Here is a 55047-nt window from a genome sequence, read left to right as displayed (position 1 = left end):
CCGCCACCTCCTCGGCGAATCCCACATAGCCGAGTCCGCCATACTTGTGCACCGAGGCCCCGGCCGGAATCGGATAGGGCTTGCCGCCCGCATCCTTCACCGACTGGATGGCGTCTTCCCAGCTCTTGCGGATGCCGATGTCGAATCCTGCGTCGACCAGCCGGCTGTCGGCCCCCATCAGACGGGTCAACAGGATGTTGCCGACACGGTCGTAGACCGCGTCGTAGTGCGGCACCCACTTCTCCTGGATCACGACGCACTTCATCCCGATCTTGGCAGCCGTCGCCGCGACCATGCGGGTGTGGTTGGATTGCACGCCGCCGATCGAGACGAGCGTATCGGCTCCCGAAGCGATCGCGTCGGGGACGATGTATTCGAGCTTGCGCAGCTTGTTGCCACCCATGGCCAGACCCGAATTGCAGTCGTCACGCTTGGCGTAGATCTCCACGCCGCCGCCGATCGCCGCGCTGAGCCGCGGCAGATGCTCGATCGGGGTCGGACCGAAGGTCAGGGGATAGCGCTCGAACTTGGCCAGAAGCGACATGGGCGGGCTCCGTGGTGGGTTGCGGCCGCAGATTAGGCAAGATTGCGCGAGAGGTGCTTCCGAAGTTGACAGCCGAAGCGAGCTCAGACGTCAATATCCGGTTCTGAAAGCCAGCTTTCTTTCATCAGGGGTCATCCAGATGGCAGATCCTTCCAAGCATGCGCTGGACCGGACCGATCTGCGCATCCTCAGGGCGCTTCAGGCCGAAGGCCGCCTCTCCAATGCCGAACTGGCGCTTCGGGTCAATGTCAGTCCGGCGACCTGCCACCGGCGCACCCAGCGCCTGTTCGAGGAGGGCTACATCACCGGCGTCAGGGCCGAGATCGCGCCGACGGCGGTCGGTCTCGGCACCCTGGTGATGGTCGGTGTCGTGCTCGACCGCTCCACGCCGGAGAGTTTCGCGGCATTCGAGGGCGCCGTGCTCGAGCTTAAGGAGGTGCTCGACTGCAACCTGGTGGCGGGCGATTTCGACTATCTGCTGAAGATCCGTGTCCGAGACATGGCCGATTTCAACAAGCTGCACGGCCAGAAGCTGATCGCGCTACCCGGCGTGCGGCAGACCCGCACGTTCTTCGTCATGAAGGAAGTCAAGGAGAACGCCCGCCTGCCGTTCTGACCTGCCCGCGGCCGCAGGCTGCCAAACCGACCGCGGTCCGTCGGCGGGGCAGACGATTCACATGGCATGGGCGAGACTGCCTCCTGCTCCGATTCCCCCGAACGGCGCGCACGCACCGACGCATCCACCGGATCCGATCATCGAGGCATCTACCGGGATCGACGCCGACTGGTCGCCGTCGCCACGGCACGGTTCAGAACGGCGTGCGCGAGCGGATGGCGGCGGCGAGCGTGCCGTCGTCCAGATAGTCGAGTTCGCCGCCGACGGGAACGCCATGCGCCAGACGGGTGACGCGTACGTCGGTGCCGTGCAGCAGGTCGGTGACGTAATGTGCGGTGGTCTGGCCTTCGACGGTCGCGTTCACCGCCAGGATAACCTCCCTGACCTCCGGGTTCTGCGCCCGGGCGACAAGCGCCGCGATGCTGAGATCATCCGGGCCGATGCCGTCGAGCGGCGACAGGGTACCGCCAAGGACATGGTACCGGCCACGTGTCGCCTGTGCCCGCTCGAGCGCCCAGAGATCGCCGACCGTCTCGACCACGCAGAGAATCGCCGGGTCGCGCCTGGGATCGGTGCAGATCGCACAGGGATCGCGCGTGTCGACATTGCCGCAGATCGAGCACAGCGTAATCCGCTCGGCTGCAATCTGAAGGGCCTCGGCCAGTGGCAGCAGCAGCTGCTCGCGCTTGCGGATGAGATGCAGAACGGCGCGGCGCGCCGAACGCGGCCCGAGGCCGGGCAATCGTGCCAGCAACTGGATGAGCCGGTCGAGTTCCGGCCCGGTTGCGGACTGGCTCATGGGGCTCCCCGCGACCGCCCTCACATGCCGGGCAGCGACAGGCCGGGCGGCAAGCCCAGTCCGCCTGTCAGTTGCTTCATCTTCTCCGCCACGGCGGCCTCCGCCTTGCGACGGGCATCGGCATGCGCGGCGACGATCAGGTCCTCAAGGATCTCCACCTCCTCGGGTCTCACCAGGCTCGAGTCGATGCGCAGGGCCCGCATGTCGCCCTTCGCCGACAGCGTCACCGTCACCAGGCCGCCGCCGGATGCTCCGGAAACCTCGGTGCGGTCGAGTTCGGCCTGCAGCTCGGCCATGCGGGCCTGCAGCTGCTGGGCCTGCTTCATCATTCCCAGGAAATCCTTCATTGACTCTCGTCCTCCTCGTCAGTGGGGGCATCGGTCGGTACGGCAACATCCGTCACGGCCGGATCCGCCTCCACGCGCACATCGACGATCTCGGCGCCCGGGAACGTCTCGAGGATCGCGCTGACGGCAGGATGGCGCCGCATGTCGTCGATCAGTGCCGAACGCCGGGCGGCCGCCTGCTCGCGCAGGGTCGGCTCGCCGACCGCGCGCGACACGGCCACGACCCAGCGCCGGCCGGTCCATTCGGACAGCTTCTGCGACAGGTCGTGAACGAGGTCGGACGCCGCACCGTCAGCCAGCGACAGCTCGATGCGGCCCGGTTCAAACCGAACGATCCGCACGAAGCGTTCGAGCGCAGTCTGCAGCTTGATGTCGCGCTTCGCTGCAGCGAGCGCGACGACGTCGCTCAGACTGGCAGGCTGCGGCAAGTCGGCAACAGGGTCCTGTGCGACGGTTTCCCGGCGCGGCTGACCGGAGGCGACCCCGGCCGCGGCCAGCCGAACCGGCCCCGTGCCCGGCGCGATGGCGCTGCGCGCACCAAGGCCGGAGCCCGAACCCGAACCCGAACCCGTGCCGACAGGCGCGATCGGACCGCTCGCAGCGGCGATCGGCTCTGCGTCCTCGAGCCTGCGGATGATGTCCTCGGGACTTGGCAGGCTCGCGGCATAGGCGAGACGGACGAGCACCATTTCGGCAGCGGCGAGCGGCTTCGGCGATCCCTCGACCTCCGCGATGCCCTTCAGCAGGATCTGCCAGGCACGGCTCAGTTCGGAGATCGCCACCTTGGCGGCAAACTCGGCGCCGCGCACTCGCTCCACCTCGGACAGCGAGACGTCCTGCGCCGTCTCCGGCACCAGACGCAGGCGTGTCACCAGGTGGACGAAGCCGGCAAGGTCGGTCAGCACCATCTCCGGCGCCGCCCCCTCGGCATACTGGTCGTCGAGTTCGCCGATCGCTGCGGCGACATCGCCGGCCATGACCTTCTCGAACAGGTCGACGACCCGGGCTCGATCGGCCACGCCGAGCATGGCCCGCACCTCACCCGCCCGCACCGCGCCGCCGCCATGGGCGATCGCCTGGTCGAGCAGCGACAGCGCATCGCGCACCGAGCCCTCGCTCGCCCGGGCGATCATCCTGAGGGCCTCCTCCTCGGCGGCGATCGATTCGGCCGCCGCGATCCCGGCGAGGTGGCGGACCAGCACATCGGCGTCGATCCGGCGCAGGTCGAAGCGCTGGCACCGGGACAGGACGGTGATCGGCACCTTGCGGATCTCGGTGGTGGCAAAGATGAACTTCACATGCTCGGGCGGCTCCTCGAGCGTCTTGAGAAGGCCGTTGAAGGCGGCCTTCGAGAGCATGTGCACCTCGTCGATGATGTAGATCTTGTAGCGTGCCTCGGCCGGCCGGTAGCGCACCGCCTCGATGATCTCCCGGATGTCGTCGATACCGGTGTGCGAGGCGGCATCCATCTCGATGACGTCGACATGGCGCGATTCGAGGATCGCCCGGCAATGGCGGCCCTCCGCCGACAGATCGAGCGTCGGACCCGACGCAGCCCCCTCACCGGCCTCGAGCGGCTCGTAGTTGAGCGCGCGGGCGATGATGCGCGCCGTCGTCGTCTTGCCGACCCCGCGCACCCCGGTCAGCATGTAGGCCTGCGCGATCCGGCCGGACGCGAAGGCGTTGCGCAGGGTGCGCACCATCGGCTCCTGACCGATCAGATCGGCGAAGCTGGTGGGGCGGTACTTGCGCGCCAGCACGCGATATCCGACCGTCGTTCGGCCGGAAACGTCGGAAGGGCCGTGATCCATGTCGCCGGGTACGATGCTCGGTATCCGGAAGTCGTGCGTCGCGTCCGACCCTACACCCTTCGCCTGTCCCGGCAAGGGGCGCTGATCGATCCGCTCGCCATCGTCGCCACACATTGCGCAGGACATGCACGCAGAGCGAGAGTCTCTTGCCGATATTCTACTCATACGAGATATTTCCTTGCGTCATAATCGGAGGTTTGCATCATGTCGAAATTCACGTCCCGCCTGCGCCAAGCGTGCCTTGACGAGCTGACCCGATTTGCCAACGGAAAGGAGTACAATGATCCCTTCGCGGCCTATGTCGGGGAGTATTGGAAAGCCATCGGGATCAATCACCTGGACGGGAAGACGACGGTCGGGGGCATTCGCCCGGCCTGGTCGGCGGCCTTCGTGTCGTTCTGCGTCAAGACGGCGGGGGCCGGAGACCGGTTCATGTACACCCAAGCGCATTGTCATTACGTCGCAAGGGCAATGGATGCGGCGGAGAAGGCCTCGTCCAGCTTCGGATATGTCGCGCGACGGCCCGAGTCCTACACACCCAGGGTGGGTGACATTGTTTGCGCCGGCCGGCTCTATGCCAAGCAATACACGTATGACATGGCCCGCATGCAGTATGTCGCCGACAGCTTCTACCCGTCACATGGCGACATCATTGTCGATATAAGCGATGGTCATGCTGCGGCAGTCGGCGGCAACTTGTCGGACTCGGTGCAACGGAAGCGCCTGGCGTTGACACCGGAAGGGTACCTCGAGCCGCTGACGGCCGGCGGCAAGACCTATCCCTGGATCGCCGTCCTCGAGTGCCGCATGTGACGGCCGGGCCCGTTGCGACAGGCCTGATCCAGCCGGCGGCGGCGGGCCCGGTGGCAATCGGATCGCGGAAGTGGGAGGCTGGTCGACAACCCGAACCAGGACTCGTTGGGGCTGCTTCCTTCCGGACCTGACCCGGTTGGCGAGCGGCTCGTCCGCCGCCAGCCTCCCGGAGCGATTATATCGGACGTTGATGGCGTGCACGCAACCCCGCATGCGCGGCTTCTGCTATTGTCCGGCGCAGCACGGTCCTGGGAGCGCGCGCCGATGAGCAGACAGTTTCGCCTCGATCCCCGTCTCGAAGCCGACAGCGTGTTCGTCGCAGCGCTCGACCTGTGCGATGTGCGGCTGATGAACGACGCGGCCTATCCGTGGCTGATCCTGGTGCCGCGGCTCGCCGACGTCATCGAGATCTTCGACCTCGACAACGCGACCCGCCACAGGCTGATCGACGAGATCGCCCGTGCCGGCGAGGCCCTGCGCGCAACGGTCGGCGCCGAAAAGCTCAATATCGCGGCGCTGGGCAACCAGGTACCGCAGCTGCACGTCCACGTCATTGCCCGGTTCCGCACCGATCCGGCCTGGCCGGGACCGGTCTGGGGCGCGGCGCCGCGGCGGGCCTATGGGGCGGACGAACGTGGCGAGCTGATCGAGCGGCTGGCCGATCGCCTGACCTGAGCCTCCCTGCCCCGCGATCGCCGCCTTGCCGCCCCTGCGTGGCCATGCGACCGTCGCGCGCCAACGGCAGGAGGGAATCACGGCCAATGCACGAACGAAGCCGTCGCACCGGGTACAGTGAGAGCTTGCTCGACCGGGCCGCCCACAGGCGGTCCGACACCGCCTGGGTGGCCGCTGCCCAGGCAAGCGGCCGCTACATCCTGTTCGACGGGGACCGGCCGCTGTTCAGCGTGGCGAACGGCAACGCGCCCGACCCGATCTTCGATGCGGGGGCAGCGGAGGCGCTGCGGGCGGACCGCTCGCGGGCGATCTTTCTCGGGCTCGATGGCGATGTCGCGGTGTTCGCTGCGCCCGTGACCGCCCTCTCCGCCGAGGAGCAGGCGGGCGAAGCAAGCTTCGGCAGCAACGAGCTCAGGGCGATCGACGTGCGCTCGATCGCGGTGCAGGGGGTTGTGCCGCCGCGCATGCTCGGCCCCATCGCCCAGGCCAAGAGCCTGCTCGACTGGCACGCCCGGCATCGCTACTGCGCAAAATGCGGGGCAGCGACGACTGCCTCGGAAGCCGGCTACCGCCGCGACTGCCCGGCCTGCGGAGCCCAGCACTTTCCCCGCACCGACCCCGTCGTGATCATGCTGGTCGTCGATGGGGAGGATTGTATCCTCGCCCGCAGCCCCCGTTTCCTGCCCGGCATGTTCTCCGCGCTGGCCGGGTTCATCGAACCGGGTGAGACGATCGAGGAGGCGGTTCGCCGCGAGGTGCGCGAGGAGGTGGGCATCCCGGTCGGCCGGGTCGGGTATCATTCCAGCCAGCCCTGGCCGTTTCCCTCCTCGCTGATGATCGGCTGCTGGGCCGAGGCACTCGGTCGCGAGATCGTGCTCGACACCTCTGAGCTCGAAGCCGGGCGCTGGTTCAGCCGAGAGGAGGTCGTCGCGATACTGGCCGGAACCCATCCGGACGGGGTCGGGGCGCCACCGCGGATGGCGATCGCCCACCAGCTGCTGAAGAGCTTCGTCGAGGGCGAACAGGTATTGTGACGCCCCAGGATACGGGGTGCGTGCGCCGATCCGACCGACGGAACGATCGCCGCCATCCCGGACGGACTGCGGGCCGATTCGGGATCGGGAGGGCATGGCGACGCCTGCAAAGCGTCCCGATCCCGGCTCTTCGGCCGCCCCACCGGTCGGGATGACATGACCGATGGAGCATGTCCGGGAGGACACTCGTCGACGGGCCGCGAGCCTATTTGCCCACCACCCTCGGTTCCTTGATGTTTTCGCGGAACGGGCTCGCCCGGTAGACCCCGAGGATGCGGAACTCGCGGGTAAAGAACTCGAGTTCCTCGAATGCGTTGCGCAGCGCCGGATCGTCGGGATGCCCCTCGACATCGGCAAAGAACTGGGTGGCGAAGAACTCGCCCTCGAGCTGGTAGGATTCCAGCTTGGTCATGTTGATGCCATTGGTGGCGAAGCCGCCGAGCGCCTTGTAGAGCGCGGCAGGGACATTGCGCACCCGGAAGATGAAGCTGGTGATGATCGGCCCGATGCCGCGGGCCGCCCACGCCTTCTCCTTCGACAGGACGACGAAGCGGGTGGTGTTGTGGTCCTCGTCCTCGATTTCCGAGGCCAGCACCTCCAACCCGTAGATCTCGGCCGCCAGCCGCGACGAGATCGCCGCGCGGGTCGGATCGCCTGCCTCGGCGACCATTCGCGCCGCCCCGGCGGTATCGGCGTGGATTTCCGCCTTCAGCCCGAGACGCCGGATCGTCTTGCGGCACTGGCCGAGCGCCATGATGTGGCTGTGAACGGTCTTGATCGTGTCGAGGCTCGCCCCGACCGGCGCCACCAGATAGTGGTGCAGCGGCAGGAAATACTCGCCGATGATATGCAGCTGCGACGTCGGCATCAGGTGATGGATGTCGGCCACCCGTCCGGCGATCGAGTTCTCGATCGGGATCATGCCCAGCGCCGCGGTCCCGTCCGCAACAGCCTGGAAAGCGTCCTCGAAGGTCGCACACGGGACCGCCTCGTGATCGGGATACACGTCGCGGCACGCCATGTGCGAATTGGCGCCGGGCTCGCCCTGGAACACGATCCGCCGGGGTCGGCTCGTCATCTCACAACATCCTGCAAAGTATGGGAAATCAGCGCCCTGCCGAGAGCAGCGCACGCGCCCGCTCAAGATCGGCCGGAGTATCGACACCGAGCGGAACGGTGTCAACGCGGGCCGCATCGATTCGCATTCCGGCCTCCAGCGCCCTCAGCTGCTCGAGCTTCTCGCGGGTCTCCAGCGGCGAGGGCGGCAGCCCCACGAAGCGCGACAGAGCGTCGCGCCGCCACGCATAGAGTCCGATGTGATGGTAGAGCGGTCCCGGCCCCCACGGCGCCGTGGCGCGGGTGAAGTAGAGGGCGCGCATCCGGCCGGGCTCCACCTCGGTGCCGATCAGCTTGACCACGTTCGGATTGTCGCGCTCCTCCTCACGCACGATCTCGGTACACAGCGTGCCGAGGTCCACTGCCGGGTCGGACATCAGCGCGTAAGCGGCCCGGATGATCGCCGGATCGACCGTCGGCAGGTCACCCTGGACATTGACCACGACATCGACGTTTCCCGCGGCGTCGAGGCGGCCGAGCGCCTCGTCGATGCGGTCGGAACCCGAGGGATGGTCGGGCCGGGTCAGTACGGCGGACCCGCCGGCCGCGGTCACCGCGGCGGCGATCTCGGCACTGTCGGTGGCGACATGCACCGGACCGATCGCCGCTGCCGCCGCCCGTTCCATGACGTGCACGATCATCGGCTTGCCGCAGATGTCCGCAAGCGGCTTGCCCGGCAGCCGCTGCGAGGCCATGCGGGCGGGAATGAGGACGAGAGCCGGCATGCGAACCTTCCGTCGAGGCGGCGGAATAGCCGCGCCGGCTCCTTTATAGATGTTGCGTTTTTCCGGCAATTGCGAGTATCAGTTGCCCAGCTTTCCATACCCTCGCGCCCCCTCGAGGGGGCGCTCCCCGAGATGCAGAAGAGCCTGGAGCGGCCGGCGAATGGACAGTTTCGAATTCAACAAGTTCGCAGGGGCCATCCTGCTCACCCTGCTCGTGACCCTCGGGGTCAGCATCCTGGCCGAAGAGCTCTACACGGCGCACACCCCCGAGAAGCCCGGCTATGAGGTTGCCGTTGCAGAGGAAGAGGCCGGCGAGGCCGAAGCCGAGGCCGAGGAGGTCGTTCCGCTCGGCGTGCTGCTCGCCTCAGCCGACGTCCAGCGCGGCGAGGCTCAGGCCCGCAAGTGCGTCGCCTGCCACACCTTCGACGAGGGCGGTGCCAACAAGGTCGGCCCGAACCTGTGGGAGATTGTCGGCCGAACCATCGCATCGCATGAAGGCTTTTCCTATTCCGCCGCGATGCGGGAGCACGTGAACGCCGAAGGCAACACCTGGACCTACGAGAACCTGGACCACTTCCTCGCCAATCCGCGCGAGTTCATGCCGGGAACCGCGATGGCCTTCGCGGGGCTGCGCCGCGCCGACGAGCGGGCCGATCTGCTCGCCTACCTCCAGACGCTGTCCTCCAACCCGGTTCCGTTCCCCGCGGCCGACGACGCGGCAGGTTCGGGCGGGGCGCCGGCGGCAGCCGAGACCGCCGCGCCGCCCACGACCCAGTAGCCGGCGACCGCCCAAGGGACGGATCGACCGTGGCGAAGGTGCGCCCGCCCGACGACGTCGCGGCGGGCGCTGTCGTTCCGGCGCCGGCTTCATCGGATTAAATTTCGGTCACTTGCGTGCTTCCCTTCGGAAAGTCGCTAGATTAAGGGCGAACTTCCAGACACGAGGGGCACGAGCAAGATGCCGACCATCATCCGCCGCGTGACCGCCGCACTGGCGATCGGACTGCTGACAGCGACCGCTGCGGTCGCGCAGGACGACGGCTGGAAGCACGGGCTGTCGCTGTTCGGCGAGGTGAAGTATCCGCCCGACTTCACCCATTTCGACTACGTCAATCCGGACGCGCCGAAGGGCGGCGTGTTCCGGCAGGCGACGGTCGGCACCTTCGACACGCTCAACCCGTTCAACCTGAAGGGCACTCCCGCGGCCGGCACCGGCCTTCTCTACGACACGCTGCTGTCGAACGCGCTGGACGAGCCGAGTTCCGAGTACGGGCTGATCGCCGAGGCGGTGAAGTACCCTGACGACTACTCGTCGGTCACCTACCGGCTCAACCCCAAGGCACGCTGGCACGACGGCCAGCCGATCACCGTCGATGACGTGATCTGGAGTCTCGACACCCTGAAGAGATCACATCCGTTCTTCAATGCCTACTACCGCAATATCGTTTCCGCCGAGGCGACGGGCGAACGGGAGGTGACATTCCGATTCGACCAGACCGGAAACCGCGAACTGCCGCAGATCACCGGCCAGCTCTACATCCTGCCGAAACACTACTGGGAAGGCACCGACGCCCAGGGTCGTCAGCGCGATTTCACCGCCTCGACACTGGAGCCGCCACTGGGGTCCGGCCCCTACCGGATCAAGGAGGTCCAGCCCGGACGCACCATCACCTACGAGCGCGTGCCCGACTACTGGGCGGCCGATCTGCCCGTCAATGCCGGCCAGCATAATTTCGACGAGATGCGGTTCGAGTACTTCCGCGACACGACGGTGGCGCTGGAGGCTTTCAAGGCCGACCAGTTCGATTTCCGTGTCGAGAACAGCGCCCGGCGCTGGGCGACGGGCTACGATTTCCCGGCGGCGCGGCGCGGCGACGTCATCCTGCAGACCTTCCGTACCGCCAACGCCGAGCCGATGCAGGCCTTCGCCTTCAACCTGCGGCGCCCGAAATTCCAGGATCCGCGGGTCCGCCAGGCCTTCAACTACGCCTTCGATTTCGAATGGCTCAACGCCAACATCTTCTACGGCCAGTACGAGCGCACCAACAGCTTCTTCGAGAACTCCGAGCTTGCCGCAACCGGGCTGCCGGAAGGACGTGAACTGGCTCTGCTCGAGGAGATCCGCGACATGGTGCCGCCGGAGGTGTTCACCACGGAATTCCGGAATCCGGTCGGCGGCGATCAGCGCAAGGTGCGCGAGAACCTGCGCATTGCGACGCAGCTCCTGCGCGAGGCAGGCTGGGAGATCCGTGACGGCCGGCTGGTCAACACCCAGACCGGAGAGCCGTTCGAGGTGGAGTTCCTGAATGACCAGCCCGATTCGGAGCGCATTCTTGCGCCCTACGTCCAGCAGCTCGCCCGACTCGGCATCCGCGCCACGATCCGCACGGTCGATACGTCGCAGTATCGCAACCGCGTCGACAATTTTGACTTCGACATCATCACCGCGGTGTTTCCCCAGTCCCTGTCGCCGGGCAACGAGCAGCGCGACTTCTGGGGTTCGGATGCCGCCGACGCGGTTGGGAGCCGCAACGTTATCGGCATCAAGAATCCGGCGGTGGATTTCCTGATCGACAAGATCGTCTTCGCCGAGGACCGCGAAAGCCTCGTCGCCGCGAGCCGCGCGCTCGACCGGGTGCTGCTGTGGAACCACTATGTGGTGCCACAATTCTACAGCCCCGACATCCGCACCGCCCGGTGGAACCGCTTCGGCCTGCCCGAGATCTCGCCGGACTACGGCTTCACCACCTCGACCTGGTGGTGGGATGCAGAGAAAGCCGCCAGCATCCGCCGGGGGTCCTGACTTGACGGGGACGCATCCGATGCTGTCCCGTCGTGACGTGCTGACGGCGGGTGCCGCCGTGTGCCTGTCGCCGCTGCTGCCGTGCCGGTCGACAGCCGCCACCGGACGGCGGCACGGCATGTCGGTGTTCGGAGACCTGAAGTACCCGGAGGGATTCACCGCCTTCGATTATGTCAATCCAGATGCGCCAAAGGGCGGTGTGCTGTCGCTGGTACCGTCGAGTTGGGCCTTCAATCAGAACCCGCAGACCTTCAACTCGCTCAATACGCTGATCCTGCGCGGCGATGCTCCGGTCGGCCTCGACATGATCTTCGACAGCCTGATGGTGCGTGCGCTCGACGAGCCGGACGCGATGTACGGTCTCGTGGCGGAAAGCGTCGAGATATCGGCGGACGGGAACACCTATCGCTTCCATCTGCGCCCCGAAGCGCGCTGGCACGACGGGACGGCGCTGACGGCAGAGGATGTCGCCTTCTCCCTGACGACACTTAAGGCACAGGGCCATCCGATCATCAGCCAGACCATCCGCGAGATGGAGGCGGCCGAGGCGATCGGGGCCTCGGAGGTGGAGGTCCGCTTCTCAGGCCGGCAATCGCGCGATCTCGCCTTCACCGTGGCCGGCCTGCCGATCATCTCCAAGGCATACTACCAGAGCCGCCCGTTCGACGCGACGACCATGGAGCCGCCGATGGCCTCGGGCCCCTACAAGGTCGGTCGCTTCGGCGCCGGACGATTCATCGAGTACGAGCGGGTCGAGGACTACTGGGCGGCAGATCTCCCGGTCGTGCGCGGCCAGCACAATTTCCGCATCATCCGCTTCGAGTTCTACCGCGACCGTGACGTCGCCTTCGAAGCGTTCAAGGCCGGCCAGTACCTGTTCCGGGAGGAGTTCACCGCGCGAACCTGGTCGACGGGATATGATTTCCCGGCGGTCGCCGACGGACGGGTGGTGCGGATCACGCTGCCCGACGACACCCCTTCGGGGGCCCAGGGGTGGTTCATCAATACCCGCCGGGCAAAGTTCGCCGATCCGCGGGTTCGCGAGGCGCTGATCTGCGCCTTCGATTTCGAGTGGACCAACCGCACGCTGTTCTTCGGCCTCTACAAGCGCACCCACAGCTTCTTCCAGAAATCGGACATGATGGCCGAGGGGCTTCCGGACGCAGCGGAGCTCGCCCTGCTGGAGCCGTGGCGCGGCGAAGTTCCCGACGAGGTGTTCGGCGAGCCGTATTCGCCGCCCGTCTCGGACGGATCGGGTCAGGACCGACGGCTGCTGCGCCAGGCGGCCTGGCTGCTGCGCGAGGCCGGATGGACCGTCGAGCAGGGCGTTCTGAGAAACGCCGACGGCGAGGTGATGCGCATCGAGTTCCTCGACCGGGATCCCTCGTTCGAGCGAATCGTCCAGCCCTATATACGCAATCTGCGCCTGCTCGGCATCGACGCCATTTCGCGCACCGTCGACCCGGCACAGTTCCAGAGCCGCATGAATTCCTTCGATTTCGATATCGTGCCGCAGCGCTATTCCCTGTCGCCGACGCCGGGCGAAGCCATCAAGCAGTTCTGGGCGAGCTCGATGGCCGAGGTCGAGGGCTCACGCAACCTGTCCGGCATCCGCAGCCCGGCCATAGACGCGCTGACCGATGCGGTCATCAATGCGGGAACGCGCGCGGAAATGGTGACGGCCGCCCGCGCGCTGGACCGGGTCCTGAGGGCCGGTCGCTACTGGATCCCGCACTGGTACAAGGCCGAACACAATATCGCCTGCTGGAACATCTATGAACGGCCGGAGCAGAAGCCGACCTATGGGCTCGGCGTACTGCAGACCTGGTGGGTTGATGCCGAGCGCGCCCGGGCCCTGGGACTGGGAGACTGACGGATGGGCGCATACATCCTGCGACGCCTGTTGCTGATGATCCCGACGGTGTTCGGGATCATGCTGGTTTCCTTCGTCATCGTGCAGTTCGCGCCCGGCGGCCCGATCGAGCGCGTGATCGCCCAGCTGCAGGGCACGGATGTCGCGGCGACCGCCCGCATCGGCGGTGGCGCCGGCGGCGACATCGGCGGACCGGGCGCCGCCGCCGGAGCCGCCGATTCCGTCCAGTCGACCTATCGCGGCGCCCAGGGTCTCGATCCGGAGTTCATCCGCCAGCTCGAGCGCCAGTACGGCTTCGACAAGCCGGCCTACGAGCGCTTCGGCATGATGCTGTGGAACTACATCCGGTTCGACTTCGGCCAGAGCTACTTCCGCGACATCTCGGTCATCGACCTGATCATCGAGAAGCTGCCGGTGTCGATCTCGCTCGGCCTGTGGATGACGCTGATCTCATACATGGTCTCGATCCCGCTGGGCATCAGCAAGGCGGTGCGCGACGGCAGCCGATTCGACACATGGACCAGTGCCATCGTCATCATCGGTTACGCCATCCCCGGCTTCCTGTTCGCGGTCCTGCTCATCGTCCTGTTCGCGGGCGGCAGCTTCCTCGACTGGTTCCCGCTGCGCGGTCTGGTCTCCGACAACTGGCACCAGCTGCCCTGGTACTCGAAGATCCTCGACTATCTCTGGCACATGACCCTGCCAATCATCGCCATGTCGCTCGGCGCCTTCGCCACCACGACACTGCTGACCAAGAACTCGTTTCTGGACGAGATCCGCAAGCAGTACGTCCAGACCGCGCGGATGAAGGGACTCACCGAGCGGCAGGTGCTCTACGGGCACGTGTTCCGCAATGCCATGCTGATCATCATCGCCGGATTCCCCGGGGCATTCATCTCGGCCTTCTTCGCCGGCTCGCTCCTGATCGAGACGATCTTCTCGCTCGACGGGCTCGGGCTCCTGTCCTTCGAATCGATCGTCAACCGCGACTATCCCGTGGTGTTCGCGACCCTCTACATCTTCTCGCTGATGGGGTTGCTCGTGAACCTCATCTCCGACCTGACCTACACCTGGGTCGATCCGCGCATCGACTTCGAGACGCGGGAGGTGTGAGCGGTGGAGAAGGCCGTTACCGAGACCCTGCCGCGCGACGAGACGTCGGCCGCGCCGCCCTACAGCCGATTCGCGCTGTCGCCGATCAACCGCCGGCGGCTCGAGAACTTCAAGGCGCACCGGCGCGGCTACTGGGCGTTCTGGGTGTTCCTTACGCTGTTCGGGCTCAGCCTGTTCGCCGAGTTTCTCGCCAACGACAAGCCGATCCTGATCCGCTACGACGGCAGCTACTACACGCCGATCTTCACCTTCTATCCGGAGACAGCCTTCGGCGGCGACTTCGAGACGGAGGCCGATTACCGCGATCCCTTTGTCCAGGATCTGATCCGGGAGGGCGGCGGCTGGATCCTGTGGCCGCCGATACGCTACTCGTATCGGACCGTGGACAACGAGATCCCGGTGCCGGCACCGGCACCGCCGTTCTGGCTGATGAGCCTGGAGGAACGGTGCGCCGGCTATCCCGACGGGGTCAACGACGTCAACTGCACGCTCGGCAACTGGCACTGGCTCGGCACCGACGACCAGGCCCGCGACGTGGTCGCCCGCACCATCTACGGCTTCCGCATCTCGGTGCTGTTCGGGCTGATACTGACCGTGATCTCCTCCATAATCGGCGTCACCGCCGGCGCGGTCCAGGGCTATTTCGGCGGATGGACCGACCTCATCTTCCAGAGGTTCCTGGAAATCTGGACGTCGATCCCCTCGCTCTACCTGCTGATCATCATTGCGGCGGTGATCGAACCGAGCTTCTGGATCCTGCTCGGCATCCTCCTGCTGTTCTCCTGGGTGGCGCTCGTCGGAGTGGTACGGGCGGAATTCCTGCGCGGACGCAATTTCGAGTACATCGCCGCAGCACGCGCACTCGGCGTGCGCGATACCACCATCATGTTCCGTCACCTGCTGCCCAATGCGATGGTGGCGACGCTGACCTTCATGCCGTTCATCCTGAACGGCTCGATCACGACGCTGACCTCCCTCGACTTCCTCGGCTTCGGTCTGCCACCGGGTTCGCCGTCGCTCGGCGAACTGCTCGCACAAGGCAAGTCGAATCTGCAGGCGCCGTGGCTCGGGCTGACCGGTTTCTTCGTCATCGCCATCATGCTCAGCCTGCTGATCTTCGTCGGGGAAGCCGTGCGTGACGCCTTCGACCCCAGGAAGACGTTCAGATGAGGGGCACTCCATGACCACGCCTCCCCTCCTCTGCGTCCGCAACCTCGCCGTCGACTTCCGCCAGGCCGGCAAGGTGACCCATGCGGTGCGCGGGGTATCGTTCGATATCGCCCGCGGCGAGACGCTGGCGATCGTCGGCGAATCCGGGTCGGGCAAGTCGGTGACGGCGCTGTCGATCCTGAAGCTGCTGCCCTACCCGGCCGCCGAGCATCCTTCGGGCCAGATCCTGTTCAATGGCAGGAACCTGCTCGACGAGGACGACCGCGATCTGCGGCGCGTGCGCGGCAACGACATCACGATGGTGTTTCAGGAGCCGATGACCTCGCTCAATCCGCTGCACACCGTCGAGCGGCAGATCGGCGAGATCCTGAAGATCCATCAGGGGCTGTCCGACACGGCCACCCGCAAGCGGGTCATCGAACTGCTGACCCAGGTCGGCATTCCCGATCCCGAAACCCGGCTGCAGAGCTATCCGCATCAGCTCTCCGGCGGTCAGCGCCAGCGGGTGATGATCGCCATGGCGCTTGCCAATGATCCGGATCTGCTGATCGCCGACGAGCCGACAACAGCGCTCGACGTGACGGTGCAGGCGCAGATCCTCAAGCTCCTGAAGGAGCTGCAGCGGCGTCACGGGATGGCAATCCTGCTGATCACCCACGATCTCGGTATCGTCCGCAAGGTTGCCGACCGGGTGTGCGTCATGACCAACGGGGAAATCGTCGAGCAGGGGCCGACCGAGCGCATCTTCACCGATCCGCAGCATCCCTACACACGGCATCTGCTCGCCGCCGAGCCGAAGGGCGAGCCGCCCGAGTCGGACCCTTCCGCGCCGGTGATCATGGCGGGCGACGACATCAAGGTCTGGTTCCCGATCAAGCGCGGCCTGTTCCGCCGGGTGGTCGGCCATATCAAGGCGGTCGACGGCATCGACGTCAGGGTGCGCGAGGGGCAGACGCTCGGCATCGTCGGCGAGTCCGGTTCCGGCAAGACGACGCTCGGCCTCGCCCTGCTCAGGATGATCGCCAGCGAGGGCCGCATCGTCTGCCTCGGCCAGGAGATCGATCGCTATTCCTTTGCCCGCATGCGCAAGCTGCGCGACCGCATGCAGATCGTCTTCCAGGATCCCTACGGCTCGCTCAGCCCACGCATGGCGATTGCCGACATCGTTGGCGAAGGGCTGAAGGTGCACGCGCCGGAACTGTCCTACCGCCAACGCCGACAGCGCGTGGCCGAGGCGCTCGCCGACGTCGGGCTCGATGCCGCGACGATGGACCGATATCCACACGAGTTCTCCGGCGGCCAGCGCCAGCGCATCGCGATCGCCCGGGCGCTGGTGCTCAAGCCGAAGTTCGTCATGCTGGACGAGCCGACCAGTGCGCTCGACATGAGCGTGCAGGCGCAGATCGTCGACCTCCTGCGCGATCTGCAGAGGCGCTACGGGCTGGCCTATCTGTTCATAAGCCACGACCTCAAGGTCGTGCGGGCGCTGGCCAACGACGTGATCGTCCTGCGTGCCGGCAAGGTTGTGGAGACGGGACCGGCCCGCCAGATCTTCGAATCCCCGCAAACCGACTACACGAAGGCCTTGATGGCGGCAGCGTTCGACATCGAGGCGGCGCCGGAGGGAGTGGTGGCGCAGTAGCCAGGCCTCGCCGCGGCGCCGGCTCCGACCTGGCCCGGCGCCGATTTGCCCCCTGAAACGGGAAGGTGCAACAGAGCGCGTTCGACGATGCCGTACAGCCGGGACTTCACCACGATCCGCACCACGCAACCGGACCTTCCGCGATGAGCCTGCTTCTGGCGATACAGGGCTGGGACCGCAGCGCCTGGGCCGACCGGCTTCGTCGGCTCGCGCCGGATCGGACGATCCGGGTGTGGCCTGACGACGAGGATCTCGCGGGTATCCGGTATGCGCTGTGCTGGAAGCCGCCCGAAGGGCTGCTGGCGCGGCTTCCCGATCTCGAGGTGATCTTCTCGCTGGGTGCTGGAGTCGACGCGCTGCTCGGCGATCCCGAGCTGCCGGGCAAACCGCTGGTCCGGATCGTCGATCCCGACCTGACCGGGCGGATGACGGAATGGGTGGTGCTGCAGGTGCTGATGCATCATCGCATGCAGCGTCGCTACGACGAAAGCCAGCGCGCCAAGCAATGGGCGCCGCTCGATCAGCCACCGGCGGCCGCGGTCGGTGTCGGGATTATGGGTCTCGGCGTGCTGGGCCGGGCCGCGGCGAAGGCGCTGCGCAGCCTTGGATTCAAGGTCTCCGGCTGGAGCGCTTCGCCCAAGGAGATTCCGGATATCGCCTGCTTCCACGGCACCGACGGCCTCGTGCCATTCCTGACGGAGACGGACATCCTGGTGGTGTTGTTGCCGCTGACACCGGACACCGAAGCGATGATCGACTACGGACTGCTGTCCGGCCTGCGGCGGACCAATCACATGGGCGGCGCGGTGCTGATCAACGCCGGACGCGGCCGCCTCCAGGTCGAGGAGGACATCCTGCGCGCGCTCGCAGATGGCATTCTCGCCGCCGCTTCGCTCGATGTCTTTGCGGAGGAGCCGTTGCCGCCATCGAGCCCGTTCTGGACTCACCAGAAGGTCACGGTGACGCCGCATGTCGCCGCCGACAGCGATCCGGACACGATCTGCCGTGAGATCCTTCGTCAGATCGCCAACTACGAAGCGGGTCGGCCGCTCGAAAACGTCGTCGACCGCCAGCGCGGCTACTGAGCGCCCGACCAGCTGCGGTTACCGGGGCCGCCCGACCGAAGTCACCGCCGAACCGGCCTTGCCGATGCGGGCAACCGCTGCGGCAGCCGGCTCGATCACCGTTTCCATGTGGTGGCCGCTGGCATGGACGATCGTGCCGTCGCCGCGTGCGATCGCGACATGGCCCTTCCAGAAGATCAGATCGCCACGGGTGAGCGCATCCAAGTCGAATGCTTCCGTCGGGAGACCGAATGCGGCTTCCTGCATGTCGGAATCGCGCGGGCAGGCAATGCCGGCGGCGACCAGCGCAACCTGCACGAGGGCCGAGCAGTCGAGACCGATCGAGGTACGGCCGCCCCACAGATAGGGCGTCCCGACGAATCGGTCGGCGACCGCAACCCAATCCGCCATCCGCTCCGCAACTGGCGCGAGATGGCCGGCCCAGATGAATCCGTCCTCGGTTCTGGCGAACGGCCCCTCGATATCCAGAACGGCGACGAGAGCATTCGTCGACAGCAGCATCGACGGCGGCAGCTTGATGCTGGGCCCGGGATAGACGAATGTCCTCAGCCGCGCGACCCGATGCGTCGCCGGCGCACCCGGCCGGGTGAGCGCCTCCGTCGGGCACCAGCCGACATAGCCGTCGCCGTCGAGCTGCACCCAGGCCCAGCCCTCCGCCGTTTCCTCGAAAATGCGCACGCTCTCGCCGTACAGCGCCTCGGTGTCGAGCGGCGCGTCGGGCCTCGGCTCGCGGCGCAGCGGCGCGGCGGCCACCCTCACCCGTGCCGGGGTTCCGACGACGAATCGCGCGGCTTCGACCTGCCCCTTGAGCGCCGCATCGGCCAGATCGGCGCGCCAGGCATGGAGGCGCCGGTCGAGCGACCGCATCAGCCGATCTCCGCCGCCGTGCCGGAGATCAGCCCGGCCAGCGACTCCAGAAAGAGCGCGCCCTCGACGGTACGCTGGATGACGACATTGCGCCGGTCGGTCTCGTCGCGCCGTCGCGCGACGAGACCCCGTGCCCCCATCGTGTCGAGCGCGCGGGTGATGACCGGCTTGGTCACGCCCAGGGTCTGCGCAAGGCCGCGCACCGTATGCGGCGGCGGGGTGAGATAGATCGTCGTCAGGATCGCCATCTGCCGGGCCGACAGGTCGTCCTCGCCTCTCCGGACGAGGGCGAGCGCCACCTTATGCCACAGTTCGAGCGCCTGCGCGGGTCTGATCTGGATCGACATGGCCGGATGATAGCCGACGGTCCGTTTCGCAACCGTTATGACGGTGCGCCGCAGCGCACCGATCGCGCCCAGACATCCGCGCGGTTCTGCCGTCATATACCGCCTGTTAACGGACGGTCCGGGCTGAAGCCCGGCTGCGGCGGCGAATCGCTTCAGAACAAAATAAGCAAATAACGAGAACATCTAAGAAACTTCCGGATGTGATGGCTCGGGAGGCATGATGCGGACCGTAGCCCAGGTGCTCGCGGAACGGAGCAGCGTCCGGCCGGGCGAATCGGCCCGCCCGACGCGGCCGGATCCGGCGCGGCGGATGCGCCGCGCGGCCCCGATCCGAGCAGATGCATCTGGCCAGGGGCTCAGGCCACTTGCGCCAACGACCGTTCACCGATCGTTAGCGATTGGCTCCGGACGGATTCGCCCCCGATCGTCGAATCGGGGCCGACTCGCCAGGAACATATCCTGCATCAAACAGGAACATATGCGGAACTACCGCAGTTCGCCCCCCGTGGCCTTGCGCACGGCGTCGATGATCCGCCTCGCCACCGCATCGATCTCCTCGTCGGTGAGCGTCTTGTCGCGCGGCTGCAACGTCACTTCGATCGCGATCGACTTGCGGCCTTCGCCAAGACTGCTGCCGGTGAATACATCGAACACCGAGACATCGGAGATCAGGCTCTTGTCCGCCCCGCGCGCGGCACGGACGAGATCGCCGGCATTGACGTCTTCGGCCACGACAAAGGCGAAGTCGCGCCGGACCGGCATCAGGTCTGACGCCTCCAGCGGCGGCTTTGCCCGCGTCGGGCGGGCCTTCGGCGCCGGCAATGCGTCGAGCAATACCTCGAAGCCGACCAGCGGTCCCTCGACATCCAGCGCCTCGAGCGTTGCGGGATGAATCTCGCCGAACCGGGCGAGCACCGTCTTCGGACCGAGCATGATCCGTCCCGACCGACCGGGATGATACCAGTCGCCGCCGCCGGGCTGGACCTGCACGGAGGCGACCGGCGCGCCGAGCGCGGCCAGCACGGCCATCGCGTCGGACTTGGCGTCGAAGGCATCGACCGGTCCGGCAGCGCCCGACCAGTGCCGGCCTGAGCGCTCGACGCGAGCCGTTCCCCGCCGCACGCCCGCCGCGATCTCGTGCTGGTCGCCCGGCCGTGTGCCGAGATAGGTCGCGCCGACCTCGAACAGCGCGGAGTCGGCGAAGCCCCGGTCGGCGTTTCTCTGCGCGGCGGTGATCAGGCCGGGCAGCAGGCTCGGCCGCATGTCGCTCATTTCGGAGGAGATCGGATTCGACAGCGCCAGTTCGGGCGCGCCGCCGCCGAAGGCCTCGGCATGCGGCTTCGGAATGAACGACCACGTCACGGCCTCGACCAGGCCGCGAGCAGCCAGCGTGCGGCGCGCGAGGCGAGCCCGGTTCTGGCGCAGCGTCAGCACGGGCTTCGGCACGCCTGCCGGGCGCGGCAGCGGGACGGTCGGAACCCGGTCGACGCCGACGATTCGCGTCACCTCCTCGACGAGGTCGGCCGCCTCGTGAACATCCGGACGCCAGGTCGGCGGAGCCACCTTCACGGTGCCGACATCGGGCTCCCCGGCGACCCAGAAGCCGAGCCTCGTTAGGATCGAACGGATCTCGACGAAGGACAGGTCGAGCCCGGTCAGCCGCTTCACCTCGCCCGGATCGAAATCGATGACGTGTGAACGATCGGGAATGTCGCCGGCGAGCAGGATGTCACTCGCCTCGCCCCCACACATCTGAAGGACGAGTGCCGTCGCCATCTCCAGCCCCGGCAAGGTGAAGGCGGGATCGACGCCCCGCTCGAATCGGTAGCGGGCATCGGACTGTATACCGAGCGCGCGACCGGTGCGGGCGATGTTGGCCGGATCCCACAGCGCCGATTCGATCAGCACATCCGTCGTCGTCTCATCACAGCCCGAATGCTCGCCCCCCATGATGCCGCCGATCGATTCCGGCCCGGCCTCGTCGGCGATCACCACCATCGAGGGGTCGAAGCGATAGGTCCGCCCGTCGAGCGCCAGCAGTTCCTCGCCCGCGCGGGCGCGCCGCACCACGATGCCGCCCTTCACCTTGGCTGCATCGAAAACGTGCAGCGGGCGATTGCGGTCATAGGTCAGGTAGTTGGTGATATCGACGAGCGCATTGATCGGGCGCAGCCCGATCGCCTTGAGGCGACGCTGCAGCCAGTCCGGCGACGGCCCGTTGCGCACCCCGCGCACGAGGCGCAGCGCAAAGGCCGGACACAGATGTGCCTCCTCGGCAGGGAAATCGAGCCTGACCGCCACCGGGCACGGAAACCGGCCGGGAACCCGCTTCGGCTCCTTCGTGATCACCGTCCCCATGTCGGCGGCGGCGAGGTCGCGGGCGATGCCGGCAACGCCCAGCGCGTCCGGCCGGTTGGGCGTCACCGCGATCTCGATGATCGGATCGTCGAGCCCCATCGCTTCGGCGAGCGGCGTTCCAACCGGCGTGTCGGGCGGCAGGTCGATGATGCCGTCATGTTCGTCGGACAGCCCCATCTCCCGCTCCGAGACGAGCATGCCATGCGACTCGACGCCGCGGATCTTCGTGGGCTTCAGGTCGATGCCGGTGCCGGGAATGTGGGTCCCCGCGGGGGCAAACACGCCCTTCATTCCGCTGCGCGCGTTCGGCGCGCCGCAGACCACCTGCACCTGTTCGGTACCGGTGTCGACAATGCAGACGCGCAGCTTGTCGGCGTTCGGATGCGGCACGGCGGATACCACATGCGCGACCCTGAACGGGGCGAGCGCCGCGGCCGGATCCTCGATCCCTTCGACCTCGAGCCCGATCAGGCTGAGCTTGTCGGCAATCTCGGCCAGCGAGGCATCCGTATCGAGATGCTCCTTGAGCCAGTTGAGGGTGAATTTCATCGGCTCAGCCCTCCGGCGAGGCTCGGCACATCGAGAGCGGCGAAGCCGTAGTGCTTCAGCCATCTCAGATCGGCCGAGAAGAAGGCCCGCAGGTCCGGCAGGCCGTATTTGAGCATGGCGATGCGGTCGATCCCCATGCCCCAGGCGAAGCCCTGGAAGCGCGCCGGATCGAGGCCGCAGTGGCGCAGCACGTTGGGATGCACCATGCCGCACCCGAGGATCTCCAGCCAGTCGCTGCCCTCGCCGATCTTCAGCTCCTTGCCCGAGCGGTCGCAGTTGATATCGACCTCCATCGACGGCTCGGTGAAGGGGAAATGCGAGGCGCGGAAGCGCATCTTGACGTCGTCGATCTCGAAGAACGCCTTGCAGAATTCCTCCAGCACCCACTTCAGGTGGCCGAGATGCGCACTCTCGTCGATCACCAGCCCCTCGACCTGGTGGAACATCGGCGTATGGGTCTGGTCGTAGTCGCAGCGATAGACCCGGCCCGGAACGATGATCCGGATCGGCGGCTGCTGGCTCATCATCGTGCGGATCTGCACCGGACTTGTGTGGGTCCTGAGCAGCATGCGCGATCCGTCGGGAGCTTCCGGGAAATAGAAGGTGTCCATCTCCTGCCGGGCCGGATGGTCGGCGGGAATGTTGAGCGCCGTGAAGTTGTGGAAATCGTCCTCGATGTGCGGGCCTTCCGCGATCGAAAAGCCCATGTCGGCGAAGATCGCGGTAAGTTCGTCCATCACCTGACTGACCGGATGGATGCGACCGGCCTCCAGCGCACTCTCGCGCACGGGGAGTGTCACATCGACCCTTTCGGTCTTCAGTCTGCGCTCCAGTTCAGCCGCCTTGAGTGCGGCACGACGAACGGCGATGGCCTCGCCGACACGATCCTTAAGTCCGTTGATCGCCGGTCCCATCACCCGCCGTTCGTCCGGCGACATCGAGCCGAGCCTCTTGAGCAGCTCGCTCACCGAGCCCTTCCTGCCGAGCGCGGCAATGCGCACGGCCTCAAGCGCCGCCTCGTCGACGGCGCCGGCGACCTGTCGCAGAATTTCCGATTCAAGCCGCGCGATGTCGGCCATCACGTCGTCTCCCGTCTTCTCTCAGTTGTCGAGGAAGCGGGCCCGGAGCGTGGACTGCCTGTTCCGGACCCCGAATCCGCCCGGCGCCTTGCCAGCGTCGGGCGGTCGGCCCCGAAAAGGCCTGGAGGCTAGTTCAGGCGAGCGCGGCGCGCGCCTGGTCGACGAGCGCCTTGAAGGCCGCCGGTTCGCGCACGGCGATGTCGGCGAGCACCTTGCGGTCGACCTCGACCCCGGCCTTTCCGAGGCCGTCGATAAATCGTCCGTAGGTGAGACCATTCTCGCGAGCAGCGGCATTGATCCGCTGGATCCAGAGCGCCCGGAAGGTGCGCTTCCTGACCTTCCGGTCGCGGTAGGCGTATTCGCCGGCCTTGTCCACCGCCTGCTTGGCGACGCGAATCGTGTTCTTGCGACGGCCGTAGTAGCCCTTCGCCTGCTTGATGACCTTGCGGTGACGGGCGTGAGCGGTCACGCCCCGCTTTACACGAGCCATTGGGGGCCTCCGTCAGACCGTCGCCGTGGGGGTGGAAGCCGCCTTGCGGCGCTTGCGACGATGATAGGGCATGTACTGGCGCACGATGCCGGCATCCGATTCGTCGAGCACCATGGTGCCGCGGGCATTGCGCACGAACTTGGCGGTTCGCTTGATCATGCCGTGGCGCTTGCCGGCCTGTGCGACCTTGATCTTGCCGGTGCCGGTCAGCTTGAATCGCTTCTTGGCGCCGCTCTTGGTCTTCTGCTTGGGCATTTTGCTCGTCTCCTTGGTCTGGGACGCGAACATCGGCCGCGACGCCCTCAAGCGCCCCGCCCGATTCGATCTGTCCGAATGAGCATCCTCGACCGCCACGGCATGCCCATGTCGCCGGGCGATCCTTCCAACAGCAGCCTTATAGCCGCCGGCACCCGGGAACGCAATGCAGACGCGCGCGTCGGGCGCAGACATGCCTGGGTCGCAATGGCGCCGGCCCTATATCGGGTACGATACACCGATCTTGGCGGTGGGACGGACAGCGGTGCTCGACAGGATCGCAGCAGCGGTCGAGGGGTCGCGACGGCTTCTCTGGCGCATCGCCGGGGGCTTGGCGCTCGCTCTGGCGCTCGCCGGTATCGTGCTGCCGCTGGTGCCGACGACGCCGTTCCTGCTGCTGGCGGCGTGGTGCTTGGCGCGTGGTTCACGGCGCTGGCACGACTGGCTGATCAGCCATCCGCGCTTCGGCCCGCCGATCCGGCAGTGGAGCGAGCACCGCGCCATCTCGCGCACCGGCAAGATGCTCGCGGGCGTCGGGATGCTGGGGGCGGTAGCGGTGACGGCCGCCTTCGGCGCAACCGCCGATATCCTGCTGATCCAGGCGGGAGTGATGGGGCTGGTGGCGCTGTTCATCTTCACCCGCCCCTCGCCTCCCGGGGCGTGAGCCGCACGGCCGCGCCGTCAGGGCAGCAGCAGTTGGACCGGCAGGATACCGTTCATATGGAGGTGCTCGATCGCCTCGACGAACGGGATTGCCAGGAAGAACAGTGCGCCGTCGCGGACGGAAGCAAGCACCAGGCGCGGGCTCGCCTCGACGGTCGCGACATCCCTCCATTCCGACAGACGCGGCCAGAAGCGCGGAACGCGGGCGCAGTACTCGGCATAGGCCCGCCCGAACCGCTCGCTCAGGAACTGCTCCTCGCGGCTGACGACCACGGCGAACACCGCATAGCAAGCCACCGCCAGCAGCAGCGTGGAGATGACGCTGCCGGCCGCGGCCCCGACGCCGGCGGCACCGATGATCGAGAAGACGTAGAGCGGGTTGCGCGATACCGAATAAGGCCCGACCTGAACGAGCTCAGCCTTCTTGCGGCCGCCGATGTAAAGCGTGCACCAAGCACGGCCGAGCACGCAGACGAGCAGCAGGCCGATGCCGAAATACTCGATGGCTTCGTGGGTGAAACCGCCGGGGCGCCACATCGAATCCGTGAACAGGAAGCCGACAACCGCCGCCACGGCCAGGGCGCGCAGCACCCATTTGCGGCGCCGCTGGACATCCTGCAGCCAGGAGCCCGACAGGCGGGCCGTGATGTGCTCGCTGATCATACCCGGTACCGAGCTTCGGACGTGTGGCGGAATGCGGACGCGGCGGCGCGGCAGATCACCGCGGCGCCAGCACCATGATCATCTGTCGGCCCTCGAGCTTGGGCTCGGCCTCGACCTTGGCGACCTCGTCGAGCTCGCCCCTGACCCGATCGAGCAGTTTCATGCCGAGATCCTGATGGGCCATCTCGCGGCCACGGAAGCGCAGGGTCACCTTGACCTTGTCGCCTTCCTCGAAGAAGCGCCTGATCGCCCGCATCTTCACGTCATAGTCATGCGTGTCGATGTTCGGACGCATCTTGATCTCCTTGATCTCGATGGTCTTCTGCTTCTTGCGGGCCTCGGCGGCCTTCTTCTGCGCCTGGTACTTGTACTTTCCGAAGTCCAGGATCTTCACCACCGGCGGCGTCGAATTCGGCGCGATCTCGACAAGATCGAGCCCGGCCGCCTCCGCCATGGCGAGGGCCTCGGCGAGGCTTACGATGCCGCGGTTGTCTCCGGTCTCCAGGATGAGTTGGACTTGGGGGGAATCGATCTCCCGATTGACGCGCGGTCCATCCTTCTGGACCTGCTGCGATTTCATTGGACGGCGTGCGATCGCTCAGTCTCCCTTGAATCGGCCCGCCTTCCGACGCTGCCGCGGCGTAACACGACAGCCTCCGCCAGGGCGGGCCCTGCGAAGTGACGCGCTTATAGGATCGGGAAGAAGGCCCGGCAAGTCAATCGTGCGCTGCCGAACTGGTGTTCAAGCCGCGTTCGCGCGTCGCAGCAGTCGGCGATACAGGGCAAGCGTCGCGCCGGTCATGGCCTCCAGTCCGAAACCGCGGGCGTGGGCGCGCGCGCGGGCACCGAGCGCCGCACGCGCCTCCGGCCCGAGCGCCAGCGCTTCCTCGACCGCTGCCGCCAGGGCCACCGCATCGCCCGGCCGGACGCGCCATCCGGTGCGCTGGCCGGGGGCACAGTCCGGGGGTGCCAGCACGGTCTCGGGAGTCGCCCCGATGTCGCTGACCACCACCGGACGCCCTGCCGCCTGCGCCTCGACCGCCGTGCGTCCGAAGGCCTCCGGTTCGGTGGAGGGGACCACGACGACATCGGCGGCCATGTTGGCGGCGGGCATGTCGCTGCAGTGTCCAACGACATGCACCCGGCCGACAAGCCCGCGCGCGGCGATTCGCGCCTCGAGGCCGGCGAGATAGGCGGTGCGCCCCTGCGCGTCGCCGGCAAGCACGTAATCGACGTCGGCGACACCGCGGTCCGCCAGAAGGGCCGCCGCGTCGATCAGCACCTCCTGGCCCTTCCAGCCGGTGAGCCGGGCCGGCAGCAGAACGATCCGCCGCCCAGGCGCGATGCCCCAGGCAGAGCGCAGCGCGGCGATTCGCGCGGGGTCGATCGCGGCCGGATCGAACCGGTCCAGATCGGTGCCGCGATAGATCACCTCGATGCGGCCCTCAGCGCGCGGATACTGCTGCTCGATCCGCCGGGCGGTGAAACGGGAGTTGGCGATCACCGCGTCACCGCGCACCATGACGGAATTGTACCAGGTCTTCAGAGGTCCGCCCGGCTTGTAGGCGCCGTGATAGGTGGTGAGGAACGGCACGCCGGCCCGGCGCGCCGCCATCAGCCCGCTCCAGGCCGGCGCGCGGCTGCGGGCATGAACGATGTCGACGCCCTCCGCTGCGATCAGCCGCCGGATGCGCTCGGCATTCCAGACGATGCGACCCGGGTTCTTGGTCGCAGCCGGGAACTGCAACCATTCGGCTCCAGCCTCGCGCAGCTCGCCCACCAGGCGGCCGCCGGTGGTGGCGACAAGCGCCCGGCCGCCGGCCGCAACAAGCGCCGCGGCGATGTCGACCGCGGTGCGTTCGGCGCCGCCCGCCTCCAGCGACGGGACCAGTTGCAGCACCGTGATGCCGTGCATGTCGGGAAGGGGTTTCGCGCGACTGTCCATGCGACTACCGTTAGCCCATCGGGATCGGGGAGACGATAGGGTGTCGGACGCAGAGTCGTTCCAGATCGACATCGGCGAGGGTGAGGCGGCGCGGCAGATTGCAGTATTGCGCCGCGCCGGCACGGCGCCACCACTGGTCTGGCTCGGCGGTTTCCGCTCGGACATGACGGGCACCAAGGCGGCGGCGCTGGATGCCTGGGCGGCCCGGAACGGCCGCTCGATGATCCGGTTCGACTATTCCGGGCACGGACAGTCGGGCGGGGACTTCCTCGAGGGGACGATCAGCCGCTGGCTCGCCGAATCGCATGCGGTCGTCGATGCCTTCTGCAAGGATCCTCCCGTGCTGATCGGCTCCAGCATGGGTGGCTACCTTGCCATGCTGATGGCGCTCGGGCGGTTCGCGGCCGGCACGCCACTCGCCGGGCTCGTGCTGATCGCGCCGGCCGTCGACATGACCGAGCGGCTGATGTGGGAACAGTTCGACGAGGCGACCCGCAGCGAGATCCTCGAGAAGGGTGTGTGGACGCGCCCGTCCGCGTACGATCCTGAGGGCTATCCGATCACCCGGGGGCTGATCGAGGACGGCCGCAACTATCTGATCATGGACCGCGCCACGCTGCAGGTGGGCTGTCCGGTCCATATCCTGCATGGCCGCGAGGACCCGGACGTGCCGCTGTCGCTGTCACTCGAACTGGTCTCGCGCCTTGCCCATGATGACGTGACGCTGACCATCGTGCATGACGGCGATCACCGGCTGTCGCGCGAGGAGGACATTGCGCTGCTGCTCAGGGTGGTCGGCGGCATGGTCGAAGAGGTGGGCTGAGGCGGCATCAATCGCCGCCGGGATCCCGACCCTCGCCCGCCTCGAACAGCGCGTCGATGCCCGACCTGTAGTCGGGATAGGCGAGCCGCACGCCAAGCTCCTCCTTTATCCGGGCATTGGAGGCACGGCGGTTGGAGGAGTAGAAGCTGCGTGCCATCGGCGTCATCTCGGCCGCCTCGAACGGTACCTCCGGCGGGGGCTCGATGCCAAGCCTGGCAGCCGCATAGGTTATGACGTCCTGCGGCGGCGCCGGCAGATCGTCGGCGAGGTTGTAGATTCCGCCGGCGCGGGGCCGCGCCATCGAGGCCTCGAGCACCCTGGCGATGTCCTCGACATGGATGCGGTTGAACACCTGCCCCGGCTTGACGATGCGCCGCGCAGTGCCGTTGGCCAGCGACACCAGCGCATTGCGCCCGGGTCCGTAGATGCCGGCAATGCGGAACAGCATCACCGGGATGCCGGTCTCGCTGCCGAAGGCGAGCCAGTCGGTTTCGGCCTCGACCCGCCTCGCGTTGCGCGGGCTCACCGGATCGGTCTCGTCCTCCTCGGTGATCCATCCTCCATCGCGGTTGCCATAGACGCCGATCGTCGAGAGATATCCGAGCCACCGGACCACGCCCGCCTCACGCGCGAGATCGGCCCGGTGGAACCGAAGAACCGGATCGCCCGCCTCGCCCGGAGGGATCGACACCACCACATGGTCGGCTCCCGCAAGCGCGGCGGCGACCCCGGAACCCGGTCCGGTGCCGTCGAACGTCACCGCCTCGATACCTTCGGCCGCAAGCGCGGCCGCCTTGTCCGCGCCACGCACTGTCCCGGCGATCGTCCAGCCACGCGAGGCGAGACGCCGTGCCAGCGTCAGCGCCGAGTACCCCAGACCGAAGACGAACAGCTTGCTCATGAGGCACATTTGGAGCGGGATTCCGCGCCGGCGGTCAAGCCGCGACGCCATTCCGCGCGGACATCGGGATCGCCTTCCGCAGCGCCATGGCGCGCCGCAAGCGCCGCGAACTGCCCGGTTTCCGCGAGCCTCGACAGCGCCCAGACGGCTGCCCCGCGCACCAGTGCCGCCGCGTCGTCGAGACGCTCGATCAGACATGCGGTCAGCGCCGGATCGCCGCTGTTGCCGATCGCGATCATGACGTTGCGGACAAAGCGATCGCGGCCGATGCGCTTGACCGGCGACTTGCGGAACAGGCTGCGGAAGGCGGCATCATCGAGCTTGGCGAGCTCGGCGAGCGACGGCAGGTCTAGCTCTGCCCGGGCGGCCAGCCGCGCCTCGCGGCCCGCCTGCGCGAACTTGTTCCAGGGACACACCGCCAGGCAATCGTCGCAGCCATAGATCCGGTTGCCGATGGCGGGCCGGAGCGGGTGCGGGATCGGACCCTTGAGCTCGATGGTGAGGTAGGAGATGCAGCGGCGCGCATCGAGACGATAGGGGGCGGGAAAGGCATCCGTCGGGCAGATGTCGAGGCACGCCCGGCACGACCCGCAGTGGTCCCGCTCCGATCCATCGCGTGGCAGCTCGGCCGTGGTGAAGATCGCGCCAAGGAACAGCCAGGAGCCGAACCGTCGCGAAACGAGATTGGTGTGCTTGCCCTGCCAGCCGATGCCGGCGGCCTCGGCCAGCGGCTTTTCCATCACCGGCGCGGTGTCGACGAACACCTTGACCTCGGCGCCCGCCCGCGCCGCGAAGGCGCCGGCGACCGTTTTCAGCCGCCCCTTGATGACATCGTGATAGTCGTCGCCGCGCGCATAGACGGAGATCAGGCCGCGGTCGCGCTGGGCGAGGCCCTCGAGCGGATCGGCCTGAGGTCCGTAGTTCATGCCCAGCATGACCACCGAACGGACCTCGGGCCACAGTGCCCGCGGCTCGCTGCGTCGGTCGGCGGTCGCGGCCATCCAGTCCATATCGCCGTGCTGTCCGGCGTCCAGGAAGGCGCGCAGGCGCGGGCCGGCCATCGGCGCGGCATCGGGTGCGGTGACCCTGACAATGTCGAACCCGGCCGCAAGCGCGGCATCGATCAGCGCTGACTTGAGGCGTTGCGCGGCGTAGCCGCGATGCTCAGAAGTCGAGATCGACATAGGTTCGCGACGGCGTCATCCCCGCAATCTGGTCGACCAGCAGCGGCCGGAAGGACGGCCGCGACTTCACCCGGGCATACCAGGCCTTTGCCGGCTCGAACTCCTCCCAAGGCACCTCGCCGAGATAGTCGATGCAGGACAGGTGCGCCGCCGCGGCCAGGTCGGCGAAGGACAGATCGTCGCCGCCGAGCCAGTTGCGCCGCCCCGCCAGCCAACCGATGTAGTGGAGATGATAGCGGATGTTGGCACGGCCGGCACGGATCGCCGAGGAATCCGGAGGACCGCCACCCTGCTCCGGTGTCATGAAGCGCTTGTAGATCCGCTCTGTCAGCAGATAGTCGGAGACCTCCGCGTTGAAGCGCAGATCGAACCAGTCCATCAGCCGCCGCACCTCGGCGCGCTCACGCGGCGTCGCCGGCAGCAACCGCCGACCGTCGAGCTCGGCGCCGCGAGTCTCGTCGAGATATTCGAGCACCGGCCGCACGCCGCAGATGGCTGCTCCGTCACCGTCGATCATCACCGGCAGCGAGCCGGCCGGATTGACGATGAGAAATTCGCGGCGGCGTTCCCAGGGGCGCTCCTCGACGAACTCGGCATTGAGCCCGTATTCGCCGAAGGCGATGCGTACGGTCCGCGAGAACGGACAGAAGGGGTGATGATACAGCGTCAGCATTCGATACCGATGATCCGGCAGCCGCGACGATTGTGCCGGCGAAGGGATGGGGTATAGAGGCGGCGGGCCCGGGGAACAACCCGAATCACCGGGAGCATGCTGAGCACCCGTGCATGACAGCCGATCAACTGGTCGTTCTCGCCGTTATCCAGGGCCTGACCGAATTCCTGCCGGTGAGTTCGTCCGGACATCTCAACCTGGTGCACCTGTTGATGAACTACCCGGATCAAGGGGTGGCGATAGATGTCGCGATACATCTGGGCAGCCTCGTGGCGGTTGTCACCTACTTCTGGCGGGACATGCTGTTCCTTCTCGGCGGCGTCCGCGACGTGGTGCTGCTGCGACGCTCGGAACCGGCGCGGCTGTTGCTGCTGCTCGCGCTCGCCTCGGTGCCTCTGGTCGTGTTCGGCTTCATCATGGTGAAGACGGGGCTGGTCGAGTCGGTCCGCTCGCTCGAGGTGATTGCCTGGACGACCGTCATATTCGCGCTGGTGCTGTGGGCCTGCGACCGGCTCGGCGGTACCGGTCGCGCCTTCGCCGAGACGCGCATATCCGATGCGGTCTGGGTCGGGCTGGCACAGTGCATCTCGCTGATCCCCGGCGTCAGCCGCTCCGGGATCACCATGTCGGCCTCGCGCGCGCTCGGCTACGAACGGACCGAAGCCGCCCGGTTCTCGCTGCTCCTGTCGATCCCCGCAATCCTGGCGGTCGGCGCCGGCACGGCGCTGGAGCTGGACGGAGGCGCAGCGCAGCTGGTCTCGTCCGACGCGCTGTTGGCCGCGGGCCTGTCGGCGGTGGCGGCGTTCGTGTCGATCTGGTTCATGGTTGCGCTGCTGAAGCGCACGACGATGCTGCCCTTCGTTGTCTACAGGCTGGGACTCGGCATCGTCCTGCTGTGGTTTGCCTACGCCTGATAGAGGCCGGGACCGGCCTAAACCATCCGGGTGCCCGGCTGGGTGAACTGGCCTGACCGGCGGTAACGGCCGAGATAGGTCGGCACGACGGTCTCCATGGCCGTCGGAGCGATGCCGAGACCGGCGAGTGTCCGTCCGTCCGCGATGGCGGCCTGCGAGACGATGTTGTCGTGCTCGAGCAAGCGCACCTGATCCACCGTCAGCAGCGGCTTCGGCAACAGCTGCAACACCTGTGCCTTCAGCCGGGCCAGCCCGAACGGCACGGGGATCAGCAGCCGCTTGCGACCGATCTCGGCCAGGATGTACTCCATGATCTCCCTGAAGGTGCGGATTTCCGGTCCGCCGAGCTCATAGGTGGCTCCCGGCTGGGCCTCGCCCTCGAGGGCCCGTGCCGCCGCCTCGGCGACATCGCCCACATAGACGGGCTGGAAGCGTGTATGCCCTCCGCCGATCAGCGGCAGGACCGGCGACAGCCGTGCCAGCGCGGCGAAGCGATTGAAGAAATCGTCCTCGGGGCCGAACACGATCGAGGGGCGCAGCACGACCGCCTGCGGGATCGCCGCGAGCACCAGGCGCTCGCCGATCGCCTTGGAGCGGGCATAGTGCGAGGGTGAATCCGCATCGGCCCCGATCGCCGACATCTGGACCATGCGGGTGATCCCGGCGGCAGCGGCCGCCTCGGCAACCGCGCCGGCGCCCGCTGCCTGAACAGTGTCGAACCGCTGGCGGCCGGTCTCGTGGAGAATGCCGACCAGGTTCACGACCGCCGCGGCGCCGGACAGGGCGCGCTCGATCGACTTGCGGTTGCGGATGTTGGCCTGAACGGCGTGGATCTGGCCGACGCCGCCGAGCGGCTGCAGATGGCCGGCAAGATCGGGGCGCCGAACCGCCGCGCGAATCCTGAAGCCGCGCCGGGCCAGCGCCCGCACCACATAGCGGCCGACGAAACCGGAGCCGCCGAAGACGGTGACGATGTCGCCCTTCACATAGTCCTTCGCCATCACCCGCAAACTCCCTTGCGGCGGAGCCCGGCCGGCCCACGCACCGCCGTCCAACCGCCTCTCAATAGCCGACACCCCTGCGGCTGTATAGGCTGCCCGAGCTGCTATGCGGTCGCAGCAGCGGCGGGCGGCGGGCCGACGAAATGGCCGCGCCGCTCCAGCCACCACAGCAGTGCAAGGCCGGGGATCGCAGCCAGTGCCGTGGCAGCGAAGAATGCCACCCAACCGACCGCCTCGGCTGCGTATCCGGCCGACGACGACAAAATCGTGCGCCCGACGGCGGCAAGCGCCGTCAGCAGCGCGAACTGGGTCGCCGTGTGGCGGGCATCGCGGCACAGGCTCGAGATGTAGGCGACGAAGATCACCGTCCCGACGCCTCCGGTGAAGTTCTCCACCGCGATGGTCGCGGCGAGAGCGGCGTGGTCCACGCCGACGATCGCCTGCCAGGAGAAGGCGAGGTTCGAGGCCATCTGCAGGAGGCCGGCGATCCATAGCGCCCCGACGATCGGCACCGCCCGAGCCAGAACCCCGCCGGCAAAGCCGCCGGCGAGCGCGGCGGCCAGACCGACGCCCTTGACGATGCCGGCGTAGGCCGCCTTGTCGAAGCCGATCGAGATGACGAAGGGGCCGGTCATGACACCGGCCAGCGCATCGCAGAACTTGAACAACACGACGAAGAGCAGTACCGCCAGCGCGTTCCTGCGCATCAGGAATTCGGCAAAGGCATCGACGGCAGTGCGCCCCAGCCGGGCGAGCGGATCCGCAGTGAGCGCCGCGGCTTCGGGTTCGGCGGGCTCGCGACCGGCAAGGGAGGCTGCGATGCCGACCAGGACGAGACCGGCCATCGCCACATAGGCCCAGGACCAGCCGCGGGCCGTATCGAGTCCCGACAGTTCGAGCCAGGCGACGAGACCGACGCAGCCGGCGGTCGAAACCAGCATCCCGACCCTGTAGGCGGAGACGAACCAGGCCATGCCGGCGGCCTGTTCCTCCGTCCTCAGGCTCTCGACCCGGAAGGCGTCGATGACGATGTCCTGGGTGGCGGAGGCCACCGCCACCATGACCGCGCCAAGTGCCACCAGCCAGGGATCGGCGAGCGGATCGAGCATGCCGAGATGCACGATCGCGCCGATCAGCAGCATCTGCGAGAAGACCAGCCAGCCCCGCCGCCGACCGAGCAGCCGCGACAGGACAGGAATGCGGATCGCGTCGACCAGCGGCGCCCACAGGAACTTGATCGTGTAGGGCAGGCCAGCCAGCGAGAACAGGCCGATGGTGCCCAGGTCGACGCCGACATCGGTCATCCGGATCGCCAGTGTCGAGCCCGACAGCGCCAGCGGCAGGCCGGAGGTGAACCCCAGGAACAGGATGACGAGGACACGCGGCTCGAGGAACACCCTCAGTCCAGCCACGAGCCTGCGACCGAGCGGCGGCCGCCTCGCGTCGGGTGTGTCGGGGAGAATGGTGGTGCCGTCGCCCGTCATCGCCTGATCCGCCGAATCGCCTGGGCGAGACTAGTTCGGCACCTCATGCAGCGACAGCGGGCAAGCCATCGACCGCCCCGCACGCCGCACACGCCACCACCGTTCGGCGGCGCGGGTCGTGCAGAACGGCCGCTATCCCCCTGCGAGCAGACGCGGGCCGGTGCCTCTTTCGGAACCGTCGGTCGTGCCGTCCTCGAACTCGAGCTCCTCGATCTTCGCGCCGCGCTTGATGATCTTGTCGGTGGAGATGAGGATCTGCTCGATGTCGCGGCCGGCCTGGCCGAAATGCTGCTGCAACTTCACCACGCGCTCCTGCAGCCGGCGCATGTCCTCCGACAGCAGGCCGACCTCGCGATGGATCAGGTGCGCCTGTTCGCGCAGGCGCGCGTCCCGGAGGATCGATTGCATCACCTGGATCGACAGCATCAGCATCGACGGTCCGACGATGATGATGCGCTCCCGGTGCGCCTTCTGCACGACGTCCTCGAAATGCTCGTGCAGGTCGGCATAGATGGATTCAGAGGGGACGAACATGATGGCGAGATCCTGGGTCTCGCCGGTGATGAAATAGCGCTCGCGGATATCGGAGACGTGCTTGAGCACGTCGCTGCGCAGCCGCTGGGCGGCCGCCTTGCGCTCGTCGGTCCCCTGCGCATCGCGATAGCTGCCGAAGGCCTCGAGCGGGAACTTCGCGTCGATGACCAGGACCGCCTCGGCATTCGGCAGGCGGACCACGCAGTCCGGCCGCCGGCCGTTCGACAGCGTCGCCTGGAAGGTGTAGCTGCCGGGAGGGAGCCCGTCCTGGACGATTGCCTCCATCCGCCCCTGACCGAAGGCACCGCGTGTCTGCTTGTTGGCGAGGATCTGGTGCAGGCCGACCACATCGCGTGACAGGTCGGTGATCGTCTTCTGGGCGGAATCGATCACCGCCAGCCGTTCGTTCAGCTTCGACAGGCTGTCGTAGGTGGCGCGCGCCTGCACCTCGAGCGATTGGCCGAGCCGGTGGCCGAACCCGTCGAGTCGCTCGGTGAGCGCGCGGGCAAGATCGGCGTGGCGTGTGCCGAACACCTCGGCCATGGTCTGCATGCGGCCGGTGAGTTCGGCCTGGGCGCGGCTTATCTCGGCCTGGGCGCGCGCCATGTCGGCAAGCCGCTGCTCGTCGTCGCGGCGCCGCAGGAGCTCCTCCTGGCTCGGCCGGCGCGGCCTGAGCAGGACGATCAGCATCGCCAGCAACAGGAGTAGCACGAGCCCGACGCCGGCAAGCAGCGCTTCGCCGAGCGTGACGAGACGGTCGCCGATTGCGAGCAGGGGTTGATCCATTCCGTCGAGCATAGTCGATTCGACAGGCCAATCGAGATCAAGACGCGAACACACCGGCGCGCTGCTGGCATGCCGCCCCGCGCCGGCATGACCCGCATGCGTTGACCGTCCGGGTGCTTTCTCCTATCTGAGCGCCATGACGATCCGCGACATCGTGACCCTGCCCGATCCCGTCCTGCGCCAGACCTGCGCGCCCGTCGCGGAAGTCGACGACGCGGTACGCCGGCTGATGGACGACATGCTCGAGACGATGTACAACGCACCGGGCATCGGGCTCGCGGCGATCCAGATCGGCGTGCTGCAGCGGGTCGTGGTCATCGATCTGGCCAAGGACGACGAACCCAGGGCGCCGCTGTACATGGTCAATCCGGAAATCGTCTGGCGCTCGGAGGAGACCTCGCTCTACGAGGAGGGCTGCCTGTCGATCCCCGAGTTCTACGAGGAGATCGAGCGCCCCGCCCGCTGTCGGGTGCGCTTCCTCGATCGGGATGGCAAGCCACAGGAACTCGAGTGCGAGGGCCTGCTCGCCACCTGCGTGCAGCACGAGGTGGACCACCTCGATGGCGTGCTGTTCATCGACTACCTGTCCAAGCTGAAGCGCGACAGGGTGACGCGGAAGTTCGCCAAGGCCGCCAAGCGCGGCGAGATGCCCGCGTTCCGCAAGCGGTCGGCCGAACGCCCTGCGGCCGAATGAGGGCGGCCGCGCCAGGCCGGAGGTCCGGACGGTCATGAGCCTTCGCGTCGTCTTCATGGGAACGCCCGAGTTCGCCGTTCCGACGCTGAGCGAGATCGTCGGCGCGGGCCACGAGGTCGCCTGTGTCTACACCCAGCCGCCGCGTCCGGCAGGACGGGGCATGACGGAGCGCCGCAGCCCGGTGCATCTGGCGGCGGAGCGTTTCGGCCTGCCGGTCAGGACACCCGCCCGACTGCGCGGCGCCGAGGAACAGGCTGCGTTCGCCGATCTTGGTGCCGATGTCGCGGTGGTCGTTGCCTACGGGCTGATCCTGCCACGGCCGGTGCTGCAGGCGCCGGCACGCGGCTGTCTCAACCTTCACGCCTCGCTGCTGCCCCGCTGGCGCGGCGCCGCGCCGATCCAGCGCGCCATCATGGCCGGCGACCGGGAGACCGGCGTCGCGGTGATGCGGATGGAAGAAGGGCTCGACACCGGCCCGGTCTGCCTGGAGGAGCGGGTGGCGATCGGTCCTGACGAGACGGCGGGCGACCTGCACGACAGGCTGGCGATCCTCGGCGCCGGGCTGATGCTGCGTGCGCTCGCCGCGCTGTCGCGCGGCACGCTCGACTGCCGGCCGCAGCCGGAGACTGGCGTCACCTATGCCGCCAAGATCGAAAAGGCCGAAACGCGGATCCAGTGGTCCGAGGCCGCGGCCCGGGTGCATGATCACGTCCGAGGTCTCGCGCCCTCGCCCGGCGCCTGGTTCGAGCTTAACGGCGAACGGGTCAGGCTGCTGCGGTCGGCGCTGGCTACGGATAGCGGCGACGCGATGGCCGCGCCGGGCACGCTGATCGACAGCGACGGGCTTGTCACCTGCGGAAGCGGCACGCTGCGGCTGGTAACGGTTCAGCGGGCCGGCAAGCAGCCGATGTCCTTCGCCGAGTTCGCCCGAGGTGCGCGCCTGACGCAGGGCGCCATGCTGCATTGACCGTTTCGGCGCCGGCTCTCCGGGCGTAGGATGGCCTTGATGACTGAAGCTGCCCCAAGCGCCCATGCCGGTTGACATCGATCCCGTGGGCCTGTCGATCCGGTTGGAGCGACCGGACGACATCGCTGCGATCCGCGAACTGCTGGCCAGCGCGTTCGAAAGCCCCCTCGAGGCCAATCTCGTCGACAGGCTGCGGCAGGACGGCGACCTGGTGCTGTCGCTGGTGGCCGAGCTGGACGGCAAGCTGGCCGGCTATGCGGGCTTCTCGCGCCTCCGGATCCAGGGCCAGGCCGGGCGGGCGACCGGGCTCGCCCCGGTCGCGGTGCGCAAGTGCTTCCGGCGTCGCGGCATCGCTGCCGCGCTGATCCGCACCGGCCTCGCCCGGCTCGCCGAAGCGGGCGAGGAGATCGTCTTCGTGCTGGGCAATCCCGACTATTATCGCAAGCTCGGCTTCGACGCCGCGCTCGCCCGCCACTTCGACGCGCCCTGGTCGGGCCCTGCCTTCATGGCGCGTGCCCTCGACCGGCCGCGCGACGCGACTGATCGGCCCAAGGTCGACTACCCGCCGGCATTTAACGTGTTCGGCTAGCACCGGCTTGCGGCGACCTTGCGCATCGGCGCCGGATGCTGACCTTCTGCTGCGAACTGCTGCGAACCGGTCGAACTGGAGGGCTCGGCTCCATGCCCCGCTACCGCCTGCTGATCGAATATGACGGCGCGCCCTTCGTCGGCTGGCAGCGTCAGGCGAACGGACGCTCGGTGCAGCAGGCGATCGAGGAAGCCGTCGCGGCCTTCTGCGGCGAGACCGTCCGGATCGGCGGCGCCGGCCGCACCGATGCCGGCGTCCATGCCAGCGGCCAGGTGGCGCATCTCGATCTTGCCCGGGACTGGCCGCAGGACACGGTACGCGACGCGCTGAACGCGCATCTGCGACCGGAGCCGGTGGCCATCCTTGCTGTTGCTCGCGTCGGCGACGGATTCGATGCCCGCCATTCGGCGATCCGGCGTCACTACCGCTACCTGATCATCAACCGGCGCGCGCCACTGGCGCTCGAGCGGGGCAAGGCCTGGCACGTGGCGCGGCCGCTCGACCATGCCGCCATGCACATGGCAGCGCAGGTGCTGGTGGGCAAGCACGACTTCACCACCTTCCGTTCGACCGAATGCCAGTCTGCCTCGCCGGTCAGGACGCTCGACCGGCTCGACGTGTCGCGGCAGGGCGAGCGGCTGGTGATCGAGGCGTCCGCGCGCTCCTTCCTGCACAACCAGGTCCGCTCGATGGTCGGCTCGCTGAAGCTGGTCGGCGAGGGACGGTGGTCGGCGCAGGATCTCGCTGCGGCGCTCGCGGCCCGTGATCGCCGCGCCTGTGGCCCGGTCGCGCCCCCGGACGGGCTGTGCCTGGTCCAGGTCGATTACTGACCGGCGGATCAGTACGCGGCGATGCGCGAGATCAGCTGTCCAAGCACCAGCGACAGCAGCAGTTCGATGGCAACGAGCGCGGCGGCCATGCCGAAGCCGCAGTCGAGCGCCGCCCGCGCAGTGATGAGGCGGAAGCGGATCAATGCCGCCAGGGCGACGAGCAGCAGCATCGAGGCACCTGCCTCGCCGATCCCGGCATAGGAGAGCAGAACCGCCGGCACCGCCATCAGCGCGGCGACGATCGGTCCGCCCCAATTGAAGGCGACGATCAGCCGCACATAGCGGCCGGCAATGCCGAGCGGCCGGGCGAGCACGGCCATCAGCAGCGGAAAGGCGATCCAGTCGATGACGAGCGCGATCAGCCGCCACAGGGCGAAGGCGACATCGCCGAACGGCAGGTCGGCCGGCTGGTCCGACAGGATCATGCGCCGCTCCGCGCCGACGAACAGCACATAGATCGGCAGCACGAAGACGATGGCCAGGAACGACTGCCAGAAGCCGCGGAAGCTGGTGTCGAACCCCCGGATCGCCTCGCGGCGGCCCAGGAACAGCGCCCAGGCCGACGACAGGCCGCGGAGCGCGTCATCGGCACTCAGCATGGCTCAGCGCACCGTTGCGAAATAGGTCTCGATCAGACGCCGGTAGATCGCTGTCAGGGTGGCGAGGTCCTCCACTGCCACCCGCTCGTCGACCTGATGCATGGTCTGGCCGACCAGCCCGAACTCGATCACCGGACAGTAGTCCTTGATGTAGCGCGCATCGGAGGTTCCGCCGGTGGTCGACAGCTCCGGCCGCCGGCCGGTTTCGATGGCGATCGCCTCCGACAGAAGCGCGGCGAAGTCATGCGCCTCGGTATGGAACGCCTCCGCCGGGTTGGGCTCGAAGGCGAATGCCGCCCGCAGCCCGGTACCTTCGAGCGCGGCTGCGACGGCCTTGTCGAGGCGGATCTCCAGGCTCCGTGCGGTGTGCAGGTCGTTGAAGCGGATGTTGAAACGAACCGTCACCGTCGCCGGGATCACGTTGAAGGCGGGATTGCCGGTGTCGATGCTGGTCACTTCGAGGTTCGACGGCGCGAACACCGCCGTCCCGCGGTCGAGCGGCATGTGCAGTGCGTCGAGCACCCGCGCAAGGCCACGCAGGGGATTGGCGGCCAGATGCGGATAGGCGGCGTGCCCCTGCTTGCCGGTGATGGTGAGCGTCCCGGACAGCGAGCCGCGCCGGCCGATCTTGATCATGTCGCCGATCGCCTCGGGATTGGTCGGCTCGCCGACAACGCAATGGCTGAACGACAGGCCCCGCTCGCGCGCCCAGGCGAGCAGCTTGCGGGTGCCGTTGATCGCCACGCCCTCCTCGTCGCCGGTGATCAGCAAGGAGATCGCACCGGGGGGCGGACCGTTCTCCGCCAGATAGGAGAGTGCGGCAGCCGCGAAGCAGGCGATGGCGCCCTTCATGTCGACCGCACCGCGCCCATACAGCATCCCGCCGTCAATCTCGGCCTCGAACGGGGGATGGCGCCAGCGCGCCGGATCGCCCGGCGGCACCACGTCGGTATGTCCGGCAAACACGAGATGCGGCGTGCCGGACCCGATGGTGGCCAGCAAGTTGTCGACGTCGGCGGTACCCTCCTCGTGAAAGCGGACGATCTCGGCCTCGAAGCCCGCCCCGGCGAGCAACCGCTGCAGATAGCGCAGCGCGCCACCCTCCTCCGGGGTGACGCTCGGGCAGCGGATCAGGGCCTGCGCGATGGTGAGCGCGTCGCCGCCGGACGTGGATGCGGGCTGATCGGACATGGCCTCGGGTTTAGTGCCTCGCGCTCGGGCACGTCAATCGGCGCCAATGTCACTCAGGCGGGATATCCGGACCCGGTCCGAATGCGTTCGGACCCTCGTCGCCCTTGAGAATGCCGCAGGCGATCATCCACAGCGCACCAACCAGGGGGATGAAGGCGAGCAGGCACCAGTACCAGGGCAGGCCGCGATCATGCTGGCGCTTTACCAGGATCGCCACCTCGCTCCACAGCGATGCGACGCCGAGTGCAAGCACCGGGCCCCCGGCCGCCTCACGCCCCAGCATCTCGACGAGGATGCCGATGACGACGAACAGGATGGACCACAGCAGCCCGATCGCCAGCCAGTAGACCTCGCGGCCGATCCGGCCGTTGAACCCGAAGAACAGCCAGACGAATCGGCTGCGGCCGACGCTCGGCCCAGACTTCTGGGGGTTGTGGATCACGCTCTCGCTCCGCCGCGCCGGTTCACCGACCGCGGACATATAAGATCGCACCCCGGTACGGCAATTGCGGCGAGGCAGAAGACTTGCGCCACGACCTCCGCCTCGATTGGCGAACGGCTGGAGTCCGAAGCGGTTCGGGCAAGGCGTGGCGGCAAGGATGCCACACTCGACCAGAATCCAGAACAGGCCGATCCTGAACGGTTGGCGGCTGATGCGCCCGACCTTGCCCGTGACAGAATACTGACGGCCCGTGCCTCGCCGACAGGCTCGAGGGCCACACAGCACACCTCGCCGGTCGAACCGATGCGACGCGAGACAAAGGCGATCCGTCGCCGACAGGGACAGCGGCCGTCAGGGACCAATCAATCGCGCAGGAGGTCGTTGATCGAGGTCTTGGAGCGGGTCTGCTCGTCGACCCGCTTGACGATCACCGCGCAGTAGAGGCCCGGACCCCCGTCCGCGCCGGGCATGGTGCCCGGCACGACCACCGAATAGGCCGGCACCTCGCCGCGAAACACCTCGCCGGAGGCGCGGTCGACGATCTTGGTCGAGGCGCCAATGTAGACCCCCATCGACAGCACGGCCCCCTCGCGCACGATGACGCCCTCGGCGACCTCGGAGCGGGCGCCGATGAAACAGTTGTCCTCGATGATGACCGGTCCGGCCTGCAGCGGCTCAAGCACGCCACCGATGCCGGCGCCGCCGGAGATGTGGCAATGCTTGCCGATCTGGGCACAGGAGCCGACGGTCGCCCAGGTGTCGACCATCGTCCCCTCGTCCACATAGGCGCCGAGATTGACGAAGGAGGGCATCAGCACCACCCCCCTGGCAATGTAGGCGGATCGCCTGACGACGCAGTTGGGCACGGCCCGGAAGCCGGCGGCCTGGAACTCGGTGGCTCCCCAGCCAGCGAACTTCGAGGGCACTTTGTCCCACCACGACGCCCCGCCGGGGCCGCCCGAGATCGCGGTCATGTCGTTGAGACGGAACGACAGCAGCACGGCCTTCTTGAGCCACTGGTTCACATGCCAGTCGCCGCCGCGCTTCTCCGCAACGCGCTTCTGCCCCGAATCCAGCAGGTCAAGCGCTGCCTCGACCGCCTCGCGAATCTCGCCGCGGGTTGCCGGGGTCACCTCGGCACGGGCCTCCCAGGCGGCTTCGACGATCGATTCGATCTGTGCGGTGTCCACGGCGCGTCCCTCCCTCCAGGTTCCCGGGCCGGTTAGCGGGCGACCGGCCGGCTGTCAATCGCAGCCGCGCCCGTGGCACGCCCCTCCACCGCGCTGACCAGGAAGTCGGCCAGATCGTCGGTGACATGGTCGATATAGCCGCCGTCGCCGACCTCGGTTTCCCAGCGCTGCCGGAAGGCCAGCGTCTCGGCCGGGGTGCCGGGCCTGGCGACCACGAGCACGGTGCGCATGCCGAGCGCGCGAGGGACCTCGAGGTTGCGTGGCAGGTCCTCGAACATCGCCGCGCGGGACGGGTCGATGCCGTAGCGGGCGATGAACCTCTCATAGGGCGGCCGCGCCGGCTTCGGCTCGAAGTCGGCCGCGACGATGTCGAACATGTCCTCGAAATGGCTCTCGATGCCGAGCCGGGCGACCACCGACTGGGCATGGGCGCGGGAGCCGTTGGTCAGCACGAACTTGCGGCCCGGAAGCAGCGCCAGCGCCGCGCCCAGCGCCGGATCCGGCTCGATCGGTGAATGGTCGATGTCGTGCACATAGGCGAGAAACTCGTGCGGATCGACCCCGTGGACGGTCATCAGCCCGCGCAGGGTCGTGCCGTAGTCGCGATAGAACTGCTTCTGGATCGCCTTGGCCTCGACCGGATCGACCCCAAGCAGGTTCGAGATGAACTCGCCCATCTTGCGGTCGACCTGTGCAAACAGGTTCGAGTGCGGCGGATAGAGCGTGTTGTCGAGATCGAAGATCCAGGTCTCGACCCCGGCGAAGCTCCTTGCCAGCGGCCCGGTCGTCACGGGGTGATCAGCGTCCCGGCGCCATGCTCGGTGAACAGCTCGAGCAGGACGGCGTGCGGGACCTTGCCGTTGAGGATGACGACGCCCTCGACACCGCGCTCCACCGCCTCGATGCAGGTCTCGACCTTGGGGATCATGCCGCCGGAGATGGTGCCGTCATCGATCAGCCGCTTCGCCTCGGCGACGGTGAGTTCCTTGATCAGTCTCTTGTCGCGGTCGAGCACACCGTCGACGTCGGTGAGGAACAGGAGACGCTTGGCCGACAGAGCACCAGCGATGGCCCCGGCAAAGGTATCGGCGTTGACGTTATAGGTCTCGCCGTCGAGACCCGGCGCGACCGGCGCGACGACCGGGATCAGATCCTCCTTGGAGACCATCCGCAGCACGGCCGGATTGACCGTATCCGGCTCGCCGACGAAACCGAGATCGACGATCCTCTCGATGTTGGAATCCGGGTCGATCATGGTACGGGTCGCCTTGCGGACGATCACCATGTTGCCGTCCTTGCCGCACAGGCCGACGGCGCGGCCGCCTTCACGGTTGATCGCCTGCACGATCTCCTTGTTGATGCCGCCGGCGAGCACCATCTCGACGATCTCGACGGTCGCCTTGTCGGTGACGCGCAACCCGGCGCGGAATTCCGACTTGATGCCGAGCTTGTCGAGCATCCGGCCGATCTGCGGCCCGCCGCCATGCACCACGATCGGGTGGATGCCGGAGGTCTTCAGCAGCGTGATGTCCTCCGCGAAGGCCCGGGCAAGCTCGGGATCGCCCATCGCATGGCCGCCGTACTTAACCACCACCGTCTGCTCGTCGTAGCGCAGCATGTAGGGAAGCGCCTTGGCGAGGATCTCGGCCTGTGCCTGCGGCGTCATCTCGGGAGTTTCGGGCATGTGTCCGTTCTGTCGTGGTGTCCTGGCGGTGGCGTCATACAGGAGGCCGGCGACCGGCTCAATGCACTGGCGTGGCCGCCGGCCCTGCCTCCGCTATCCGGCGATCCCCGCGATCTCCGCGCGCAGGATGTCGATGCCGGTACCCTTCTGGCTGGAGGTCGCGATGATCGTCGGAAAGGCCGCCGGATGCATGGCGAGTCTGGCGGCGGTTGCGGCCAGAACATCCGCCTGGGCGGCGGTGGCGATCTTGTCGATCTTGGTCAGCACCGCCTGGTAGGAGACCGCCGCCTTGTCGAGACGCTCCATGATCTGCTCGTCGACGGCCTTGAGGCCGTGCCGGGAATCGATCAGCAGGAAGACCCGTCTGAGGTTCGGCCGGCCCTGCAGGTAGCGGTGGATCAGCGCCGTCCAGGCATCGACCTTGCCCTTCGGCGCCTGCGCAAAGCCATATCCCGGCATGTCGATCAGCCTGAGCGCGATGCCCTCGCTCTCGAAGACGTTGATCTCCTGGGTACGGCCGGGCGTGTTGGAGGTGCGGGCAAGGTTGCGGCGTCCGGTCAGCGCGTTGAGCAGGCTCGACTTGCCGACATTGGAGCGTCCGGCGAACGCAACTTCGGGACGGTCGGCGGGGGGCAGCTGATCGAGACGGACAACGCCGAGCCGGAATTGCCACGGCCGGGCGAACATGAGCCGGCCGGCTTCCAGCGCCGCGCTGTCTTCGTCGGACGGTTCGCACACGTCGGGGCTGCCGCGCTCACCAGCCGACGGGCGACTACTCGCCCGCCTCGGAACTCGCCGGCTTGCCCGACTTGGGCTTCCTGCGCCGCTTCTGCTGCTGGTCGGGCTTGTCGGCGTCCTCGTCGGCGAACTTCGCCTTCTGGGCCGCCTTGCGCCTTTCGGCCTCTTGCCTGGCCAGATCGGCCTCGCGTTTGGCGATCTCGGCGCGCTTCCTGGCGCTGAAGGTCGCCACCACATTGCCGAACAGGTCCGGCTTCACGCCCTGGCGACGCATGATCACGTACTGCTGGAGCACCGACAGCGTGTTGTTCCAGGCCCAGTAGATCACCAGGCCGGCCGGGAAGGAGGCGAGCATGAAGGTGAAGACCACCGGCATCCAGTTGAAGATCATCGCCTGAGTGGGATCGGGCGGCGGCGGGTTGAGCCGCATCTGGATCCACATGGTGAAGCCCATGATCAGCGGCCAGACACCTATCATCAGGAAGGACGGCGGATCCCAGGGGATCAGCCCGAACAGGTTGAAGATCGTGGTCGGGTCGGGTGCCGATAGGTCCTGGATCCAGCCGAAGAACGGCGCGTGGCGCATCTCTATGGTGACGAACAGCACCTTGTAGAGCGCGAAAAAGACCGGAATCTGCAGCAGGATCGGCAGGCATCCGGACAGGGGATTGATCTTCTCCTTCCTGTACAGCTCCATCATCGCCTGCTGCTGCTTCATCTTGTCGTCCTTGTAGCGCTCGCGGATCTCGAGCATCTGCGGCTGGACGAGCTTCATCCGGCTCATCGAGATGTAGGACTTGTTGGCGAGCGGGAAGAAGAACAGCTTGACGAGGATGGTGGTGATCAGGATGGCGACGCCGAAATTGCCGACGAGCTGGTAGAAGTAGTCGATGACGAAGAACAGCGGTTTGGTCAGGAAATAGAACCAGCCCCAGTCGATCAGCAGTTCGAACCTGTCGATGCCGAGCGCGGTCTCGTAGCCGTCGATCAGATCGACACGCTTGGCGCCCGCAAAGAGGTAGCTGGTGGTCTCGGCGGTGGCCCCCGGCGCAACAGACATCGCCGTGCGCAGGAAATCCGCCTGGAAGGTCTGCTTGCCGTTGACGGAGCCGGAGATGAACCGTGCCTCGTAGGAATCCTTCTGGTCGGGCACCAGCACCGCGGCCCAGTACTTGTCGGTGATGCCGAGCCAGCCGCCGGTCGCGGTGAAACGCTGCGGACCGTCATCGAGGTCGCTGTAGTCGATCTCCTGAAGGCCATGCTGGCCCAGGACACCGATCAGGCCCTCATGCAGGATGTAGAAGCCCGCGACATGCGGCATTCCGTGGCGCGACACGAGGCCATAGGGCAACAGCGAGACGGCCGTATCGCCCGTATTGCGGACCGAGTCCGTCACGGTGAACATGTAATTCGCGTCGATCGCGATCTGGCGGGTGAATTCCAGCCCCTGATCGCTGGTCCAGGTCAGGGTCAGCGGCGTGTCGGGCGTCAGGCGGGCGCCCTCGGGAGCGGTCCAGACCGTCTGCGGACCCGGCACCTCGACTCCCGGCGTTTCAGCCACCCAGCCATATTCGACATAGTAGGGGTCAGGGCTGCCGGACGGGGACAGGAGCACGATGTTCGGGCTGTCCGGCTTCACCGTCACCCGGTAATCCTTCAGCACCACGTCGTCGATGCGGCCGCCGCGCAGCGAGATCGAGCCACGGACCAGCGGATTGTCGATGGCGATGCGCGCACTCTGGGCCAGTGCGGCCTCGCGGGTGGTGGCCGTGGCAGGTTCCGTGCCGGTCGCCGGGATGCTGACCGAGCCGGGAGCGGTGGTGGCCGGCGAGGTCGATCCGTCCGAACCCGGCCGCAGCGAATCGCCCGACTGGGCCTGACCCGACTGCATCTGCACCGCCTGCTGCTGGCGGGCCTGCTCCAGGGCCTGCTGCCGTTCCATCTGGGGAATGGCGTAGAAATACTGCCAGGCGATCAGGATCACCAGCGACAGTGCAATTGCCAGGATATAGTTCCTGTTGTCACCCATGGGCTCGGTCCAGGCTCGGTTTCGGGGGCGTCCGGTGGATGCGTCGGAGCGCGCCCTCAAGATCGCCGACGATCGTGGCGAATGGCAGCTCCAGCGCAGCGCGGCGCCCGATCAGCACATAGTCGAAGCCGCAACAGGCGAGGCTGTCGCCATGCAGCCTCACCGCCTCGCGCAGCCGGCGCCGTACACGGTTGCGCTCGACGGCATTGCCGACCTTCCGACTGACCGTGAAGCCGAACCGTGCGGCACCGCCGTCGCCGCGCTGCCGCGCCTGCAAGACCAGCGAGCGGGCCGGAGCCTTGAGGCCGTCGCGCACGGCCAGAAAATCGGCCCGCCGCTTGATCCGCCCCGATCCGGAAACCTTCGGGCAGGCCGGCACCGGTCCGGGACCGGCCGACATCGGGCCCGCCGGGTCGGACGTCGTCAGGCCGACAGACGCTTGCGTCCGCGCGCGCGGCGCCGGGCGATCACCTTGCGGCCGCCGGTCGTCGCCATCCGCGCACGAAAGCCGTGCCGGCGCTTGCGCACGAGCTTCGAGGGTTGGTAGGTCCGTTTCACGTCCGTACTCCGGAGTTTCGGCTGGTTCGGTGAGCATCACGCTCGCCCAGAGCATCTTCCTGATGGATGGAAAGGCCGGACGAATCCCGCTCCTCCCGGCGCTCGCGGGCGACGCCAAGTCGAGCGGGCTTATACGAGAGAGGCCGCGGACAAGTCAACGCGACTCGGCACCGGTGATGCTGATCACGGCAGGCCACGCAGCTTCACTTCCCGGTGAGACAGCTCGCAGGCGCTTCCATCATGGGAGGCTCGGCGTGAATGTCTGATCACGCTAAAGGTGAGCGCTGCGAGCCCGATGCCCATCGCCAATTCCCGCCCCGGCAGGCAGCCCGGACCGGTGCCCATGCAAAGCCGCGACAAGGTGGATCGCCCGCCCGAACAGGACCCTGCAGCGACGCTCGACGGTTTCGCCGCCGGGCCGGCGGTCGCGACCGCGCGGATGGCCCGGCGCTGGCTGCCGCTCGCAGGTGTCGTTGTCGTTGCCGCGCTCGCCGTCTGGCAGGGTTGGCATCGGCATCTGACCCTCGAGAACCTGCTTGTCCATGAGGCGACCCTGCGCGGGCTCGTCTCGGACAACTATGCTCTGGCCCTGGCCGGCTACGCCCTCGCCTATGTCGGCCTGGTCGCGCTGTCGCTGCCCGGCGGCCTAGTGCTGACGCTCGCCGGCGGCTTCCTGTTCGGCTGGCTCATCGGCGGCGCCGTCACGGTGCTTGCGGCGACCATCGGAGCGACAGCAATCTTCCTCATCGCCAGATCCTCGCTCGGCGAGGTTGTCGCCCGCGCGGCAGGGCCGCGTCTTGCGGGGCTGGCCCGTGGTTTCCGGACCAATGCGCTGAGCTACCTCCTGTTCCTGCGACTCGTTCCGATCTTCCCGTTCTGGCTGGTGAACATCGCACCCGCCCTGCTTGGCGTGCGGCTGTCGACCTATGTCGTGGCGACGCTGGTCGGCATCATGCCGGGCACCTTCGCCTTCGCCTTCGCCGGCGAGGGGCTGCACGGCGTGCTGGCGGCCCAGCGGGAGGCCTACGAGGTGTGCCTTGCCGCCGCGCGTGCGGCAGGCGCAGGTCCGACCGCCACGTGCAGTCTTTCGTTCAGCCCCGGCTCGCTGGTGACGCCGGAACTGGTCGCGGCGCTATTCGTGCTGGGCCTGCTTGCACTCCTGCCCGTGGTGGCCCAGAAGGGGCCGTGGCGCAGACCCGGCGCAGATGGCCGATCCTGATCGACATCAGGCTGAGGGCAGGATCTTGAACGAACTCACACCCGACATCTGCGTCATCGGCGCCGGCGCTGCCGGCCTGTCTGTCGCCGCAGCAGCGGCCGCCTTCGGCGTTCCGGTGGTGCTGGTCGAACGCGGTGCGATGGGCGGCGACTGCCTGAATGTCGGTTGCGTGCCGTCGAAGGCGCTGATCGCTGCCGGCCGACGCGCGCAGGAGATGCGCGAGGCGACGGCTTTCGGTATCACCGCGGTCGAGCCGCAGCTCAACTTCCGCAGGGTGAACAATCACCTGCGCGGGGTGATCGCGGGGATCGGCCCGACCGACTCCGAGGCGCGCTTCCGTGCCATGGGTGTCACCGTGATCAAGGCCGAAGCGCGGTTCCTCGACCGGTCCACCGTCGTCGCCGGCGAGACACGCATCAGGGCACGGCGGTTCGTGGTGGCAACCGGCTCGCGGCCGGCCATTCCGGCGATTCCCGGCCTCGCGACGGTCGATTACCACACCAACGAGACAATCTTCTCGATCACCCGCAAGCCCGTCCATCTGATTGTCGTCGGCGCCGGCCCGATCGGTCTGGAGATCGCCCAGGCGATGCGTCGGCTCGGCAGCGAGGTCACCGTGATCGAGGCCGGAACACCGCTCGGCCACGAGGATCCCGAGCTTGTCGCGGTGGTGCTGGAACGGCTGCGGCGGGAGGGCGTCAGCCTGCGCACCGGCATGGCGATTCGGCGGGTCGAGCCGCGCCGCAGCGGAGTCCGGGTGATCCTCGCAGGCGCGGACACCGAGGTGACGGTCGACGGCTCGGACCTGTTGATCGCCGCCGGTCGCCAGCCCGTGACCGACGGACTTGCCCTGGACGCAGCGGGCATCATCGCCGGCCCGGCGGGCATCAAGGTCAACAGCAAGCTGCGAACCACCAACCGCCGCGTCTATGCCCTCGGAGACGTCATCGACGGGCCGCGGTTCACCCACGTCGCCAGCTACCAGGCCGGGATCGTCATCCGCAACATCCTGTTCCGGCTTGGCGCGAAGACGGATTACGGCTCCCTGCCGCGCGTTACCTATTGCGATCCGGAACTGGCGCAGGTCGGTCTCACCGAGGCCGAGGCGCGCCGGCGCCGCCGCACGATAAGGGTCGTGCGCTGGCCCTATGCCGAGAACGACCGCGCGCGGGCGGAGCGGCACACCGAGGGGCACATCAAGGTGATCGCCGCACCGAACGGCAGGATCCTCGGGGTCGGCATCTGCGGCGAGAACGCCGGAGAGATCATCCAGCCCTGGGTCCTGGCGCTGCAGCAGGGACTAGACCTCAAGGCCATGGCCGGTCTGGCGTCGCCCTACCCGACCCTGACCGAGATCGGGCGGCGTGCCGCGCTCGAGTTCTACCGACCACGTTTGACGAGCCCGTGGGTGCGGCGCATCATCGCACTGTTGCGCCGGCTTGGCTGAATCGGCGACGACAGGCAGCCGCCGGGAGAGCAGGACGGAACGGGGCAAGGCAGACCGGACACACGTGCCCGACACGTCGGTGACAGACGAGACCCCGTCGACCCGCAGGCGCGGCATCGGCCTGTCGGGCAAGCTCCTCGTGCTCACGATCCTGTTCGTGATGATCTGCGAGGTGCTGATCTACGTGCCGTCGATCGCCAATTTCCGGCGCGGCTGGCTGAAGGACCGGCTCAGTGCCGCGCAGACGGCAGCGCTGGTGCTCGAGGCAGCTCCCGACAACATGGTACCGAAGGAGCTGGAGCTCGAGCTGTTGCGACAGGTGGGGGCCTATACCGTTGCCCACAAGCGCAGCGGTACCCGGCGGCTGCTAGCGATCTCGGACATGCCACCGACCGTCGAGGCAAGCTACGATCTGCGCGAGATGAGGATTCCGGAGGAAATCCGGGCAGCGTTCGAAACGCTGGCTGCGCACGACGGGCGCACGATCCGGGTCGTCGGCGAGGCGCCGGCGGGCGGCGAATTCATCGAGATCGTGATGGACGAGAAGCCGCTGCGCCGGGCGATGCTGACCTATTCGATCAACATCCTCACCCTGTCGATCCTCATTTCGGTGTTCACCGCCGCCCTCGTCTACCTGACGCTGCACCGGCTGCTGGTGCGGCCGATGCGCCAGCTGACAGCGGCCATGGTGGCCTTCGCTGAAGCCCCCGAGGATCCGACGCGGATCATCCAGCCTTTGGACCGCGACGACGAGATCGGCATCGCCAGCCGCGAGCTCGCGCGGATGCAGCGCCAGCTCGTCGGCACGCTCAACCAGAAGAACCGCCTGGCGGCACTCGGACTGGCAGTCTCGAAGATCAACCATGACCTGCGCAACATGCTCGCCTCGGCGCAGCTCGTCGTCGACAGGGTCGGCGAGGTGCAGGATCCGCTCGTCCAGCGGCTCGCGCCGAAGCTCGTGCGAACGCTCGACCGGGCCGTCAACTTCTGCACCAACACCCTGCGCTACGGCAGCGCCCGCGAATCGCCGCCCGAACGCCGCATGCTGCCGCTCGCGCCGCTGGTCGAGGAGGTCGGCGATACGCTGGAACTGGCCGCCGACCGCAAGCTTGCCTTCGTCAACGCGGTGCCGGCCGATCTGATGATCGACGCCGACCCGGAACAGCTGTTCCGGGTTCTCGTCAATCTGACACGCAACGCCGTCCAGGCGATCGAGAGCCGCGGCGACGAGAGCGGGCACGACATGGTGCGCGTGTCGGCCCGGCGTGACGGTGCCGTCGTCACAATCGAGGTGGCCGATACCGGGCCGGGCGTCCCCGCCAAGGCGCGCAGGCACCTGTTCGAGGCGTTCCACGGCTCGGTGCGGCCGGACGGGATCGGCCTCGGCCTTGCCATCGCCGCCGAACTCGTCCAGGCGCATGGTGGCGAGATCCTGCTGGCCGAAGGTACGCTCGGCGCGACCTTCCGCATCGAGATCCCCGACCGCGTGGTCGAGCTGAAGCCGCGTCGCGGCGGCCGGGCGAGCGCTTGAGAGCGTCGGTTCCGGCTGCCCCGGGATGCCCATGGCGCCACCATCCGGCCACACGCCTCCCGGGTCGATCCGGACGAGATCGGCGCCGCGCGATTCCCTTGCAATCCGTCTCCGATCCGATTAGGTATCCGTCGCGCGCCGGCCCGATGGGCCGACAGCCACATCCGCGCCGCATAGTCGGCCGATGGGCGCCCGTAGCTCAGCTGGATAGAGCACCAGACTACGAATCTGGGGGTCAGGAGTTCGAATCTCTTCGGGCGCGCCATCACTCGGAGATCCTGCTCGCAGATCGAGCCGTCGCCCTGCCCTAGCGCAGGCACCTGAGCAGGTATGAGACAGGTCCCGCGAAAGGGTGCCGCGCCGGCAACGTCGTCATGACGACCGGACCGGCCGGCCATGTCGTCAAGCCGGAATGGCCATCCGTCCGACGCGCGGGCCAGCGCGTCGGCCAATCCGGGGGCCACGCCACGCCGCCGGCTCCGCCCCGCTGGCATCTCGCAGCCCATCCGCCTTGCTGCACGTCATCGCGCACCATCAGTACCGCCCCGCACATTTGTCCGACAAAGGCCGGACGAACCGTTCTCAAGAGACTTTGGGCGGTTGCGTGTGGGCTGAACGCCGCCGTGACCGTCAAACCGGCATGGGATTGACTCGGTTGCAGAGGTCGGGCAAGGCTTTGTCCGACAAACGGCAGATCAAGAAGAATGAAGATGTCGGGGGTGGTGGCCGACCGTTTCGCGCGGATCAAGGTGCCGTCCGCGTACCAGCTGGTCGCGGAGGCGATCGAGCGCGAAATCCTGTCGGGCAGACTCAAGCCCGGCGACGAGATCGGCACGGAGGCCGAGCTCGTCCGCCAGTTCGGCGTCAACCGGTCGACAGTGCGCGAGGGGATCCGGCTGCTCGAGCAGAGCGGCCTCGTGCAGCGCGAGTCCGGCCGAAGGCTGCATGTCTGTCTGCCGCGGTACCGCAGCCTGTCGAGCCGGATGAGCCGGGCGATGATCCTGGATCAGGTGACCTTCCGCGAGATCCACGAAACGGCGATGGCCCTGGAGCTGGCGGCGGTCGAGGCCGCCGTCGAGCGCGCCGACTGTGCCGATCTCGATGCGCTGGAGGCCAACTACCGCAAGTCGGAGGCGGAGATCGCCGACCCCGTCCGGCTCGCGGAAATCGACACCGAGTTCCATGCGCTGATCGCCCGGGCCTCGCATAACCGGGTGCTGGAGCTGGCTCGCGAGCCGGCGGCGTTGCTGTTCTTTCCCACCACCGAGCTGGTCTGCCGCCGCGTACCGGAAGGCGCGGGACGCATGGTCGCCGCACACCGCGAGATCATAGACGCAATCAGGGCACGCGATGCCGAAGCCGCCCGGCTGTGGATGCGCCGCCACGTCGCCGACTGGCGCAGGGGGTTCGAGCGCGCCGGCCGCGACATCGACGAACCGGTCGGGCGCATGGCCAACCTGATCAGCCCCGGCGGAGCCTACACATGAGCACAGTCTCCGCCTCACATCCCGGCTCCGGCAACGCGGCGCGCCTAGAGGTAGACGGCGTGTCGCTGTCGTTCGGCGGCCTCAAGGCGCTGCGGGACGTCTCGTTCGAGGTGGAGCCAGGCTCGATCACCGCGCTGATCGGGCCGAACGGCGCCGGAAAGACGTCGATGTTCAACTGCATCTCCGGCTTCTACCACCCGCAGGCCGGTACCATCCGCTTCGACGGGACCGACGTCACCCGGATGCACGCGCCGCAGCGCGCCAAGCTGGGCTTTGCCCGCACCTTCCAGAACATCGCGCTGTTCCGCGGCATGACGGTGCTCGACAACATCAAGCTCGGTCGTCACGCGCACATGTCGACCAACGTGTTCCAGGCTCTGCTCTACTGGGGCAGGGCGAGCCGGGAGGAGATGGAGCTGCGCGAGGAGATCGAGCGGCGGATCATCGACTTCCTGGAAATCGCCCATATCCGGCACATGCCGGTCGCCTCGCTGTCCTACGGCCTGCAGAAGCGGGTGGAGCTCGCCCGGGCGCTCGCCATGCGCCCGCGCATCCTCATGCTCGACGAGCCGGTCGCCGGCATGAACCGCGAGGAGACCGAGGACATGGCCCGCTTCATCCTCGACGTGAAGGAGGAATGGGGCACCACCATCCTGATGGTCGAGCACGACATGGGCATGGTGATGGACATCTCGGACCATGTCGTCGTGCTGAATTTCGGCGAGGTTATCGCGCGTGGCCTGCCGCGCGAGGTACAGGCCGATCCGCGCGTCGCCGAGGCCTATCTCGGCAGCGGCGATCCGGCGGCGTTGATGGCGAAGCTCAAGGCCGGCAGCGAGGCAGCGTGATGGACTGGCTGTTCTTCATCGAGGTGTCGCTCGCCGGGCTTGGCTCGGGTGCGCTCCTGTCGCTGACGGCGATCGCCTTCGTGCTGATCTACAAGGCAACGCGGGTCATCAATCTGGCGGTCGGCGAGGTGCTGATGCTTGGCGGCTACCTGTTCTTCGCCTTCGCGGCGGGGCTCGGCCTGTCGGCCTGGGTCGCCATCCCTCTCGCGATCGCCGGCGGCGGGCTGCTCGGCGCCGTGGTCGAGCGCGGCATGATCCGCCCGATGCTGGGCGAGAGCCCGATCGCGGTGTTCATGGTCACGATCGGCCTCGGTTCGGTCATCGTCGGTTTCGTCGAACTCGTCTGGGGTACGGACCCGCGCGCCCTGCCCGCCGTCATGGGCAACGCGCCGATCTTCATCGGCGAGGCCTACATATCGCGCAAGATCGCCATCGCCTTCGCGATTGCCGCGGCGGTGATCCTCCTCTTCGTGCTGCTGTTTCGCTACTGGCGCGGCGGCGTCGCGCTGCGCGCCACCGCGACCGACCAGGCGGCGGCCTATTCCTGCGGCATCAACGTGCCGGGCGTGTTCTCGCTCGCCTGGATCATCGGTTGCGCGGCGGCCGCGGGCGCCGGTATCCTGCTCGGCCAGATCGGCGGCATCTCGCCGACCATGGGCGTCTTCGGCCTGTCGGCGCTGGTCGTCGTCATCGTCGGCGGACTGGATTCGGTCGCGGGCGCGCTCGTCGGCGGGCTGGTGATCGGGCTGATCGAATCCTGGGCCGGCACCTATCTCGGCGGCGAGTACAAGATCGTCACCACCTTCGGTCTTCTCATCGTCACCCTGTTGATCCGTCCCTACGGACTGTTCGGCACGGCCGAGATCGAGCGTCTGTGACATGCAGATCGCGACCGCCAAACGCAGCTACCGGGCCGACGAGGCGCTGCTGACCACGCGCCCGCAACGGGTCTGGATGGGCATCCTCGCCGCGACGCTCGTGGCCGCGCCGTTCTTCCTTGACAACTACTGGCTCTATCTCGCCTGCTTCGTTGCGATCAACGTCGCGAGCGCCACCGGCCTCAACATCCTGACCGGCTATACCGGCCTCGTCAGCCTCGGCCAGGCCGCGTTCATGGCCGTCGGCGCCTATACCGTGGCGATCCTCGAGATCCGGCTGGGAACGCCGTTCCTGCTGAATCTCGTCGCCGCGGGCGCGGTCACCGCGCTGGTCGGCATCGTCGTCGGGCTGCCGAGCCTGCGGGTCAAGGGACTCTATCTCGCCATCGCAACGATCGGGGCCTCGTTCATCCTGCACTTCATCTTCGTCAACTGGACGCAGAT

Annotated in this window: 56 protein-coding genes, 1 tRNA gene and 1 other RNA gene (2 of these 58 only partly in view); 26 read left to right on the top strand and 32 right to left on the bottom strand. The window is 67.6% G+C overall.

Features of this window, described 5'->3' with window-relative positions; translation table 11 throughout:
- Positions 1-544: the 5' portion of a 1-aminocyclopropane-1-carboxylate deaminase gene (locus EDC22_RS13715; RefSeq protein WP_132807236.1), read on the bottom strand. The gene continues 476 nt to the left of window position 1, outside the view; 544 of the gene's 1020 nt are visible here — the first part of the coding sequence; the start codon lies at positions 542-544; the stop codon falls past the left edge of the window.
- A 139-nt stretch (positions 545-683) separates the two neighbouring features.
- Here EDC22_RS13715 and EDC22_RS13710 point away from each other — a divergent pair, with 139 nt between their 5' ends.
- Positions 684-1160, top strand: a complete 477-nt coding sequence (locus EDC22_RS13710) for an Lrp/AsnC family transcriptional regulator (protein ID WP_132807235.1) — start codon at positions 684-686, stop codon at positions 1158-1160.
- A 193-nt stretch (positions 1161-1353) separates the two neighbouring features.
- On the opposite strand, the gene recR is transcribed toward EDC22_RS13710, so the two are convergent.
- From recR to EDC22_RS13695, 3 genes are read right to left on the bottom strand one after another with little or no spacing between them, the layout of a single operon-like run.
- The gene (gene recR / locus EDC22_RS13705) at positions 1354-1959 is read right to left on the bottom strand and encodes a recombination mediator RecR (RefSeq protein WP_132807234.1); all 606 of its coding nucleotides are present in this window, start codon (positions 1957-1959) and stop codon (positions 1354-1356) included.
- A gap of 20 nt (positions 1960-1979) precedes the next feature.
- The gene (locus tag EDC22_RS13700; protein WP_132807233.1) at positions 1980-2306 is read right to left on the bottom strand and encodes a YbaB/EbfC family nucleoid-associated protein; all 327 of its coding nucleotides are present in this window, start codon (positions 2304-2306) and stop codon (positions 1980-1982) included.
- Complete coding sequence (locus EDC22_RS13695) at positions 2303-4117, bottom strand: DNA polymerase III subunit gamma/tau (protein ID WP_132807254.1); 1815 nt, start codon at positions 4115-4117, stop codon at positions 2303-2305. The genes EDC22_RS13700 and EDC22_RS13695 overlap by 4 nt, the downstream gene beginning before the upstream one ends.
- 204 nt (positions 4118-4321) lie before the next feature.
- On the opposite strand from EDC22_RS13695, the gene EDC22_RS13690 reads away from it, so the two are divergent.
- Positions 4322-4930, top strand: a complete 609-nt coding sequence (locus EDC22_RS13690; RefSeq protein WP_132807232.1) for a DUF2272 domain-containing protein — start codon at positions 4322-4324, stop codon at positions 4928-4930.
- Positions 4931-4999: 69 nt separating this feature from the next.
- Here the strand turns inward: EDC22_RS13690 and ffs are convergent.
- An RNA gene (ffs, locus tag EDC22_RS13685) (signal recognition particle sRNA small type) lies at positions 5000-5098 on the bottom strand.
- Between the two features lie 96 nt (positions 5099-5194).
- On the opposite strand from ffs, the gene EDC22_RS13680 reads away from it, so the two are divergent.
- The gene (locus EDC22_RS13680; protein ID WP_132807231.1) at positions 5195-5605 is read left to right on the top strand and encodes an HIT domain-containing protein; all 411 of its coding nucleotides are present in this window, start codon (positions 5195-5197) and stop codon (positions 5603-5605) included.
- Between the two features lie 86 nt (positions 5606-5691).
- On the top strand, positions 5692-6639 hold the full coding sequence (nudC, locus tag EDC22_RS13675; protein WP_132807230.1) for an NAD(+) diphosphatase: 948 nt from the start codon (positions 5692-5694) through the stop codon (positions 6637-6639).
- A gap of 205 nt (positions 6640-6844) precedes the next feature.
- On the opposite strand, the gene EDC22_RS13670 is transcribed toward nudC, so the two are convergent.
- Together EDC22_RS13670 and EDC22_RS13665 are read right to left on the bottom strand one after the other, a co-directional pair.
- Positions 6845-7717 (bottom strand): prephenate dehydratase, encoded by an 873-nt coding sequence (locus tag EDC22_RS13670; RefSeq protein WP_132807229.1) that lies wholly within the window; start codon positions 7715-7717, stop codon positions 6845-6847.
- Between the two features lie 28 nt (positions 7718-7745).
- Positions 7746-8480, bottom strand: a complete 735-nt coding sequence (locus EDC22_RS13665; RefSeq protein WP_132807228.1) for a 3-deoxy-manno-octulosonate cytidylyltransferase — start codon at positions 8478-8480, stop codon at positions 7746-7748.
- 160 nt (positions 8481-8640) lie between these two features.
- Here EDC22_RS13665 and EDC22_RS13660 point away from each other — a divergent pair, with 160 nt between their 5' ends.
- The 7 genes from EDC22_RS13660 (at position 8641) to EDC22_RS13630 (ending at position 18166) form a co-directional block, all read left to right on the top strand.
- Positions 8641-9258, top strand: a complete 618-nt coding sequence (locus EDC22_RS13660; RefSeq protein WP_132807227.1) for a c-type cytochrome — start codon at positions 8641-8643, stop codon at positions 9256-9258.
- Positions 9259-9438: 180 nt separating this feature from the next.
- Positions 9439-11283 (top strand): extracellular solute-binding protein, encoded by a 1845-nt coding sequence (locus EDC22_RS13655; RefSeq protein ID WP_132807226.1) that lies wholly within the window; start codon positions 9439-9441, stop codon positions 11281-11283.
- A gap of 19 nt (positions 11284-11302) precedes the next feature.
- The gene (locus EDC22_RS13650) at positions 11303-13156 is read left to right on the top strand and encodes an extracellular solute-binding protein (RefSeq protein ID WP_132807225.1); all 1854 of its coding nucleotides are present in this window, start codon (positions 11303-11305) and stop codon (positions 13154-13156) included.
- 3 nt (positions 13157-13159) lie between these two features.
- Positions 13160-14269: a microcin C ABC transporter permease YejB gene (locus EDC22_RS13645; RefSeq protein ID WP_132807224.1), complete on the top strand. Its 1110-nt coding sequence runs from the start codon at positions 13160-13162 to the stop codon at positions 14267-14269.
- 27 nt (positions 14270-14296) lie between these two features.
- Entirely contained in the window at positions 14297-15439 is a 1143-nt protein-coding gene (locus EDC22_RS13640; protein ID WP_245499765.1) for an ABC transporter permease, read from the top strand.
- Positions 15440-15449: 10 nt separating this feature from the next.
- Positions 15450-17081, top strand: a complete 1632-nt coding sequence (locus EDC22_RS13635) for an ABC transporter ATP-binding protein (protein WP_132807222.1) — start codon at positions 15450-15452, stop codon at positions 17079-17081.
- A gap of 143 nt (positions 17082-17224) precedes the next feature.
- Positions 17225-18166, top strand: a complete 942-nt coding sequence (locus tag EDC22_RS13630) for a 2-hydroxyacid dehydrogenase (RefSeq protein ID WP_132807221.1) — start codon at positions 17225-17227, stop codon at positions 18164-18166.
- Between the two features lie 18 nt (positions 18167-18184).
- Here EDC22_RS13630 and EDC22_RS13625 read toward each other — a convergent pair whose 3' ends face one another.
- The 6 genes from EDC22_RS13625 to rpmI all read right to left on the bottom strand — a co-directional run bounded on the left by EDC22_RS13625 (position 18185) and on the right by rpmI (position 24111).
- Positions 18185-19033 (bottom strand): C40 family peptidase, encoded by an 849-nt coding sequence (locus EDC22_RS13625; protein WP_132807220.1) that lies wholly within the window; start codon positions 19031-19033, stop codon positions 18185-18187.
- Positions 19033-19380, bottom strand: coding sequence for a MarR family transcriptional regulator (locus EDC22_RS13620; protein ID WP_132807219.1), 348 nt, complete (start codon positions 19378-19380; stop codon positions 19033-19035). Before EDC22_RS13620 ends, EDC22_RS13625 begins: the two co-directional genes overlap by 1 nt.
- A gap of 486 nt (positions 19381-19866) precedes the next feature.
- Positions 19867-22287 carry a phenylalanine--tRNA ligase subunit beta gene (pheT, locus tag EDC22_RS13615; RefSeq protein WP_132807218.1) on the bottom strand — a complete coding sequence of 807 codons (2421 nt, stop codon included), beginning with the start codon at positions 22285-22287 and terminating at the stop codon, positions 19867-19869.
- Positions 22284-23366, bottom strand: coding sequence for a phenylalanine--tRNA ligase subunit alpha (gene pheS, locus EDC22_RS13610; RefSeq protein WP_132807217.1), 1083 nt, complete (start codon positions 23364-23366; stop codon positions 22284-22286). Before pheS ends, pheT begins: the two co-directional genes overlap by 4 nt.
- A gap of 133 nt (positions 23367-23499) precedes the next feature.
- On the bottom strand, positions 23500-23856 hold the full coding sequence (gene rplT, locus EDC22_RS13605) for a 50S ribosomal protein L20 (RefSeq protein ID WP_132807216.1): 357 nt from the start codon (positions 23854-23856) through the stop codon (positions 23500-23502).
- Positions 23857-23868: 12 nt separating this feature from the next.
- Positions 23869-24111 carry a 50S ribosomal protein L35 gene (gene rpmI / locus EDC22_RS13600; protein WP_132807215.1) on the bottom strand — a complete coding sequence of 81 codons (243 nt, stop codon included), beginning with the start codon at positions 24109-24111 and terminating at the stop codon, positions 23869-23871.
- 265 nt (positions 24112-24376) lie between these two features.
- Here rpmI and EDC22_RS13595 point away from each other — a divergent pair, with 265 nt between their 5' ends.
- Positions 24377-24775 carry a YbaN family protein gene (locus EDC22_RS13595; RefSeq protein ID WP_207903784.1) on the top strand — a complete coding sequence of 133 codons (399 nt, stop codon included), beginning with the start codon at positions 24377-24379 and terminating at the stop codon, positions 24773-24775.
- A gap of 17 nt (positions 24776-24792) precedes the next feature.
- Here the strand turns inward: EDC22_RS13595 and EDC22_RS13590 are convergent, their stop codons facing one another.
- From EDC22_RS13590 to EDC22_RS13580, 3 genes are all read right to left on the bottom strand, one after another.
- Positions 24793-25437, bottom strand: a complete 645-nt coding sequence (locus EDC22_RS13590; RefSeq protein WP_132807213.1) for a methyltransferase family protein — start codon at positions 25435-25437, stop codon at positions 24793-24795.
- Between the two features lie 55 nt (positions 25438-25492).
- Positions 25493-26017 (bottom strand): translation initiation factor IF-3, encoded by a 525-nt coding sequence (infC, locus tag EDC22_RS13585; RefSeq protein ID WP_132807212.1) that lies wholly within the window; start codon positions 26015-26017, stop codon positions 25493-25495.
- Positions 26018-26179: 162 nt separating this feature from the next.
- Entirely contained in the window at positions 26180-27382 is a 1203-nt protein-coding gene (locus tag EDC22_RS13580) for a glycosyltransferase family 4 protein (protein ID WP_132807211.1), read from the bottom strand.
- A 40-nt stretch (positions 27383-27422) separates the two neighbouring features.
- On the opposite strand from EDC22_RS13580, the gene EDC22_RS13575 reads away from it, so the two are divergent.
- Positions 27423-28205, top strand: a complete 783-nt coding sequence (locus EDC22_RS13575) for an alpha/beta hydrolase (RefSeq protein ID WP_245499763.1) — start codon at positions 27423-27425, stop codon at positions 28203-28205.
- Between the two features lie 7 nt (positions 28206-28212).
- On the opposite strand, the gene EDC22_RS13570 is transcribed toward EDC22_RS13575, so the two are convergent.
- The 3 genes from EDC22_RS13570 to EDC22_RS13560 are packed head-to-tail and all read right to left on the bottom strand — an operon-like array spanning position 28213 to position 30963.
- Positions 28213-29106 carry an SDR family oxidoreductase gene (locus EDC22_RS13570; protein WP_132807209.1) on the bottom strand — a complete coding sequence of 298 codons (894 nt, stop codon included), beginning with the start codon at positions 29104-29106 and terminating at the stop codon, positions 28213-28215.
- Positions 29103-30290, bottom strand: coding sequence for a tRNA epoxyqueuosine(34) reductase QueG (gene queG, locus EDC22_RS13565; protein ID WP_132807208.1), 1188 nt, complete (start codon positions 30288-30290; stop codon positions 29103-29105). Before queG ends, EDC22_RS13570 begins: the two co-directional genes overlap by 4 nt.
- A complete protein-coding gene (locus EDC22_RS13560) occupies positions 30271-30963 on the bottom strand; it encodes a glutathione S-transferase family protein (RefSeq protein ID WP_132807207.1) in 693 nt (230 codons plus the stop codon). The genes queG and EDC22_RS13560 overlap by 20 nt, the downstream gene beginning before the upstream one ends.
- 113 nt (positions 30964-31076) lie before the next feature.
- On the opposite strand from EDC22_RS13560, the gene EDC22_RS13555 reads away from it, so the two are divergent.
- A complete protein-coding gene (locus EDC22_RS13555; protein ID WP_132807206.1) occupies positions 31077-31877 on the top strand; it encodes an undecaprenyl-diphosphate phosphatase in 801 nt (266 codons plus the stop codon).
- A gap of 17 nt (positions 31878-31894) precedes the next feature.
- Here the strand turns inward: EDC22_RS13555 and EDC22_RS13550 are convergent, their stop codons facing one another.
- The 3 genes from EDC22_RS13550 to EDC22_RS13540 all read right to left on the bottom strand — a co-directional run bounded on the left by EDC22_RS13550 (position 31895) and on the right by EDC22_RS13540 (position 35682).
- Positions 31895-32878 carry a complex I NDUFA9 subunit family protein gene (locus tag EDC22_RS13550; RefSeq protein WP_132807205.1) on the bottom strand — a complete coding sequence of 328 codons (984 nt, stop codon included), beginning with the start codon at positions 32876-32878 and terminating at the stop codon, positions 31895-31897.
- 104 nt (positions 32879-32982) lie between these two features.
- Positions 32983-34362, bottom strand: a complete 1380-nt coding sequence (locus EDC22_RS13545) for an AmpG family muropeptide MFS transporter (RefSeq protein WP_132807204.1) — start codon at positions 34360-34362, stop codon at positions 32983-32985.
- A gap of 132 nt (positions 34363-34494) precedes the next feature.
- Positions 34495-35682 carry a DNA recombination protein RmuC gene (locus tag EDC22_RS13540; protein ID WP_132807203.1) on the bottom strand — a complete coding sequence of 396 codons (1188 nt, stop codon included), beginning with the start codon at positions 35680-35682 and terminating at the stop codon, positions 34495-34497.
- Positions 35683-35818: 136 nt separating this feature from the next.
- On the opposite strand from EDC22_RS13540, the gene EDC22_RS13535 reads away from it, so the two are divergent.
- The 4 genes from EDC22_RS13535 (at position 35819) to truA (ending at position 38762) form a co-directional block, all read left to right on the top strand.
- Positions 35819-36376, top strand: coding sequence for a peptide deformylase (locus EDC22_RS13535; protein WP_132807202.1), 558 nt, complete (start codon positions 35819-35821; stop codon positions 36374-36376).
- Positions 36377-36410: 34 nt separating this feature from the next.
- On the top strand, positions 36411-37343 hold the full coding sequence (gene fmt, locus EDC22_RS13530; RefSeq protein ID WP_132807201.1) for a methionyl-tRNA formyltransferase: 933 nt from the start codon (positions 36411-36413) through the stop codon (positions 37341-37343).
- Positions 37344-37407: 64 nt separating this feature from the next.
- Entirely contained in the window at positions 37408-37932 is a 525-nt protein-coding gene (locus EDC22_RS13525; RefSeq protein ID WP_132807200.1) for a GNAT family N-acetyltransferase, read from the top strand.
- Between the two features lie 92 nt (positions 37933-38024).
- Positions 38025-38762, top strand: coding sequence for a tRNA pseudouridine(38-40) synthase TruA (gene truA, locus EDC22_RS13520; protein ID WP_132807199.1), 738 nt, complete (start codon positions 38025-38027; stop codon positions 38760-38762).
- Between the two features lie 8 nt (positions 38763-38770).
- On the opposite strand, the gene EDC22_RS13515 is transcribed toward truA, so the two are convergent.
- The 10 genes from EDC22_RS13515 to rpmH all read right to left on the bottom strand — a co-directional run bounded on the left by EDC22_RS13515 (position 38771) and on the right by rpmH (position 47193).
- Entirely contained in the window at positions 38771-39361 is a 591-nt protein-coding gene (locus EDC22_RS13515) for a hypothetical protein (RefSeq protein WP_132807198.1), read from the bottom strand.
- 3 nt (positions 39362-39364) lie between these two features.
- Positions 39365-40552: a succinyl-diaminopimelate desuccinylase gene (gene dapE / locus EDC22_RS13510; RefSeq protein ID WP_132807197.1), complete on the bottom strand. Its 1188-nt coding sequence runs from the start codon at positions 40550-40552 to the stop codon at positions 39365-39367.
- 49 nt (positions 40553-40601) lie between these two features.
- A complete protein-coding gene (locus EDC22_RS13505; RefSeq protein ID WP_165926903.1) occupies positions 40602-40994 on the bottom strand; it encodes a DUF805 domain-containing protein in 393 nt (130 codons plus the stop codon).
- A 362-nt stretch (positions 40995-41356) separates the two neighbouring features.
- Positions 41357-42184 (bottom strand): 2,3,4,5-tetrahydropyridine-2,6-dicarboxylate N-succinyltransferase, encoded by an 828-nt coding sequence (gene dapD, locus EDC22_RS13500; RefSeq protein ID WP_132807195.1) that lies wholly within the window; start codon positions 42182-42184, stop codon positions 41357-41359.
- Between the two features lie 32 nt (positions 42185-42216).
- Positions 42217-42975: a pyrimidine 5'-nucleotidase gene (locus EDC22_RS13495; protein WP_245499762.1), complete on the bottom strand. Its 759-nt coding sequence runs from the start codon at positions 42973-42975 to the stop codon at positions 42217-42219.
- Positions 42972-43868: an acetylglutamate kinase gene (argB, locus tag EDC22_RS13490; protein WP_207903783.1), complete on the bottom strand. Its 897-nt coding sequence runs from the start codon at positions 43866-43868 to the stop codon at positions 42972-42974. Before argB ends, EDC22_RS13495 begins: the two co-directional genes overlap by 4 nt.
- Before the next feature lie 93 nt (positions 43869-43961).
- A complete protein-coding gene (gene yihA / locus EDC22_RS13485) occupies positions 43962-44606 on the bottom strand; it encodes a ribosome biogenesis GTP-binding protein YihA/YsxC (protein WP_165926900.1) in 645 nt (214 codons plus the stop codon).
- A gap of 34 nt (positions 44607-44640) precedes the next feature.
- Entirely contained in the window at positions 44641-46635 is a 1995-nt protein-coding gene (yidC, locus tag EDC22_RS13480) for a membrane protein insertase YidC (protein WP_132807193.1), read from the bottom strand.
- Positions 46628-47035, bottom strand: coding sequence for a ribonuclease P protein component (gene rnpA, locus EDC22_RS13475; RefSeq protein ID WP_132807192.1), 408 nt, complete (start codon positions 47033-47035; stop codon positions 46628-46630). Before rnpA ends, yidC begins: the two co-directional genes overlap by 8 nt.
- 23 nt (positions 47036-47058) lie before the next feature.
- Positions 47059-47193, bottom strand: a complete 135-nt coding sequence (gene rpmH, locus EDC22_RS13470; RefSeq protein WP_132807191.1) for a 50S ribosomal protein L34 — start codon at positions 47191-47193, stop codon at positions 47059-47061.
- 343 nt (positions 47194-47536) lie between these two features.
- On the opposite strand from rpmH, the gene EDC22_RS13465 reads away from it, so the two are divergent.
- From EDC22_RS13465 to EDC22_RS13430, 8 genes are all read left to right on the top strand, one after another.
- Positions 47537-48412 carry a TVP38/TMEM64 family protein gene (locus tag EDC22_RS13465; protein WP_245499761.1) on the top strand — a complete coding sequence of 292 codons (876 nt, stop codon included), beginning with the start codon at positions 47537-47539 and terminating at the stop codon, positions 48410-48412.
- 25 nt (positions 48413-48437) lie between these two features.
- Positions 48438-49859 (top strand): dihydrolipoyl dehydrogenase family protein, encoded by a 1422-nt coding sequence (locus tag EDC22_RS13460; RefSeq protein WP_342635145.1) that lies wholly within the window; start codon positions 48438-48440, stop codon positions 49857-49859.
- A 79-nt stretch (positions 49860-49938) separates the two neighbouring features.
- Positions 49939-51390 (top strand): sensor histidine kinase, encoded by a 1452-nt coding sequence (locus tag EDC22_RS13455; protein ID WP_245499760.1) that lies wholly within the window; start codon positions 49939-49941, stop codon positions 51388-51390.
- 188 nt (positions 51391-51578) lie between these two features.
- Positions 51579-51655 (top strand) — tRNA-Arg (locus tag EDC22_RS13450).
- A gap of 439 nt (positions 51656-52094) precedes the next feature.
- Positions 52095-52877 (top strand): FadR/GntR family transcriptional regulator, encoded by a 783-nt coding sequence (locus EDC22_RS13445; RefSeq protein WP_245499759.1) that lies wholly within the window; start codon positions 52095-52097, stop codon positions 52875-52877.
- Positions 52874-53725, top strand: coding sequence for an ABC transporter ATP-binding protein (locus EDC22_RS13440; RefSeq protein WP_132807190.1), 852 nt, complete (start codon positions 52874-52876; stop codon positions 53723-53725). Before EDC22_RS13445 ends, EDC22_RS13440 begins: the two co-directional genes overlap by 4 nt.
- Positions 53725-54603, top strand: a complete 879-nt coding sequence (locus EDC22_RS13435; protein WP_207903782.1) for a branched-chain amino acid ABC transporter permease — start codon at positions 53725-53727, stop codon at positions 54601-54603. The genes EDC22_RS13440 and EDC22_RS13435 overlap by 1 nt, the downstream gene beginning before the upstream one ends.
- A 1-nt stretch (position 54604) precedes the next feature.
- Positions 54605-55047, top strand: the start of a protein-coding gene (locus EDC22_RS13430; protein ID WP_132807188.1) for a branched-chain amino acid ABC transporter permease. 601 nt of this gene lie beyond the right edge of the window; 443 of the gene's 1044 nt are visible here — the first part of the coding sequence; its start codon is at positions 54605-54607; the stop codon falls past the right edge of the window.

It is taken from the genome of Tepidamorphus gemmatus (genome assembly GCF_004346195.1).
Lineage (GTDB): Bacteria > Pseudomonadota > Alphaproteobacteria > Rhizobiales > Tepidamorphaceae > Tepidamorphus > Tepidamorphus gemmatus.
Note: the sequence above shows the minus strand (reverse complement) of the source record. Positions and strands in the feature narration are given on the sequence as shown.

What these genes read in the sequence shown, in the direction of transcription:
- infC (WP_132807212.1), bottom strand. Translation starts at nt 26,017, where the DNA reads ATGAAATCGCAGCAGGTCCAGAAGGATGGACCGCGCGTCAATCGGGAG.
- rnpA (WP_132807192.1), bottom strand. Translation starts at nt 47,035, where the DNA reads ATGTCGGCCGGTCCCGGACCGGTGCCGGCCTGCCCGAAGGTTTCCGGA.
- EDC22_RS13465 (WP_245499761.1), top strand. Translation starts at nt 47,537, where the DNA reads ATGCAAAGCCGCGACAAGGTGGATCGCCCGCCCGAACAGGACCCTGCA.
- EDC22_RS13445 (WP_245499759.1), top strand. Translation starts at nt 52,095, where the DNA reads ATGAAGATGTCGGGGGTGGTGGCCGACCGTTTCGCGCGGATCAAGGTG.
- EDC22_RS13695 (WP_132807254.1), bottom strand. Translation starts at nt 4,117, where the DNA reads ATGGATCACGGCCCTTCCGACGTTTCCGGCCGAACGACGGTCGGATAT.
- EDC22_RS13535 (WP_132807202.1), top strand. Translation starts at nt 35,819, where the DNA reads ATGACGATCCGCGACATCGTGACCCTGCCCGATCCCGTCCTGCGCCAG.
- EDC22_RS13665 (WP_132807228.1), bottom strand. Translation starts at nt 8,480, where the DNA reads ATGCCGGCTCTCGTCCTCATTCCCGCCCGCATGGCCTCGCAGCGGCTG.
- pheT (WP_132807218.1), bottom strand. Translation starts at nt 22,287, where the DNA reads ATGAAATTCACCCTCAACTGGCTCAAGGAGCATCTCGATACGGATGCC.
- EDC22_RS13650 (WP_132807225.1), top strand. Translation starts at nt 11,303, where the DNA reads ATGCTGTCCCGTCGTGACGTGCTGACGGCGGGTGCCGCCGTGTGCCTG.
- EDC22_RS13690 (WP_132807232.1), top strand. Translation starts at nt 4,322, where the DNA reads ATGTCGAAATTCACGTCCCGCCTGCGCCAAGCGTGCCTTGACGAGCTG.
- EDC22_RS13590 (WP_132807213.1), bottom strand. Translation starts at nt 25,437, where the DNA reads ATGATCAGCGAGCACATCACGGCCCGCCTGTCGGGCTCCTGGCTGCAG.
- nudC (WP_132807230.1), top strand. Translation starts at nt 5,692, where the DNA reads ATGCACGAACGAAGCCGTCGCACCGGGTACAGTGAGAGCTTGCTCGAC.
- EDC22_RS13655 (WP_132807226.1), top strand. Translation starts at nt 9,439, where the DNA reads ATGCCGACCATCATCCGCCGCGTGACCGCCGCACTGGCGATCGGACTG.
- EDC22_RS13625 (WP_132807220.1), bottom strand. Translation starts at nt 19,033, where the DNA reads ATGCGGTCGCTCGACCGGCGCCTCCATGCCTGGCGCGCCGATCTGGCC.
- argB (WP_207903783.1), bottom strand. Translation starts at nt 43,868, where the DNA reads ATGCCCGAAACTCCCGAGATGACGCCGCAGGCACAGGCCGAGATCCTC.
- EDC22_RS13700 (WP_132807233.1), bottom strand. Translation starts at nt 2,306, where the DNA reads ATGAAGGATTTCCTGGGAATGATGAAGCAGGCCCAGCAGCTGCAGGCC.
- EDC22_RS13570 (WP_132807209.1), bottom strand. Translation starts at nt 29,106, where the DNA reads ATGAGCAAGCTGTTCGTCTTCGGTCTGGGGTACTCGGCGCTGACGCTG.
- fmt (WP_132807201.1), top strand. Translation starts at nt 36,411, where the DNA reads ATGAGCCTTCGCGTCGTCTTCATGGGAACGCCCGAGTTCGCCGTTCCG.
- rpmI (WP_132807215.1), bottom strand. Translation starts at nt 24,111, where the DNA reads ATGCCCAAGCAGAAGACCAAGAGCGGCGCCAAGAAGCGATTCAAGCTG.
- EDC22_RS13670 (WP_132807229.1), bottom strand. Translation starts at nt 7,717, where the DNA reads ATGACGAGCCGACCCCGGCGGATCGTGTTCCAGGGCGAGCCCGGCGCC.
- queG (WP_132807208.1), bottom strand. Translation starts at nt 30,290, where the DNA reads ATGTCGATCTCGACTTCTGAGCATCGCGGCTACGCCGCGCAACGCCTC.
- EDC22_RS13515 (WP_132807198.1), bottom strand. Translation starts at nt 39,361, where the DNA reads ATGCTGAGTGCCGATGACGCGCTCCGCGGCCTGTCGTCGGCCTGGGCG.
- truA (WP_132807199.1), top strand. Translation starts at nt 38,025, where the DNA reads ATGCCCCGCTACCGCCTGCTGATCGAATATGACGGCGCGCCCTTCGTC.
- yidC (WP_132807193.1), bottom strand. Translation starts at nt 46,635, where the DNA reads ATGGGTGACAACAGGAACTATATCCTGGCAATTGCACTGTCGCTGGTG.
- EDC22_RS13680 (WP_132807231.1), top strand. Translation starts at nt 5,195, where the DNA reads ATGAGCAGACAGTTTCGCCTCGATCCCCGTCTCGAAGCCGACAGCGTG.
- EDC22_RS13560 (WP_132807207.1), bottom strand. Translation starts at nt 30,963, where the DNA reads ATGCTGACGCTGTATCATCACCCCTTCTGTCCGTTCTCGCGGACCGTA.
- EDC22_RS13435 (WP_207903782.1), top strand. Translation starts at nt 53,725, where the DNA reads ATGGACTGGCTGTTCTTCATCGAGGTGTCGCTCGCCGGGCTTGGCTCG.
- EDC22_RS13580 (WP_132807211.1), bottom strand. Translation starts at nt 27,382, where the DNA reads ATGGACAGTCGCGCGAAACCCCTTCCCGACATGCACGGCATCACGGTG.
- EDC22_RS13630 (WP_132807221.1), top strand. Translation starts at nt 17,225, where the DNA reads ATGAGCCTGCTTCTGGCGATACAGGGCTGGGACCGCAGCGCCTGGGCC.
- EDC22_RS13550 (WP_132807205.1), bottom strand. Translation starts at nt 32,878, where the DNA reads ATGGCGAAGGACTATGTGAAGGGCGACATCGTCACCGTCTTCGGCGGC.
- EDC22_RS13525 (WP_132807200.1), top strand. Translation starts at nt 37,408, where the DNA reads ATGCCGGTTGACATCGATCCCGTGGGCCTGTCGATCCGGTTGGAGCGA.
- recR (WP_132807234.1), bottom strand. Translation starts at nt 1,959, where the DNA reads ATGAGCCAGTCCGCAACCGGGCCGGAACTCGACCGGCTCATCCAGTTG.
- rplT (WP_132807216.1), bottom strand. Translation starts at nt 23,856, where the DNA reads ATGGCTCGTGTAAAGCGGGGCGTGACCGCTCACGCCCGTCACCGCAAG.
- EDC22_RS13620 (WP_132807219.1), bottom strand. Translation starts at nt 19,380, where the DNA reads ATGTCGATCCAGATCAGACCCGCGCAGGCGCTCGAACTGTGGCATAAG.
- EDC22_RS13440 (WP_132807190.1), top strand. Translation starts at nt 52,874, where the DNA reads ATGAGCACAGTCTCCGCCTCACATCCCGGCTCCGGCAACGCGGCGCGC.
- EDC22_RS13710 (WP_132807235.1), top strand. Translation starts at nt 684, where the DNA reads ATGGCAGATCCTTCCAAGCATGCGCTGGACCGGACCGATCTGCGCATC.
- pheS (WP_132807217.1), bottom strand. Translation starts at nt 23,366, where the DNA reads ATGGCCGACATCGCGCGGCTTGAATCGGAAATTCTGCGACAGGTCGCC.
- EDC22_RS13540 (WP_132807203.1), bottom strand. Translation starts at nt 35,682, where the DNA reads ATGGATCAACCCCTGCTCGCAATCGGCGACCGTCTCGTCACGCTCGGC.
- EDC22_RS13645 (WP_132807224.1), top strand. Translation starts at nt 13,160, where the DNA reads ATGGGCGCATACATCCTGCGACGCCTGTTGCTGATGATCCCGACGGTG.
- dapE (WP_132807197.1), bottom strand. Translation starts at nt 40,552, where the DNA reads ATGTCCGATCAGCCCGCATCCACGTCCGGCGGCGACGCGCTCACCATC.
- EDC22_RS13545 (WP_132807204.1), bottom strand. Translation starts at nt 34,362, where the DNA reads ATGACGGGCGACGGCACCACCATTCTCCCCGACACACCCGACGCGAGG.
- EDC22_RS13660 (WP_132807227.1), top strand. Translation starts at nt 8,641, where the DNA reads ATGGACAGTTTCGAATTCAACAAGTTCGCAGGGGCCATCCTGCTCACC.
- EDC22_RS13635 (WP_132807222.1), top strand. Translation starts at nt 15,450, where the DNA reads ATGACCACGCCTCCCCTCCTCTGCGTCCGCAACCTCGCCGTCGACTTC.
- EDC22_RS13555 (WP_132807206.1), top strand. Translation starts at nt 31,077, where the DNA reads ATGACAGCCGATCAACTGGTCGTTCTCGCCGTTATCCAGGGCCTGACC.